Source organism: Bradyrhizobium sp. AC87j1, assembly GCF_002936975.1.
Taxonomy (GTDB): domain Bacteria; phylum Pseudomonadota; class Alphaproteobacteria; order Rhizobiales; family Xanthobacteraceae; genus Bradyrhizobium; species Bradyrhizobium shewense.
Genome location: NZ_PTFE01000041.1, coordinates 1 through 57671, shown reverse-complemented (window position 1 = coordinate 57671; position 57671 = coordinate 1). Strand labels below are relative to the sequence as shown.

The following is a 57671-nucleotide window of genomic DNA, read 5'->3' as shown; positions in this document are numbered from 1 at the left end:
AGCGACAGCGACTTCACTTTGCCCGCCTTGCCGGCGACCTCGACATCGTTACCGATATGAAAGGGCCGGAACAGCAGCAGCATCACGCCGGCGGCGAGATTGGAGAGCGTGCCCTGAAGTGCCAGGCCAATGGCGAGCGAGGTCGCGCCCAGCACGGCGACGAGGCTCGCGGTCTGAATGCCGAAGAGCTGAAGCACGGCGATGCCGACCACCGCCAGCACGCCGTAGCGTGCGAGGCTGCCCACGAACAATGTCACGAGCGGGTCGACGCGATGCGTGACACTCAACAGTCGCGTGACGAACCGCTGCATGGCGCCCGACAGGTACCAGCCGATCGCGAGCAGAAGGATCGCGTAAATCGCGTTCAAGCCATACAGGACGAGCGAGGCTTTCAACGTGTCGAAATTGATGGTCATGGCGGCTCCAACCCGGACAATCGGTTGCAAACTCACTGCGGCGCGAATTGATCCCGAAGGGAACACGGTCCCGCAGGGCGGATTAGCGAAGCGCAATCCGCCGCGTCTCTCTCCTCGGTGTCTGGCACGGCGGATTACCCCTTCGGCTAATCCGCCCTACGTCCACGATCCCTGGCGTTGCCGACGGGCAAAACACGCTAGCCGTAGGGCAAGGCGCGCAGGCGAAAATATTCGCCTTTACAGAATTTCGGCTTTGTCACATTGTCCCGCCACCTCACCCCGGTCAGAGGGGCGTATCGCGATCGTCACGAAACGTGGGGTGAGCTGCGGTGGACGCTAGTCACATCGGCGCGAGAGGCATTGCAGGGCGGGCAACCGTGAGCGACGAGCCTTTTGCGCACACGACCGCTGTGATCTGCGTACGGCAAAACCGTGTCGTCCTGACGCCCGGGGTCTGCGCGTCAAGTCTTGCGGTGATGCGTGTTGCCCGACCGGGTGCGCGCGTCAGCCATCTGCAAGGCGACGGGGGCAATAGTGCATCGCTCCCCGGGGAGAGCTCGGCATAAGCCGTCAAACCACTGCGCAGGGAAGGCCGGGTTGTCCTGGCTACACCTGTATGCCGCTGTGCAGCTTCTTGTCACGCAGGATTCGCGCAGTGGACCGCGGGTGCCAGCCGGCACCCGGTCTTCCCTGCGCCCTCTGACATCTGAGGGCGACATGACCAATGCAGGACTCGGGCAGGAACTGCCGCGAGACCGCAGCGTTATGTTCAGTTTTCGAAAAAAACACGCAAGTCTGTCCAATTCGATCGGAATCGCGAATGCAGACGGCGCGACCAAACGTCATCACGCGTCTCCGATCTTGCGCGAGAAAATATTGGCGCAATAATGCCGCTCTACGTTGTGATCCGGAATCAACCGGACCAGCACACTGGAGGGCGACGAAATTGTTCGCTCGCGCCGCGGCATCAGTCGCCGTGACTATCACCTTGGCCACCATTGTCTTGGCCACCATCACCTTGGCCACCATTGATGGTGCGGCCGCACAAACGGCCAACCAGCCGCCGGATACGATGGCGGCGCGGGTCGAGGCTTGCACGCCCTGTCACGGCAACAAGGGCGAAGGCACCAGCGACGTCTATTTCCCGCGGCTTGCCGGCAAGCCCGCCGGCTATCTCTACAATCAGCTGCTCGCCTTCCGCAGCGGCCGCCGCAAATATCCGCCCATGAACTATCTGCTGGAGTTTCTGCCTGATCCGTATCTGGAGGCGATGGCGGAATATTTTGCCGGCGAACATCCGCCGCTGCCGCAGCCGGCGCCGAGCGAGGTCAGCAAGGACGTGCTGGCGCAGGGCGAGCTGCTCGCCACCAGCGGCGATGCCAGCCGCAATATTCCGGCCTGCGTGAGCTGCCATGGCCCGGGACTCGCCGGCATGCAACCCGGCATCCCCGGCCTGCTCGGCCTGCGCGCCAATTACATCAGCGCCCAGCTCGGCGCCTGGCGCTACGGCACCCGCACGGCGAAATCGCCAGACTGCATGCAGCAAGTCGCAGGCCATCTGACCGAGGCGGACGTCACCGCGGTCGCGGCCTGGCTCGCGACACGGCCGGCGCCCACGAACCCGGCCCCCGTGCCGAAAGGCACCTACGCGCTGCCTTTCGGCTGCGGCAGCCAGCCCAATTGACGAGGCGGATGATGGGCTCGAAACTGTCGACCGCACTCATATCGATCAAGCTCCTGGCCCTCGCGGCGCTCACCACGGCCGCGCAAGCGCAGGACAAGAGCAGCGACATCATCGCCCGCGGCGAATATCTCGCCCGTGCCGGCGATTGCACGGCCTGCCATACCGCGCCGGAGGGCCGCCTGTTCGCCGGCGGCCGCGCCATGCCGACGCCGTTCGGCACGCTCTACACCTCCAACATCACGCCGGACCCGGATACCGGAATCGGCAAATGGAGCGCCGACGACTTCTACAAGACCATGCACAGCGGCCGTTTCCCGGACGGCGGGTTGATCTATCCGGCGATGCCGTTCGCGTCCTACACCAAGGTGACGCGCGCCGACAGCGACGCGATCTTCGCCTATCTGCGCTCGATCGCGCCGGTGAGCCAGAAGAACAAGCCGCACGAGTTGCGCTTTCCCTACGACAACCGGCAGCTCATCCTGGGATGGCGCACGCTGTTCTTCAGCGAAGGCGAGTTCAAGCCCGATCCGAAGAAATCCGCGGAATGGAATCGCGGCGCATATCTGGTCGAGGGCCTCGGCCATTGCGGCATGTGCCATTCGCCGATCAACGCGCTCGGCGGCACCTCGCAATCGGACGCCTTCAAAGGCGGCCTGATCCCGATGCAGAACTGGTACGCGCCCTCGCTCACGTCAAACCGCGAGGCCGGGCTCGGCGACTGGAGCATCAAGGACATCACCGACCTGCTGCAGACCGGCGTCTCCATGCGCGGCGTGGTCTACGGCCCGATGGCCGAGGTCGTGCACAACAGCCTGCAATATCTCAACGACGAGGACACCAAGGCGATGGCGGTGTACCTCAAGGGCATTGCCGAGCCCTCGCCTCCGCCGCCGGCAAGCTCGACCCTGCCGACCACCGAGAGCAGCCTGCTGATCAGCCTCGGCAAGACTGTCTACGACAGGCATTGCGCGAGCTGTCACGGCACCCAGGGCGAAGGCAAGCCGCCGCACTGGCCGCCGCTCGCCAACAACCAGTCGATCGAGATGCAGTCGGCGGTCAATCCGATCCGCATGGTGCTCAATGGCGGCTATCCGCCGGGCACCAAGGGCAATCCGATGCCCTACGGCATGCCGCCGTTCGCCGGTCTGTTGTCCGACAACGAGATCGCCGCCGTCGTCTCCTACATCCGCACCGCCTGGGGCAATCGCGGCACGCCGGTCTCGGCGCGCGAGGCCAACGAGCTGCGCTCCGCACCGCTGAATTGAGAATCTCATGATCAACTCCGATCCGCCGACCAGCCCCGCTAGCGCCGACCAGGCCGTCGAGGAGGTCGTCGCGCAAAGTCCGTCCGGCGCGATCGTGCTCGCCGGCATCGCCACCGCCTGCGTGGTCGCGATGTGGCTCGCCTTCTATCTGTTTGTCTTCCTGCCCCGCGGATCGCTGCAATGAGCGCAGAGGAAACTCATCACGACAGCGCCGAGGTCGCGGCCCGCGTCGAGCGGCGCTGGGCGACCATCGCCGTGATCATCATCGTGATGATGGCGCTGCTGGCGGCTTTCGCCGGCATCCATCGCGCGACCATGCCGCAGCCGCGCGTCGAGATCACCGATCCCTCGCGCCTGCATCTGTCCGGCGAATTCGTCGAGAGCAATCTCGGCAGCGTGCTGGAGGCCAACGGCAACGTCACCGTGCGCGCAATCGGCCAGCAATATTCCTTCACGCCGGCCTGCATCGTGGTGCCCGCGGATACGCCGATCACGCTGCGGGCCACCAGCGCCGACGTCGTCCACGGCATCCTCATTCAGGGTACCAACGTCAACGCCATGCTGGTGCCAGGCTACATCTCCGAGCAGCTGATGCGCTTCGCGAAGACCGGCGATTATCTGATGCCCTGCCAGGAGTTTTGCAGCTTTGGCCACGAGGGCATGTGGGGCAAGGTCAAGGTGATCGACAAGACCGAATTCGCCGATCGCGCGAAGGGTGGCGGGAGGCTGAGCTGTGTTGGTCAATAGGAAGCTCATCCTCGCCCATTTCTGGCTGGCCTTCGCCGTGTTCGGCATCGCGCTCACGCTCGGCGCCTGGCAGATGTTCATCCGCAGCCCGATCGGCACCTGGCTCTCCAACCCGGAGCTCTATTACCGCTCGCTGACCGCCCACGGCACGGTGATGGGCTACGTCTTCCCGACCCTGGTGGCGATGGCATTCGGCTACGCCATCAGCGAGTCCGCGCTGCAGCAGCGCCTGGTTGGCGTGCGCTGGGCCTGGGCGGGATTCTGGTTGATCGTCGCCGGCAGCATCATGGCGGTGATCCCGATCGCGCTCGGCCGTGCCTCGGTGCTCTACACCTTCTATCCGCCGCTGATCGGCAACGTCTTCTATTACCTCGGCGTCGTCCTGGTCGTGGTCGGCTCGTGGATCTGGGTCGCGCTGATGTCGGTCAATCTGCGCGTCTGGCGCAAGGCCAATCCCGGCGCGCCGGTGCCGCTCGCCATGTTCGCCAACGTCGCGGGCTCGTATTTGTGGGCTTGGACCGCGGTCGGCGCCGCGCTCGAGCTGCTGCTCCAGATCATTCCGGTTGCGGCAGGCCTCAAGGCCACCATCGATGCCGGCCTGGCGCGCATCTTCTTCTCATGGACGCTGCACGCCATCGTCTATTTCTGGCTGATGCCGACCTACATCGCCTATTACACCATCGTGCCGCGCGCGATCGGCGGCCGCGTCTATTCCGACTCGATGGCGCGGATCGCCTTCATCCTGTTCCTGGTGGTGTCGATGCCGATCGGCATGCACCACACCTTTGCCGATCCGCAGGTAGGCGCCGGCTTCAAGTTCATCCATTCGGCCTTCACGGCTCTGGTCGCGCTGCCGACGCTGCTGACCGTGTTCACGATCTGCGCTTCAGTCGAGATCGCGGCGCGGCTGCGCGGCGGCCGCGGCATGTTCGGCTGGATCGGGGCCCTGCCCTGGGACAATCCGATGATGCTGGCGCTGGCGTTCTCCTTCGTCATGCTCGGCTTCGGCGGCGCCGGCGGCCTCATCAACATGAGCTATCAGCTCGATGCCTCGATCCACAACACGCAGTGGATCACCGGCCATTTCCACCTGATCTTCGGCGGCGCCATCGTCATCATGTATTTTGCGATCGCCTATGATCTCTGGCCGCATCTGACCGGGCGCGAGCTGATCGATATCCGCCTGATCCGCACCCAGCTCTGGCTGTGGTTCATCGGCATGATCGTGACGACCTTCCCGTGGCACTGGGTCGGCATTTTGGGCATGCCGCGCCGCATGGCCTATTTCGACTTCGGCGATCCCGCGATCGCGCCGCAGGCGCTCTCCGTCACGCTCTCGGCGATCGGCGGCTTCATCCTGCTGGCGTCGGGCATCATGTTCATCGTCATCCTGGCGCGTGGCATGCGCGCGCCTCAAATCGACGCTGGGCCCTATCGCTTCGCGCTGGCCGTGCATCAGCCGACAACCGTCCCGGTCGCGCTCAACACCCACGCGCTGTGGGTGGCACTGATGATCGGCCTCACGCTGACCAATTACGGCTATCCGATCCTGAATCTGGCGCTGAGTTCGGGCACCTCGGTGCCGGCCGTCTATGTGGGAGCGCAGTGATGAGCACGCGCGACCTCTTCACCCTCCGCAACCGCCATTTCAGGACCGGCGTCGGCATCACTGCCGCGATCTTCGTCGTCACCGCGATTGCCGGCTTCATCGTGCTGCCGTTCGCACAGCCTTGGGTTCAGTTCGCCGGCGTCTGGGATGCGATCTGCAGCGCCGCCGGCGTACCGCAGCGTGCGGCCAGCGTCACGGCGCCCGAACAGGCAAAACGCCTGTCCGAGGTCGTGCTGACCTCGAACACGTTGTCACGTCCGAGCCAGGAAGCGATCGGCCGCGGCGCGACGCTGGCGCAGCGCTGCGCGATCTGTCATGGCCCGACCGGCGTCAGCCGCGCGGACTCGCCCAATCTCGCCGGCCAGTACGCGGCCGTGATCTACAAGGAGCTGCACGATTTCCGCTCGGGTGCGCGCACCAATGCCGTGATGTCGCCGTTCGCGGTCAACCTGACCGACCAGGAGATCGCCGATCTCTCCAATTATTACGCCTATCTGCCGCGGCTTCCCGCCTATCATCCGACGCCGCAATTGCCGAAACCCAACATCGTCATCTACGGCGCGCCGATGCGCGGGATCGCGCCCTGCGGCGCCTGCCATGGCAGTCTCGACAACAAGACCGGCAGCCCGTGGCTGGAGGGGCAGTCCGAGGCCTACATGAAGGCGCAGCTGCACGCCTTCGCCTCCGGCGAACGGCGCAACGACATCAGCCAGCAGATGCGCAACATCGCCCGCGCAATGACGCCGCAGGAGATCGAGCAGGCCGCGGCGTATTACGCCTCGCAGCCGCCCGATGTGGTGAAGGCGGTGGATTGAAGTTGGAGGCTCGTGCCCCGGACGCGGCGCAGCGCCTCTTTCGGCGGTGCGCTGCAGAGCCGGGGCCCATCTCTCCGCATTTTGCCGTGTTGCCTTCTGGGTCCCGGCTCTGCGCAGCAGCGCCGTAAGCGCGTTTACGCGCGTCTTCGCGCGCTATGGCGTTGCAGCGCGTCCGGGACACGAGAGCCCATGGCAGCTACGACGACGCCAGCTTCCGCCCATAGATCGCGTCGGCCCGTTTCTCGAACGCAGTGGAAAAGCGCGCGAAGGCGGCGTCGAACATCGAGCCCATCAGCAGCGCCAGCATGCGGCTCTTGAATTCGTAGGACAGGAAGAACCCGACGTCGCAGACGCCCTCACCTTTGGGCTCGAACGTCCAGCGATTTTCCAGGTTGCTGAAAGGACCTTGCAGATATTCGACCAGGATCTTCTGATTGGCGCGGTCGAGGCTCACGCGGCTGGTGAAGGATTCCTTGACCAGCTTGAACGACACCGTCATGTCGGCGACCAGCACCTCGGTGCCATCAGGCTTGGTCATGCGCTGGCGCACCTTCAGCGCGCTGCACAGCGGCACGAATTCCGGGTAGCGCTCGACGTCGGCGACCAGATCGAACATCTCGGAGGCGCTGTGATTGACACGGCGCTTGCTCGAAAATTTGGGCATGGCGGTTCAGCGGGCAGTCGCGGCCCGCGCGGCCTTCAGTCTCGCAAAATCCTCGCCGGCATGATGCGACGAGCGGGTGAGCGGGCTCGCCGACACCATCAGGAAGCCCTTGGTGTAGGCGACCTTCTCGTAAGAGGCGAACTCGTCCGGCGGCACGTAGCGCATCACGGCGTGGTGCTTGCGGGTCGGCTGCAGGTACTGCCCGATGGTCAGAAAATCGACGTCGGCGGAGCGCAGATCGTCCATCACCTGCTGCACCTCGTGGCGCTCCTCGCCGAGGCCGACCATGATGCCGGACTTGGTGAAGATGGTGGGATCGAGCTCCTTGACCCGCTGCAACAGCCGGATCGAATGGAAATAGCGCGCGCCCGGCCGCACCGTCAGATAGCGCGACGGCACGGTCTCGAGATTGTGGTTGAAGACGTCGGGCTTGGCGGCAACGACCACCTCGAGCGCCCCCTCCTTGCGAAGGAAGTCGGGCGTCAGGATCTCGATCGTGGTCGTAGGGCACGCGGCGCGGATGGCGCGGATGGTCTGGGCAAAGTGCTCGGCGCCGCCGTCAGTGAGGTCGTCGCGGTCCACGGAGGTGACGACGACGTGGGCGAGGCCGAGCTTGGCGGTCGCCTCGGCGACGTTCTCAGGCTCGGCTGCATCCAGCGCATTGGGTAGGCCGGTCTTGACGTTGCAGAACGCGCAGGCACGGGTGCAGGTGTCACCCATGATCATGAAAGTCGCGTGCTTTTTGTCCCAGCACTCGCCGATGTTCGGGCAGCCAGCTTCCTCGCACACCGTGTGCAGGCCGTTGGACCGCACGATGTTGCGGGTGTCGGCATAGCCGCGGGTGTTCGGCGCGCGCACGCGAATCCAGTCCGGCTTCGGCGGCGAAGCGGAGTCAGGGCGATTCACCTTTTCGGGGTGGCGCGGGCGCAGCGGGTTCGTGATGGTATCGACAATAACGACCATGGGGTGTCCGGTCTGTTCAGGTCCTACCTAGTCGGTCTCGCCACGCATCGCAACCCGGCTCGCGCCGCTTCAGGGAACATGGCAGATATGGGCAATATCTTGCTCTGTTCTCAGGCGATTCTCACCTCGAATGGCTCCAAGCTCGAAGTCCTCACCCCCGCGCCTCGGCAAGCTGCTCAAGCGCGGCTTTTTCGACCGCAACGTCCGCGACGTCGCCCGGGACCTGATTGGTGCGACCATGCTGGTCGACGGCGTCGGCGGCCTCATCGTCGAAGTCGAGGCCTATCATCATACCGAGCCCGCGGCGCACTCCTACAACGGTCCGACGCCGCGGAACCAGGTCATGTTCGGCCCGCCGGGCTATGCCTATGTCTATCGCTCCTACGGCATCCACTGGTGCGTGAACTTCGTCTGCGAGGAGGAAGGCTCGGCCAGCGCCGTGCTGATCCGCGCGCTGGAGCCGACGCACGGGATCGCCGCCATGCGGCGCCGCCGTCATCTCCAGGATGCGCACGCGCTGTGCTCGGGTCCGGGCAAGCTGACCGAGGCGCTCGGCATCACCATCGCGCACAACACGCTGCCGCTGGACCGGCCTCCGATCGCGCTGCATGCGCGGACCGAGGAGTTGGAGGTGGTCGCCGGCATCCGGATCGGCATCACCAAGGCTGTCGAGCTGCCCTGGCGCTATGGCGTCAGGGGCTCGAAGTTTTTGAGCAAGCCGTTTCCGAAGTAGGCCTAAGTGGCCTGCTTCAACCGCTCCATGGCTTCGAGCAGCTTGGCCTTGCGGGCTAGCGCCGCCTCGCGCTTTTCGCGCTCCTCCTCGACGACCTCCTCGGCCGCGTTGGCGACGAACTTTTCGTTCGCGAGCTTGGACTCGGCGCGCTTGATATCGGCGTCGGCCTTGCCGATCTCCTTGTCGAGACGCGTGCGCTCGGCAGCGACGTCGATCACGCCCTTCAGCGGCAGCGCGGCGACTTCGCCGCGCACGAGCAGCTGAACCGCACCGTCGGGCGCGCGGTCGGCGAAGGAGATGTCCGACAGCCGCGCCATGCGCTTGATGACGTCGGTCCAGCGCGGCACGCGGTCCCTGGTTTCGGCGGAGGCGCCGACGAGCACCAGCGCCGTCAGCGTTGCCGGCGGAATGTTCATCTCGGCACGCACCGAACGGATCTGTGTGATCAGGTCGATCACCCAGCCGATCTCGGCTTCCGCCTTGGGATCGGTGAAGTCGGCGTGGTCGAAGATCGGCATGACCAGCATCGGCGACATCAGGGGTTCGGTCGGCCCGGCCGCCGCAGCGAGGATTGCGAGCTGCTCCGGCGTCGGCTCGGCCGGCTTCAGCGGCCATTGCGCCAATGCGAGCAGACCGTCGCGCTTGGCCGTCACCTCCCACAGCTCCTCGGTGATGAAGGGCATGAAGGGATGCAGCAGCTTCAGGATCTCATCGCGGGCCCAGGCGACCATGGCACGGGTCTCGTCCTTGGCCGGGCTGTCCGGGCCGAGCAGCACGGGTTTTGCGAGCTCGACATACCAGTCGCAATAGACGTTCCAGACGAAGCGATAGATCGCACCGGCGGCATCGTTGAAGCGATAGGCCTCGATCGCCTCGGTCACCTCACGCGTGGTGTGCGCGCTTTCATGCGCGATCCAGCGGTTCAGCGTCTCCTTGGCCTTCGCCGGCTCGAAACCCTCGGGCACGGCGCAGTGGTTCATTTCGGCGAAGCGCGACGCATTCCAGAGCTTGGTCGCGAAATTGCGATAGCCCTCGACGCGGCTGGTGGCGAGCTTGATGTCGCGGCCCTGCGCCGCCATCGCGGCCAGCGTGAAGCGCAGCGCGTCCGCGCCGTATTCGTCGATCAGGTTGAGCGGATCGATGACGTTGCCCTTCGACTTCGACATCTTGGCGCCCTTCTCGTCGCGGACGAGGGCGTGGATGTAGATGGTCGAGAACGGCACCTCCTTCATGAAGTGCAGGCCCATCATCATCATGCGGGCGACCCAGAAGAAGATGATGTCGAAGCCGGTCACCAGCGCATTGGTCGGGTAATAGCGCTGCACCTCGGGCGCGTCCTCGGGCCAGCCGAGCGTCGAGAACGGCCACAGCGCCGAGGAGAACCAGGTGTCGAGCACGTCCTCGTCGCGCGTGATGAAGCCCTCGCGCTTGTTGCGGTCAAGCGCCATCTCGCGGCCCTGCTCGGCCGTGATGACTTCCTGCTCGACGTAGTAGCCGAGCGCGTGGCTGACGGCCTCCTCCTCGGTCTCGGCGACGAACACCTTGCCATCAGGTCCGTACCAGGCCGGGATCTGGTGACCCCACCAGAGCTGGCGCGAGATGCACCAGGGCTGGATGTTCTCCATCCATTCGAAATAGGTCTTTTCCCAGTTTTTCGGCACGAACGACGTCTCGCCCGACCGCACCGCCGCGATCGCGGGCTTTGCCAGCGTCTTGGCGTCGACATACCACTGGTCGGTCAGGTACGGCTCGATCACGCTGTTGGAGCGGTCGCCGTGCGGCACCATGTGGGTGTGCGGTTCGATCCGCTCGACGAAGCCGAACGATTCCAGCCGCTCGACGATGCGCTTGCGCGCGACGAAGCGGTCGACCTTGTGGAATTCCTCGGCGAATTGCGAGGCGCCTTCCGGCAGGTCGCGCAGATAGTCCTCGTTGTCGACGAGATCGAGACAGCCTTCCCTGTCCAGCACGCTGATGCGGCGCAGGCCGTGGCGATTGCCGACCTCGAAGTCGTTGAAGTCGTGCGCCGGCGTCACCTTGACTGCACCCGAGCCCTTCTCCGGATCGGAATACTCGTCGGCGACGATCTGGATCTTGCGGCCGACCAGCGGCAGAATCACGTTCTTGCCGACCAGCTTCAGGTAGCGCTCGTCCTCGGGATGCACGGCAACGCCGGTATCGCCCAGCATGGTCTCGGGGCGCGTGGTGGCGACGACGATGAAGCTCGAGGGATCCTCAGGATTGAACGTCTTGCCCTCGATCGGATAGCGCAGATACCAGAGGTGTCCCTTCACCTCGGTCTGCTGCACCTCGAGATCAGAGATCGCGGTGAGCAGCTTGGTGTCCCAGTTCACCAGCCGCTTGTCCTTGTAGATCAGGCCGTCGCGATGGAGCTCGACGAACACCTTGATGACGGCCTTCGACAGGCCCTCGTCCATGGTGAAGCGTTCGCGCGACCAGTCGCAGGAGGCGCCGAGCCGCTTGAGCTGGTTGATGATGGTGTCGCCGCTCTCGGCCTTCCACTGCCAGACCCGCTCCAGGAATTTCTCGCGGCCCATCTCGCGGCGGCCGGGCTGCTGGCGCTCCATCAGTTGCCGCTCGACCACCATCTGGGTGGCGATGCCGGCATGGTCGGTGCCGGGCTGCCACAGCACGTCGCGGCCGCGCATGCGCTCGAACCGGCACAGGATGTCCTGCAGCGTGTTGTTGAGGGCGTGGCCCATGTGCAGCGAGCCCGTCACGTTCGGCGGCGGGATCACGATGGTAAACGGCACGGCGTCGCGGCGGTCGGGGCGGCCGGCCTTGAAGGCAAGGCTGTCCTCCCACACCACGGACATGCGGGCTTCGATATCGGCGGGCTGGTAATTTTTCTCGATCATGGGGCTGTTAGAAAGCCGCGTGTGCGGGTCAAGTCAACGGGAAGCTCAGCGGCAAAGGCTTTCCAGCCCGGTCCGCAGACCGAATATGCTGCAGGAGCAGGGCTTTATCGGGGCCGCACGACCGTCTCAGCGGCCGCCGCGCGAGACCCGCTCGATTTCGGCCTTCACGATGCGTTCAACGAGGCCCGGCAAATTGTCGTCGAGCCAGGATTTCAGCATCGGACGCAGCATCTCCTTGACCAGATCCTCCAGCGTCCGTGCATTGCTGCTGAGCACCGTATGGGCCAGGGAGTTGAAGGCGGATTCGACCGCCGAGACGGTCGACTGCGCGAGCATCGGCTGCTGCGGCGGCAGCGGCGGAGCATCGAAATCCACCGGCGCGTAGGACGGCGGCGGCGTCGGACGCGGCGGCGGCGATTCGGCGAATTCGAGATCGTCGCGCGGCTCGACCTTGCGGAAGCTCGGCGGCGGCGGAGGCGGTGTCGGATCCATCGCCATCTCGTCGGTCAATTCGAGCACGTCGGGCTCAGGCTCGGGCTCCGGCTCAGGCTCGCGGACCTCCGGCGCGGTTGTGGCCGTATCGAGCCCTGCCAGGAGCGCGTCAATGTCGTCCTGGCTGTTCGGTGACGCCTCCGCCGCAGGCGGTGGGGCCGGTGCCGGCTTTGCGGCCGGAGGTGGCGCAGGTTTTTCAGCGGCAGGTTTGGCAGGGGCAACCTTGGAGGGCGGAATGTCGTTCATCGCCTGCGGCTTGGGTGCGGGCGCAGCAGGAGCTGGCGCGGGCTTTGCGGCCTCCGCCGGCGGCGGCTTGGCCTCATCGTCGGCAATGATGCGCCGGATCGAGGCCAGAATCTCCTCCATCGAGGGTTCTGTGACCTTTGCAGGCTGCGTCATCTCCGACTCCACATCATCAACGCCCTCGCATGCGTTGTTTTACACCAAGCACGACAGGATTGGCCGGTTCCGGATGGGTGGCCCGACATTTTCGTCGCGGCAGCCCGACTTGTCCCCAGATCACGGCTCAACGTGCAGCAGTGCGCCCCTGCCCCCGGCACTCAAGCTTTACGCACACGGCATCACTGCGAGGCGAATCGACCCGCATCGTCTTGGCAAGGCTATGTCAGGGATTTTGATGATTGCAAGCAAAGCGCCGGTCGGCCTCGGCATTCACGAGGCCGACCGGACGAGTACGGGAATCAGCGCCCGTCAGGCGTACGCACGCCGGCCCAGCTGTCGCGGACCTGATGGTAGTGAACGCTGGGATCGTAAACCGTGGTCGCAAGGCCGAGGACCTGCGGCGCGAGACGGCCGACGGCCGAGAGGACGTTATAGGATGCAACAACCCGGTCATGCTGCGCGGTCACCAGCGCGACGCGCGCATTGACCAGCGCCTGCTGCGCGTTGAGCACGTCGAGCGTGGTGCGCTGACCGGCCTTGGCCTCTTCACGCACGCCGTTCAGCGCGATCTCGGACGCCGTCACCTGCGCCTGCGCCGATTGCACCTGCGCCTTGCCGGCCTGCAGCGAACCCCACCACTGCACGACGGTCGCGCGGGTCTGATCCCGCGTGTTTTCGAGGTTGAGACGTTGCTGCGCCAGGTTTTCCTTGGACTGGCGGATCAGCGAATATTCGCTACCGCCCTGATAGATCGGCACCGAGATCTGCGCGAGCGCGGAAGCGCTGAGCGAGCGGTACTGAATCAAAGATTGTTCGTAGGCCTGGGTCACGCCCGCCTGCAGGGTGACCGTGGGCAGCAGAGCGCCCTCGGCAACCTTGACCTGCAAGAAATTGACGTCGATGCCGAACATCGCGGCCGTGACGTTGGGATGCTCGACGAGGCCGAGCTCGACCGCGGCAGCGAGCGTCGCGGGCAGGAAACGGTCCACCGGCGAGCCGGGTGCCAGATTCGTCGGCTCGTTGCCGATGATACGGCGGAAGTTCGCGCGCGTCGTGGTGAGATTTGCTTCCGCGGTCAGGGCCTGCGTCCTGCCTGCCGCCAGCTGTGCTTCCGACTGTGCAACGTCGGTGCGCGTCACTTCGCCGACGTTGAAGCGGTCACGAGTCTGCTTGAGCGTCTGCTCGAGCACCCGCACGTTGCTGCGCTGGACTTCGAGCGTCGCCGAGTCGCGCAGATAATCCATGTAGGTCGTGGCGGCCAGGAGCAATATGCTCTGATCGAGGCTGCGCAGCGCTTCGCGGGAGCCGGAAACCTGACTCTCCGCGGCGCGCGTTCTGTTGGCGGTCTGGTTGCCGTTGTAGAGCGTCTGGGTAGCAGTCAGTCCCACGCTTCGGGGATAGCCCTTACCGTTTATCGGATCGCTATTGGACGCACTTTTGAAGTCCGAGTACTGAATGCCCCCGCTCGCCGTCAGCGCGACCTTGGGGCGATATCCCGACAGCGCCTGCGGCACGTTTTCGTCAGTCGAGCGCACCTGGGCGCGCTGTGCGTTGAGCTGTGGATTGTTTTGATAGGCGCGCACCAGCGCGGACTCGATCGTGTCCGCCAAGGCAGGCGTCGGCCCGGCAAGCGCGAGCAGCAGGACCGAAACCGCAGCTCCGGTGAAGAGCTTCACCCCATGCATCCCAAAAATTCCGTTCATTCTAACGCCCGGCTCGTGCCCGCGAGCTGGGTTACCGTCTACGAGTGGAGTCGTTGCCCCGCCGCAACATAAGACGCGGTCAAGCGCGACGGAACTACCTGAAGGTAGTTCTTGGTGGAAACTCTTCACGTGCAGCATCCCGGCCACACTTCTGATTCAGAACGGGATTTTATCGCGTTTTGGGCCGTCAGAAGACGAAGGCGGCCGCCCGTTCCAGCCCGGGAAGGACCGGAGCGGCAGCGTCGAACAGGGCCCGATGGCCGAATTCACCATGGGTATGGGTCACGATTATGGCACGCGGCGGCCTGGATTCGGCGGACACCCCCACCAGACGCCCGCCCTCCTTCAGCTGCCCGAGCAGCGCTTCCGGCACGACCTCAGTCGCGCCATTGAGGATGATCACGTCATAGGGAGCGGCGGAAGGATCCCCTTCGGCGCAGGCCGCGGCCTTGCAGGTGACATTGGCAAGGTTCAGGGCAGCCAGGGCGGCCTTGGCGTTCGCGGCCAAAGCCGGATCGCACTCGGTGGCGGTAACCTGCTGCGCGAGCTTGGCGACCAGCGCCGCGAGGTAGCCCGTGGCGCAGCCGACCACCAGCACGTTGTCGCCCTCGCCGATTTCGGCGGCCTGGAGCAGCTTGCCGGTCAGCTGCGGCTTGATCAGGAACCGCTTGGCGGCGCCTTCGCTCACGTCGAGGTCGAGATCGAGGTAGGCCAACGCCTGCCGGTCGGCCGGCACGAAGGCCTCGCGCGGAACCGTGAGCATGGCATCGAGAACACGACGGTCGGTGACGTCACTGGTGCGCACCTGGCCATCGACCATTTTGAGGCGCGCGGTCGAGAAACCGGACATTTGCGGACCCTGCAAGGCGGACGATGCCGCGGACGAAATTCGCGGCATCTTTGGAGCATGCACGGCCAAAACGCAACACGGCCGTTAGCCTGCGGGGCTAGGGCTTCCGCATGTTACCGCATCAGGGTCGGGACGGATTATTCGATGGCCACCGCGAGGCGACCGATCAGAGCGGCGACCTCGTCCAGCCGTGCCGAATCGGGCGTCTCGACCGCACGCGCCAGACAGGCGAGGCATTCGTCGTCGCTGAGCTCGGGAATGTCGGCCGGCAGAATCGAGGGGGCCATATGGTCGACCTGGATGTCTGGCATGGGAATCAGCTCCGTTAAGATCCGGCTATCGCGAAGCTCGATTTCAATTGAGTCGATTTGGCGCCGTCCGCATGGCGCGACGGGGCCAACCCACAACACATCTGCTTGAATGCGATTCCCAGATGGAATCGCGACAGCGCGGTTCAGAGGGCACGGCAACGAAATCGCGCATCGCGCGAGAATGCGCCCGTAATCCGTTGAATTTGCGGAAGGATTTGGCTCCCCGGGCTGGATTCGAACCAGCGACCATCCGATTAACAGTCGGATGCTCTACCGCTGAGCTACCGAGGAAAAGGCGAACCAGTCGTTCGCGCGCGGCTGCGTATAACAAAGCCGCTTGCGCTTGCAAAGGACGAATTCGTCATCATGCGCAATGCGCCGGAGGAAGGCTGGGATGCCCCCTCCTCCGGGCCGTGTCGGCCAAAGGCTACTCGGCAAGGAACGAAGTGGTCTTGGTGCCGGGATCGTAGCGCAGCCGAAGCGCGGTCATCTTGCAGAGGTTGACGTTCTTCCAGAGCACGGCCTCGTCGTAGCTCTGCCAGTCGACGCGGATGTTCCAGACGCAGCCGTCGTCGTCCTCGTCGAACTCGACATAAGTGCTGGCCTGGTTCTGCAAGACCTTGTCGAGTTCGTTGTCCCATTCGTCCAGGCCATCATCCGGCGCGTTGAAGCCCAGGAATTTGATGGCATAGCCGGTCTCGTTGACGACGGTGACGTTGCGGGCATCGGCCGCGAACGACGGCATGGCGGCGATCGAAAGGCCGATCGCGATCAGTCCAGACAGAAAATATTTCATATGAAATTCCCCGATCGAAACAGGCTTCAGCGCCTGGCGTCGATCGGCGCAGGCGCCGCGGCAACCAATGGTGTTGCCTTGGAAGATTCGTCCGAAGTGCGATCGAAAGGTTCAAGACGATCGATCGCACTCCGGGACGTAGCGCGACGCGAGACGCGCTCAGCCTGTTTATCGATTCGAATTCTCCGCAGCAATGAACGGGCATTCATAGATCGGCGTTGTTGGTCTTCTCCGGCGCCGGCGCCAGCACGGCGGCCCCGTTGCTCTTCCCCGTCACGGCGCCGACCAGCGCCGTCACCGGATCGTCGCCGGGCGCAAAGCCGCTCTGGCGCAGGATCTCGTCGATCATCGGACGCAGCGCATGCACCTTGAGGAGCTCGCCGGCGAGTCCCTCGCCGAAGCCGACATTGCCTCCGCCGGCGCCGCTGCCGCCAAACGCGCCGCCGGTGTGCAGGATACGGACGTCCTTGAGGTTGGCGATCGGCTTGACCATCTCGGCCAGCGCCGCCGGCATCGTCTCGATCCGCTTCTTGGCGATCTCGAAGTCGATGACGTTGCTGCCGAGCTTGTTCTGCGCCTCGTTCTTCATGGTGATGACGGCAGCTTCCGCCTCACCGATGTTGCGCACGCCCACGGCCTTGATCTTGTTGGACTCGGCTTCGGCCGTGGCCAGCGTCTTGACGGCCTCGGCGCGATCGAGCGAGGCCTTCTTCTCGGCTTCGGCTGCGACGATCAGCTCGGTTGATTTGCGCTCGGCCTCGGTCCGCGCGGCCAGCACCTGGGTGAGACGGGCACGATCGGCGACCTCGACCGCGCGTGCGGTCACGACCTTTTCCTCCGCGGAGACCGCGATCGCTTCGGCGGTCTTGGCCTCGGCAACGGCCTCTGAGGTCTGCTTGCTCTTGGAGGCGATCTGGATCTCGTTCTCTTGGGTCGCGATCTGGATCTCGCGCTGGGCGTCGGTCTTGCGCTTGTTGATCGCCAGATCGGACTCGATCACCGCGGTTTCCTTGACCTGCTTGGCGCCCGCCTCCTTCTCGGCGACCGCCCTGTCGGTGTCGATGCGGGCATTCTCCTCGGTGAGGCGCGCGGTCTGCGTCGCGGTTGCGACCTCGGCGCGGGTGCTCGCGGTCTTGTTGGCGATGTCGCGCTCCTGCGACAGCTCGGCCTCCTTCTTGGTCCGCTCGATGCCGAGGGTCTGCTGCCGCGCCTCGAGGTCCTTCTGGGCGATCGCCACCTCGTTGTCGCGCACGATGGCGTTACGGTCACGCCGGCGCGTCTCGGTGACGGTCTTGAGCTGGGTGAGACCTTCGGCGTCGAAGAAGTTTTCCGGGTTGAAGAACTTGACGTCGGTCTGGTCGAGCTTCGTGAGCGACACGGATTCAAGCTCGAGGCCGTTGGATTTGACGTCGGACTCGACTGTCGCCTGCACATGCTTGACGAAGTCCGAGCGCTTCTCCTGGAGCTCGAGGATGCTCATGGTCGCCGCCACCGAGCGCAGGCCGTCGACGAATTTCGCCTCGACCTGGTTGCGCAGGGCTTCGGCGTCATTGGTCAGTGCCCCCAGCGTCTGGCTCGCAAGCGCGATACTCTCGTCGTCGGGGCGAACGCGCACGTAGAATTCGGCGACGATGTCGACGCGCAGCCGGTCCCTGGTGATGAGGGATTCCCGCTCCTTGCGTTCCACCGTGAGCCGCAGCGTCTTCAGATTGACGCTGGCATAGGAGTGGAAGATCGGCAGGATCATGGCGCCGCCGTCGAGCACGACCTTCTTGCCGCCGAGGCCGGTGCGCACGAAGGCCTCGTCGCGGGTGGCGCGCTTGTAGAGGATGGTGAAGACGATCCCCAGGACGACGATCAGCGCGACGCCGATCATGGCCGGGACTGCAATGTCGAACATGATGTTCTCCGATAATGACTTGCTAGCTGTTTAGAGTGGGCTTGGAAGGTTTGAGTTCATCGTCGGCCTTGACCGCCACGAAGCGGGTGCCGTCGCGGTCGACCAGCAGGACCATGGTTCCCTGTGGCAGGGGCGATGACGCCGGCGCCGCAACCGCCCAGACGAAATGGCGGTTGCCGTGGACGTCGGCGACGCTGACGCGGCCGGGCGGCCCCTGGTCGAGCGGACCGATGACGACCTCACCGATGCGACCGACGAGATCCCCTAAGCCGACGGCATAGCTTTCATCCTTGGGAATGACCCGCGCGATCGCCCTGCTGGCGGTGCGGACCACCGGAACCGAGACCACGACGGCCCCGACCGAGGCGACTGTTGCCGGCAAGGGCCCCGCAACCATTCGCGCGATGTCCTGGATCAGGAAGCCGGTGATGGAGAAGGCGCCGAGCAGCAGCAGCAGGAAGATCAGAAGCGGCACGCCGCCGACATTGATCCAGGAAATGGCGTTGATCACGCCATTGTCGCTGGGGTGACCGAAATCGATGTTGGTGCCGAGCATTTCGCTCAAGGAAGCCCCGACCAGCATCGAGACCACTTCGATCGAGCCGACGATGAGGATCATGGCCGCCGCGATCGCGAACGGCCTGACCTCCGGCGACATGACGTGTTCGAGCAGAGCGCTCATGACACGGCACTCAGGAGCGCGACTTCAACCGCGCGAGCCTCGCCGCAATTTCCTTGTCGCGATGCAGCGCGCTGAGCTCGTCGATGTCGCTCGAATAGGGAATGCCCGGCGGCACGCCGGTGGCGCGTGCCACCGCCCTGCCCGCCCGCAGCGCCTTCGCCGCAGCAGAGCCACCGCCCTGTTTTCGGGATGACGTCGAGGCCTGATGGCTTGCCGCCGCCTCGCTCCTTTCGAGATCGGCGCGGCGCTGCTCGGCATCCTGAAGCGCGGAAAGCACCGCGCGCAGCGAGGTGATGCATTGCTCGATCTTCTCGTTGTTCTCGTCGATGGCGCGGGAGAGCACATCGAACTGCGCCTCCAGATCCATCTGCCGCGCGATGCCGGCGCGGGCGAGATCGTCGCGGCTGTCAGCGATCGCGCCCTCGATCTTGGGGGCGAGATCGGCCATCTCGCGTTCGATCTCGGTGCGGCGCGCATTGAGGCGATATTCCTCGGCACGCGCAGCGGCGAGCGCGTCGCGCGCTTCGCTCTCGGCGCGCTCGATCTCGCGGATGGCCTGGCCGACCACTTTCAGCTTGTTCTTGCCTTCCGCCTGCTCGATCGCGTCATAGGCGATCCCGGCGATCAAGCGCCCGACCCGGGACAGGAAGTTTTCGGGAGCGGCAGCGATGGTATCCATGGCGTTCTCCTCCTCTGGCAGATTGTTCGGCGTGACGCCGTAGTGAACTTCAAAGCCGTCGTCGGTGCGGATGAGGCGCGCGGGCGCACTCTGCCCCCAGCCCTCGGCATAGCCGGCATAGTCGAAGGGCACGCTGAAGCGTCCCTCGACGGTCGCGATCGAAATGGTGGCCGGGCCCTTGATCTTGGCGAGCTTGTCGTCGAGCGGCAGACGGCGGCCCTGTGCCGCGCGATACTCGGCGCGGTCACGCAGGCCCAGCGTCACCAGGCGCGAAGGCAGCGCGGTCTGTTTGCGGATCGGGTCATAGGCGTGGGCATGCAGCAGGACGACATTGGAGCCCACATTGTGGCTCCGCGCGACCTCATCGAGGATCTCCATCATACGGTCATAAGCCCTAAACGTCGCCTCCAGCGCGGCCTTGGCGGCCGGATCAGGGGCAAGCCTGTAACGCAGCGCTGACGGCGCGTTTCGGGGCGACTGGCTCATGGAAAGCACTAAAGCACCATTTTGGTACTTTAGGAAGAGGAGACGTAATCACGTTTCCCTGACCCCTCATGCATTAGTCGTTGTGCCCGGCACGCGCGTTCAAGCCGGGCGTTCACCCCTAGATCACACCCGATCAAGACTTCTTGCACGCGCGGGTTGCAATTTGAGACGAAATGCTGGGAGCGTTCGGCAAGCCCAGTCACCCACTTGCTCAGCCTTGGTGTCCCGGACGCGCAGCAGCGTTCGCACGCTGCTGCGCAGAGCCCGGGAGTCGCTGCGCTCACCCGGGCTACAGGAGCACCCGTCGATCCACAGCCTGTCCGCAGCATATCCACAGGACGGGTATCGCGAATTCGTCAGCCGACGCGAGCCACTTGCTGCGCACAAATCCACAGGTCCTCAGCCGCCGGCCTGATCGAACACGCTGCGGCAAGCTTCGCTCAGGCTCGACCGGTTGCGCCGCAGGCACGCCGTGATGGCGCGGACGTTGGGGATTTCGCCGGCGCAGAGCCGATAGACATCGGGCGTGCAGGCCCGGCGCTGTTCGGCCGTCCCCTGTGCGTGGGCGGCGGAAGCAAACAGCGTCAGGAACAGCCCGACCGTGGAGGCGCGGCGCGCCCGGCTCTTCACACCCGCAAACCGCAAGAACCTCGCCTTCATGACCAGTCTCCCGTTCGCCCTGCCCGCTCCGGCCTGCATTGAGCCCGGATGCGAAGGCGTAGGAGAAATAAACCGCCGAGGATGTGATCTCTTTCACATTGCCGGCGCAGCCGAGGAACCTAGAGTTTCCGAGGGGATTTTTTACAAACCGCTAACCAATCGGGACCCCATCGCCGGATCGTTAAAATGCGAACGATCCGCTCAACCGGGTAACAAACCGGCTTTGCGACATTGCGCCGTCCGCGTTCTGCGAGGGTGCGATGAGAAGCGAAGCCGAATTCAACTTGTTGCTGGATGCCGTCCGGGACGCCATGGTCATTGAAGACTTTGCTCCCGCGCCGGAGGAGGAATTCGTGCCCCGCTCGTGGAGTTTTCACGCGACGCCCAAAGCCGCCAATGACAATGAGGGCGCCTGGCCCCTGCTGCCGTTCCCCGACGGCTGGTACGCGGCCTGCTGAAGCTGCTTTCATCGTGAGCCGTAGCGCCCGCCTCGCGGGCGCTTCGCCGTACGAGAAGCCCTGCTGCGCCGATCAGGTCTTGATGCGATCCTCGCCATCCTGCGGCACCCGGTCGGGTGCGGCCGATGGAAAGATGCTGTCATAGATCGCGCGAGCCTCGCGAATGAGGCGGGCCCGCTCCAGCTCGGATTTCGGGACAAATCGGACGATGTCGCCCACGGGTGCTCCAGCGCTCGTTGATGTCGGTCGCATCACTTCGCCGATGCGAAGTCTATGCCAACGGGCGTGAATCGGGGGTTCCAGCGAGCTCCGGACAAACCCGGTGATCGATCCGCCTCTCACGTCGGCAGAACGTTGCGCGCAGCATCAGCGGAGCCGGCGGCGAAATCGAATTATGCTGGGAGATCAGAGGGATATGATGGAGGCCACGACCAGAATTGAACTGGTGTACACGGTTTTGCAGACCGTTGCGTAACCACTCCGCCACGTGGCCCCGTAAGGCCGGAGCAATATAGGGGATGAAGGGTTTAGGCAACCGCCTTCGTCCGATTTTGGCTGGAGGCCGCCCCGTCAGGGGGACCTTCGAACCGCTACGCCTTCTTCCCGCCGGACCCCGCCAGATATTGCGCGAGAATCGTATCGGTTGCGCCGGCCGCGATGATCTTCCCCTGCTCCAGCAGGATCGCCCGGTTGCAGGTGCTCTGGATCAGCTCGATGTCATGCGAGGCGAGCACCAGGATGCCGGCGCGGGCGACGATCTCATCCAATCGCTGCCGCGCCTTCTTGCGGAATTGCTGGTCGCCAACGCCGATCCATTCGTCGAGCAGCACGATCTCGCCCTCGACCGCGGTTGCGACCGCAAAGATCAGGCGCAGCATCATGCCGCTGGAATAGGTGCGCAGCGGCAGGTCGAGCCGGTCTCCGAGCTCGGTGAACTCTGCAATCTCCGCCCGCCGCGCGTCGATCTCGGCCCGCCGCGCGCCGATCACGAGCCCGCGCCGCATGATGTTCTCGTAACCGGTCGCTTCCTCGTCGAAGCCGGCCTGCAAATCGAACAGCGACAGGCAGCGTCCGCGTACGTCGATGCTGCCCGCCGTCGGATGATAGATGCCGGCGAGAACCCGCAGCAGCGTGGTCTTGCCGGCACCATTGGCGCCGATGATGGCGAGGCGGTCGCCGGCGCGGATATCGAGGCTGACCTCGTTCAACGCCGTGATGAGGTGCGAGACCGCCGCCTTCCGGCGCAGCGTCACGGCGCCGACGAACCGGCTGCGCAGCGAGCGGTCGCGAAACGACAGCACCGGAAATGTGACCGAGACGTCGCGTAGCACGATGTGGGCCGTCCTGGTCATGCGCGCATCACAGCCAATACGCCACGCGATGGCGGTATTTTGCGTAGCAGCCGAGGCCGATGACGGCCACGATGATCGCATAGAGGGCCCCTAGCAGCCATTGCTTCGCATCGGTCGGCTGCGACAAGAGCGGCCGGCGCACCAGATCGAGCAGCGTGGCGAACGGATTGACCAGCGTCAGCCAGTGAAACGCGGTGCCGCGCGCGCTGTCCTCGGTCCAGATGATCGGCGTGAGAAAGAAGACGAATTGCAGGCCGCTGACGATCGCCGAACCAATGTCGCGAAAACGCGCGCAGAGCATGCCGAGTGCGACCGAGCCGCCGAGCAGCGCGAGGAACAGGATCGCAAAGCCGGGCAGCGCGAGCAGCATGCTCCAGTGCAGCGGCCAGGGCATCACGACGTAGAGCAGCACGACGATCACCAAATGATGCGCGAAGATGAGGACGTTGCGCGCGATCATCTGGAGGACGTGAACGATCAGCGGGGCCGGCACGGCCTTGATAAGATGGCCGGACGCCACGAAGATGTTGGAGCCCTCCTGGAGCGTCGTTGCGATCAGGGTCCAGACGATCAGGCCGACCGCGAAGGACGGCAGGAAGGTGGCGATGTCCTGCTTGAACAGGGCCGCATAGACCGTGCCGACGCTTGCGATCGTCGCGGCCAGCGTCAGCGTGATCCAGAGCGGGCCGATCACGGTCCTGCGGTAGCGCAGCGAAATGTCCATCAGCGCGAGCGTGCCCCAACGATCGGGCCGCGCCGCCTGTGCCAGAATTTCCTTCGCTGCGAGCTGAATTCGACTGCCCCTCAGGTTCTCGCTCTCCGATGCCGCAACAGGGGAGCAGATCGCGACCGGTTTCGGCCGATCGTCTCTAGACGCCCGGCCCACGCGGTGCAATCGACCGTACAGATGATGTGGGCCGAAGTCAGGCTCGTTTGCGCCGCCGAAAGTCGCGCCGGCCCTTCGGGGCAGGTTTGGGCGCCAGTTCCGGCATCTCGGCCTGGACCTCGCGGTAGCGTATTAACAGGCGTTCAAAGCTCGCATTCAGCGTCTCGGCGATGTCAGGACGCCGCTCGAGCCCGGCGAGAATCGTCGCCGCGGCCTCGATGGTGGAGAGCCCGTCCTTGCGCGGCTCCTTGCGCAGACGGCCATAGCGCGAGGGGTGCGCCGGGTTGAGGATGACGCGCTGGCATTTCAGCATCCAGGGATTGCGCCACCACAGCGCCTTGGCCTGGCTCCAGGTGCCGTCAAGCAGCACGACGCCTTCGAGCTTGCCGAGGATCCCGCGCTGGTTCTCCGCGACCTCGCCCTTGCGGTTGAGCGCGACGATCTCGCCTTCCGCTTCGAGATCGGCGGCGCGGGCCGAGCCGAGATAGAGCACGGCCCAACGCGCGGCATTCTCCACCGGCTGTCCCAGCGCCTTGGACAGGCTCGGCCAGGACAGGCCGACCCGCACCGTGGCATCGGCAAAATGCCCGGCAAGCAGGCGCGCGGTGCCGAGCGCCCTGTCCTGCTCCTGCGGATGCTGCAGGATCAGGAGGGACAGTCGATTTTCAATCGGCGTGACGCTGTCGCAGATGCACAGCGGCATCGGCTTCTGGCAATGCGGGCACTCGGGGATCGGATCGGCCGGCGCGGCGGCCGTATCTGGCGGGTTCGACATGGGCGCCGCTATACGCTTGATGCGGCGCTTCAACAACCTATTCCGCCGGAGCAGGCACCGGACGCGGCTCCGACCGCCGCCGCAGGCGGTCGATCAAGAGGTAGATCACGGGCGTGGTGTAGAGCGTCAGGATCTGCGAGACGAACAGGCCGCCGATGATGGTGATGCCGAGCGGACGGCGCAGCTCCGTGCCGGGGCCGGTCGCCACCACGAGCGGAATGCCGGCGAACAGTGCCGCCATGGTCGTCATCAGGATCGGGCGGAAGCGCGCCTGGCAGGCCTCAAAGATCGCCTCCGCCGAGGACAGGCCGCGCTGGCGTTCGGCGTCGAGCGCGAAATCCACCATCATGATGCCGTTCTTCTTGACGATGCCGATCAAGAGGATGATGCCGACGAAGGCGATCACCGTCAGCGGCGTGTTGGTGAGCTGCAGGGCGAGCAGCGCGCCTAACCCCGCCGAGGGCAGCGTCGAGATGATAGTGAGCGGATGGGCGAGGCTCTCATAGAGCACCCCGAGCACGATATACATCGCCACCAGCGCGCCGAGGATCAGGAGCGGCTGGCGGCTGCTGGTCTTGGCGAAGTCGCCGGCATTGCCGTCGAAGCTGCCGCGGATGCCTTCGGGCATGTGCAGTTCCTCCACCGCCCGCTGGATGTTCTGGGTCGCTGCCTGAAGCTGCACGTCCGGCAGCAGGTTGAACGACACCGTCGTCGAGGGAAACGACTGCGAGTGATAAACCGCGAGCGCGGCCAACCCACGCGTCGCATGCACCACGGCCGACAGCGGCACCTGCGCGTCGCCGGCGCCGGCAACGTAGATGCGCTCGAGGTTGGAGGGATCGACCTGGAACTTCGGATCGATCTCCAGCACGGTCATGTACTGGTTGCGCTGGGTGTAGATGATCGAGATCTGCCGCTGCGAGAAGGCGTTGTTCAGGGCATTGTCGATGTCCTGAACCCTGACGCCGAGTGCCGAGGCCTTCTGACGATCGATGTTCAGGGTCAGCTGAAGCCCGCCGGGATCGCGGTCGCTGGAGATGTCGGTGATGCCCTCGACGCTCTCCATGCGCTTGGCCACGATCGGCGCCCATTTCTGCAGCAGACCGAGGTCGGTGCTGGTCAGCGTGTACTGGAAGTCGGAATCACTCTGCCGCCCGCCGGCACGGACGTCCTGGGCGGCGAACATGAAGAGGCGGATGCCGGGCACGGGGTACAGCGCGCGCCGGAGACGGTCGATCACGACCTGCGTCGAGACGTGGTCGCGCTCCTCCGGCGGCTTCAGGCTGATGTACATGATGCCGCGGTTCGAGGTCGCTCCCCCCGGCCCGCCTCCGGCGCCGACGGTCGAGCCGATGCCGGCCACGGCCGGATCCTGCATCACGATGTCGGCGAGCCGCTGCTGGAGGCCGAGCATCGATTGGAACGAGATGTCGGCCGAGGCGCGCGTCGCTCCGATCACGAAGCCGGAATCGTCGGTCGGGAAATAGCCCTTGGGGACCTTGATGTAGAGCGTCACGGTGAGGCCGATGGTGGCGAAGAACACCAGCAGCGTCGCCAGCGGATAGTCCAGTACGGTGCGCAAGGTCCGGGCGTAGAAGGCGACGATGCGCGACAGTGAGCCCTCGATCACCCGATCGAACAGCGTCGCCGTGCCGGACGTGGCCTGCCGGATGTAATGGGCGCAGATCATCGGCGTGACCGTGAGCGACACCAGCGTCGAGACCAGGATGGCGAAGGTCAGCGTCAACGAGAATTCGCGCAGCAGGCGGCCGACGATGCCGTCCATGAAGATCAGCGGCGTGAACGCCGCGATCAGCGACAGGCTGATCGAGACCACGGTGAAGCCGATCTGCTTCGCGCCCTCCTGCGCCGCCCGGAACGGCCGCATGCCGTGCTCGAGATTGCGGTACATGTTCTCGATCATGACGATGGCGTCGTCGACCACGAAGCCGACGGAGATCGCGAGCGCCATCAGCGACAGATTGTCGATCGAGAAGCCCGCGACCCACATGCCGGCGCAGGTGCCGGCCAGCGCCAGCGGCACCGAGATGCCGGCCGCGATGGTCGGCGTCAGCCTGCGCAGGAACACGAACACCACGACCATCACCAGGACCGCGGTGGCCAGCAACGTCCATTGCATGTCGAGCACGCTGGCGCGGATCGTGCCGGTGCGGTCGACCAGAGTCGAAATCTCCACACCGGCCGGAATCCACTGCTTCAGCTGGGGGACCAGCGCCTTCACCCTGTCGACGGTATCGATGACGTTGGCATCGCCCTGCTTGGTGATCTGGATCAGCACCGCCGGCTGCTTGTTGAACCAGGCGATCGAGCGGGCGTTGCGGACGGAATCCTCGATATCGGCGACGTCGGACAGCCGCACGAAATTGCCGTTGGCGCTCTTGATGACGATGTCGCGGAACTCTTTCGCCGTGCGCATCTGCTTGTTGAGCGCCAGCGTCTCGCTCTGGCGCTCGCCGTTGAAGATTCCGACGGGGCCGAGCGGGTTGGCGTTGACGATCGCGGTCCTGACGTCGTCGGTGGCGATGCCGGCGTTCGACAGCGCGACGGGGTTGAGCTGGACCCGCACGGCCGGCTGGTCGGCGCCTGACACCGTGACGTCGCCGACTCCCGGCACCTGCGAGATGCGCTGCGCCAGCACCGTGTCGGCGACGTCGTAAATCGCGCTGGCCGACAGCGTCTTCGAGGTCAGCGCCAGCACGAAGACGGGCGCGCCGGCGGTGTTAGCCTTGCGGAAGCGCGGCAGTGTCGGCAGGTCGCTCGGCAAGTCGACCATCGCGGCGTTGATCGCCGCCTGCACGTCGCGCGCGGCCTTGTCGATGTTGCGGCCGATGTCGAACTGGAGCTGGATGCTGGTGTTGCCGAGCGTCGAGGTCGAGGTGATCTGGTTGATTCCGGATATCTCGCCGAGCCGCCGCTCCAACGGCGAGGCCACGGTTGCCGCCATCACCGACGGGTCGGCGCCGGGCCGGCTGGCCGAGACGAAGATGGCGGGGAAGTCGACGTTCGGGACCGAGGCGACGGGAAGGAAATCGTAGGCGACCACACCCAGCAGGAACAACCCGATCGACAGCAGCGTGGTGGCAACCGGGCGGCGGATGAAGGGCTCCGAGATCGATGCCATCACTGCATCCCCTCGGTTGCGCCGGCGACCGGCGGGCCGCCTGATTCAGCCGGCGGCAGCGCCTGCTCGAGGCGGCGGTTGATGCGGTCGAGCGCGAGGTAGATCACGGGCGTGGTGTAGAGCGTCAGCAGCTGGCTGAGCAGCAGGCCGCCGATGATGGAGATGCCGAGCGGAAAGCGCAGCTCGGCGCCGGTCCCGCTCTCGATCGCCAGTGGCAAGGCGCCGAACAGCGCCGCCAGCGTCGTCATCATGATGGGACGGAAGCGCAAGAGACACGCCTGCACGATCGCCTCGTTGGGCGACATGCCCTGCCCGCGCTCGGCCTCGAGCGCGAAGTCGATCATCATGATCGCATTCTTCTTGACGATGCCCATCAACAGGATGATGCCGATCAGACCGATCACCGAGAGGTCCTGCCCGCACAACACCAGCGCCAGGATCGCGCCGACGCCGGCCGAAGGCAGCGTCGACAGGATCGTGATCGGGTGGATGTAGCTCTCATAGAGCACGCCGAGCACGATGTAGATCGTGATCACGGCCGCGAGCAGCAGCCAGGGTTGTCCCGCCAGCGCCTTGGCGAACTCGGCGGCATCGCCGGCATAGACGCCGACGATGCTGTTGGGCATTTCGATCCGGGTCTCGATCGCCTTTACGGCGTCGACGGCATCGCCGAGCGCAGCACCCGGCGCGAGATTGAAGCTGAGCGACACGGACGGGAATTGCGCTTGGTGCGAGATCGCGAGCGGCGCCGTGGTGCGCTTCAGCGTCGCCACGGCCGACAGCGGCACCTGGGCGTTGGGCGCGCCGACGGTGGAACTCGCAGCGCCCGGCAGATAGAGTTTTGAAAGGATCGAGGGATCGCGCTGGTACATCGGCAGCGCCTCCAGCACCACGCGGTACTGGTTGGCCTGGCCGTAGATGGTCGAGATCTGGCGCTGCGCGAAGGCGTCGTTGAGCGTATCGGTGATGCCTTGCAGGCTGACGCCGAGCTGGCCCGCGCGGGTGCGATCGACGTCGAGTTGCGCCCGCAGGCCGCCTTCCTGCGCCTCCGAGGAGACGTCGCGGAACAGGGGATCGCGCCGCATCTCCGTAACCAGCTTGCGCGCCCATTCCGACACCAGCGCCGCATCGGTGCCGGTCAGCGTGTATTGATATTGCGAGCGGCTCGACTGGGTCGAGATCTGCACGTCCTGCACCGGCTGGAAATAGACGGTCATGCCGGGAATGCCCGCCACCCGCTCCTTCAGCCGGGTCACGACCACGCTAACATCGTCGCGCCGCTCGCCGCGCGGCTTCAAGGTCATGACGAGCCGGCCGACATTGGTGGTCGGGTTGACCGAGCCGGCGCCGATCACCGAGACCACGCCGACCACGTCAGGGTCCGCCTTGATGGCGTCGGCGACCTCGCCCTGCCGCTTCTGCATCTCCGCGAACGACACGTCCGGCCCGGCCTCCGTCACCGCCGTGATCGAGGCGGTGTCCTGCAGCGGCAGGAAGCCTTTCGGCGCAACGACGTAGAGGACGAGGGTCGCAATTAGCGTGGCGAAGGTCACGACCAGCGTGGCGCGCTGGCGCTCCAGCACCCACAACAGCGTCCGATGATAGGCCTCGACAGTGCGGTCGATGAAGCGGCTGATGGCGGCCAGCCCCGGCACGGCCAGCTCTTCATGGGCGTGCTTGAGCAGGCGTGAGCACATCATCGGCGTCAGCGTCAGCGAGACCACGGCCGAGGTCACCACCGCGATCGTCAAGGTCAGCGCGAACTCGCGGAACATGCGCCCGACGAGGCCGGACATGAACAGCAGCGGGATGAACACCGCGATCAGCGACACCGTCAGCGAGATCACGGTGAAGCCGATCTCGCTGGCGCCCTTCAGCGAGGCCTCCATCGGCCCGTCGCCGTTCTCCATGTGGCGCACGATATTCTCGATCATGACGATGGCGTCGTCGACGACGAAGCCGGTGCCGATCGTCAGTGCCATCAGCGACAGATTGTCGAGGCTGAAGCCGGCGAAATACATGATGCCGAAGCTGGTGATCAGCGACAGCGGCAGCGCCACGCCGGCGATCAGGGTTGCCCGCAGCGAGCGCAGGAACAGCAGCACCACCAGCGTTACCAGCACGACGCTGAGGACCAGCGTGAACTGTACGTCGTGGACCGAGGCGCGGATGGTCACGGTGCGGTCGGAGACGATGGTGAGGTTCACGCCGGCCGGGATCGCGCGCTGCACTTTGGGGATTTCGGCGCGGATCTGGCTGACGACGTCGATGACGTTGGCACCGGGCTGGCGCTGGATATCGATGATGACGGCGGGCGTGCCCTGGTACCAGCCGCCGGTGCGGTCGTTCTCCAGGCCATCGACGATCTGCGCGACGTCGGCGATGGTGACCGGCGAGCCGTTGCGGTAGGCGATGATGACGGGCTTGTAGGCGTCGGCGGCGGCGATCTGGTCGTTGGCCGCGATGATGTAGGATTGCTGCGCGCCATCGAGCGAGCCTTTCGGCCCGGAGACGTTGGCATTGGCGATTGCGGTGCGCAGATCTTCCATGGCGATGCCGTAGGCGGCAAGCCGCGCCAGATCGGCCTGGATGCGCACGGCCGGTTTCAGCCCGCCGAGCACCGAAACGCGCCCGACGCCGGAAATCTGGCTCAGCCGCTGCGCCAGAAGCGTGTCGGCAATGTCGCTCATCGCCCGCAGCGAGATGGTGTCGGAGCGCAGCGCCAGCGTCATCACCGGCGCGTCCGCCGGGTTCACCTTGGCGTAGGTCGGCGGATACGGCAGCGTCTTGGGGAGCACGCCCGCCGCTGCGTTGATCGCGGCCTGCACGTCCTGGGTCGCCCCGTCGATGTCGCGGTTGAGATCGAACTGCAGCGAGATCTGGCTGACGCCGAACGAACTCGTCGAGTTCATCGCCGACAGCGACGGGATCTGGCCGAGCTGCCGCTCCAAGGGTGCCGTGATCAGCGAGGCGATCACGTCGGGGCTCGCGCCTGGAAGCTGCGTCGTCACCTGCACGGTCGGGAAATCGACCTGCGGCAGCGCCGAGACCGGCAGTGCGAAATAGCCCAGCAGCCCGCCGATCAGCAGCGCGATGCCGAGCAGCGAGGTCGCGATGGGACGGCGGATGAAGGGTTCGGAGACACCCATGGGATCTGCCTGCCGCTTCAAGCGGCTGTTGTCGGGATCATGGCTGCTTGGCTCCACTTCCCGATGCGCCCGGCCCCGGTGCCGGCCCGGTCTGTCCCTTCTGGTCGCCCTCGCTGCTGCTCCGCTTGGCGCGGAACTCACCGCCCTTACCCTGTCCGTCCTTCTGGTGCTCCTTCTGCCCTTCCTTGGCACCATCCTTCTTCTGGGCGTCAGGCCCCCGCGAGCGCTTGCGCGGGGCGAGATCGGCCGACGGCGTCTGGTCGTCGCGGCCGATGGTCACCTTGGAGCCGTCAGACAGATTGGCAAAGCCCGTAGTGACGACCCTGTCGGTCGCCGACAGGCCGCTGGCGATCACGGCGTCATGCTCGTTCTGCTGGGTCACCGTCACGGGCTTGGCCGAGACCACGTTGTCCTCGCCGATGACATAGCTGAATGTCCCGATCGGGCCGCGTTGCACGGCCGAGGTCGGCACCACCAGCGCCTGCGTCAGCGTCTCGACCTTGAGACGGACATTGACGAACTGACCCGGCCAGAGCTGGTAATTGGCGTTGGGAAACTCCGCCTTGAGCTTGAGCGTGCCGGTGGTCTGGTCGACCTGGTTGTCGATGCCAGTGAGTTTGCCGGTATCGATCACGGTGACGCCGTCATTGCCGAACACGTCCACCGCGAGCGTGCCCTTGGTGGCCGCGGCGTTGACGCGCATGATCTGTTGCTGCGGCAGGCTGAACCACACCGCAATCGGCTGCAATTGCGTGATCACCACGAGGCCCGTGGTATCGGCGGCGTGGATGATGTTGCCCTGATCGACCTGGCGCAGGCCGGCTCGCCCCGAGAGCGGCGCCACGATCTTGGTGTAGCTCAGCGTCGCCGCCGCGTTATCGATCGCGGCCTGGTCGGCCTTGACCAGCGCCTCGGTCTGCGCGACCAGCGCGCGCTGGGTGTCGGCCTGCTGCTTGGAGCCGGCGTTGGAAGCAGCGAGCTGCTCGTACCGTGTCAGGTCGATGCGCTGGTTGGCGAGCTGGGCCTGATCCTGCGCCTTCTTGGCGACCGCCTGGTCGTAGGTGGCCTGGTAGAGCGCGGGATCGATCTCGCCGAGCACGTCGCCCTTCTTGACGTCCTGCCCTTCGGTGAAGTTCACGGCGATCAGCTTGCCATCGACCTGCGAGCGCACGGTCACGGTGTTGAGCGCGCGGATCGCACCGACGCCGTCGAGATAGACCGGAACGTCCTGAACGCGGGGCGTCGCCGCCAGCACCGGCACCGGCAGGTCCGGCCGCGCGTTGCGGTCGGCAGCCGGCTTCTGGTGCATCGCGTTCCAGCCGAGATAGCCGAGGCCACCAAGGATCGCGAGCGTGATCAGGGTCATGACGAAGCCGCGGCCGCGCGACTTCTTCGCCGTCCCCTCCTTCGCGTCCTGCTTGATATCCGGCTTAAAGAGCATTGACCGGTTTCTCCATTCGCGGCTCCCAGCCGCCGCCGAGCGCCTGATACAGGCTGACGATGGCGAGCAAGCGGGCCAGTTGCGCCTGTGACAGCGCGTCTTCCGCCTGGAACAGGGTCAATTGAGTGTTGAGCACGGTCACGATGTCGGCGGTGCCGGCGCGCAATTGCTGCTCGGAGAGATCGAAGGCGCGGCGTGAGGCGACGACGACGTCGCGCTGCAATTGCAGCTTGATCGTGGTCTGCTTGATCGAGAACAGCGCATTGTCGACGTCGGCAAACGACTGGATGATGGTCTTGCGGTAGGTCTGGAGCAATTCGTCCTGCCGCGCCTTGGCGAACTCGAAATTGCCGAGGATCTTGCCGCCGTCGAAGATCGGCTGCGTGGCGCTGCCGACGAGCTGGAAGAAGGCCGCATGGGGCTGGAACAGCGAGACCAAAGCCGAGCTCTGATAGCCGCCATTGCCGGTGAGCTGAATGGTCGGAAAGAACTGAGCACGGGCGTTGCCGATATTCGCCGTCGCCGAGGCGAGTTGCGCCTCCTGCCGGCGGATGTCGGGCCGCTGCGTCAGCAGCTCCGAAGGCAGGCCGGGCGTGACGCGCGGGATCGCGATCCGGTCCAGGGAGCCGCCGAGCACGCGCACGCTTTCCGGCGGGCGCGAGACCAGCACGGCGAGCGCGTTGACGTTCTGGTCGAGCGTCTGGCGCAGCGGCGGCACCAGGGCCTTCTGGTTGGCAAGCACGCTCTCCTGCTGGGCGACGTCGAGATCGGTGCCGGTACCGGCCTTGCGCCGCTCCCTGACCGCATCGAGGATGCGCTGCGCGCTCGCAATGTTGCGCTGTGAGGTCCTGATGCGATCCTGCGAGGCCAGCACCTGGAAATAGGCGTTGGCGACGGCCGCCAGCGTCGTCAGTGCGACGGTGTCGCGATCGAAACGGTTGGCGTTCGCGGTCTCTTCCGCTGTCTGCAGTGCGTCGCGGTTCTGGCCCCAGAAGTCGAGCTGGTAGCTCGCGCTCAGCGAAGCCGAATAATTGACGACTTCCCGGCCGCCGATGGAGAGGCCGGACGCGCTCGAGCCCGAGGTGCGCGAATAGGTTTCCGATCCGCCGGTCGAGACGCTCGGCAGCAGCGCCGCACCCGCCTGTCGCGCCTGGGCGTCGGCCTGGACGATGCGCGCAACGGCGGCGGCGATGTCGAGGTTGACGGTCTGCGCCTCTTCCATCAGCTGCGTCAGCTCCGCGGAGCGGAAGCCGCGCCACCAATCCAGTGACGGCGGCGCATCGCCCTTGCCCGCGTATTTGTACTGCGTGGGAACGTCGAGGGCGGGATCGGGAAGGTCCTGGGTCAGCACGCAAGCACCCGAACCGGCGGCGAGGCACAACACCGCAACCCAGCGCGCCGCGCGCAGCGTCCGGGATGCAGAACCTTCAGACCGCCGCACGGCGATCGCAGGAACATCCTGTGTCACATCCATCCCCCGCCGGGCAGATCGAACCGCCGCGCAGCCGGATTAACCGATTCGCGGCGGGACAGTCGGGGGGCTTTGGACAACTCGTTCACAGCGGCGATGCTTTCTGCGGAACCTCGAAAACCATACTAGCCGGGCGCCGAACTGCGGGACAGTCCCGCAGTTGCGAGATGGCCACGCCAACGGAGTGGAAGCGAACCGCTCGAAATTCAAAAAGTGGCTGTCTCGCAGGGATTTTTCTCATTCTGAAACATTGGGATACACGATCAAGCTTACCAAGATTTCATGTGATATTGCTGCCACAGCGGCACTTGGGCCTTTCCATCCGACCGCACCACGCCCCGCCTCAGTCGCGCCCTGGCTGAGTAATCTCACAAGCCCGTCAATCGCTGAAGAGAAAGCCGTTCCGCGGGCCGATATGATTCGGCCATCCGGGCGTCATCCACGGCCCTCGATGGCGAGAAGCCTCGGCCTTGGAAAAAGTTTGTCGCGAGTTGGCGGGCGACGACTGTCATCTTCCCTGGCGGGACGGAGCGCGGGGATTTCCTCCTACCGATATCCCGGCTTATGGCCGAGCGCATCGTCGCCGGGCGCGCCTCTTGGGAATATCGCTGTTTGAGCAGAGGTTTCGCTCGGTTTCGCCGCAGCGCAAAAGCCTTCCCCTTTGGCCTCCCAAGCACTACGTTCTCGCCAACCAGATCAACCCCCTTGGTAGCGATTTCCCCGACATGACCATTCGAAATGACGTTGTCGAAGCCATCGGCAACACCCCGCTGATCAAGCTGAAGCGCGCCTCGGACCTGACCGGCTGCACCATTCTCGGCAAGGCCGAGTTCATGAATCCCGGCCAGTCGGTCAAGGATCGCGCCGGCAAATGGATGATCCTGGAGGCCGAGAAGCGCGGCGAGCTCAAGCCGGGCGGTCTCGTGGTGGAATCGACCGCCGGCAATACCGGCATCGGGCTTGCGGTCGTCGCGAGCGCGCGCGGCTACCGCACCCTGATCGTGATCCCGGAGACGCAGAGCCAGGAGAAGAAGGATTTCCTGAAGCTGTGCGGCGCCGAGCTGATCGAGGTGCCGGCCCTGCCCTACGCCAACCCCAACAGCTACCAGCATGTCGGCCGGCGCCTCGCCGACGAGCTGCGCAAAACCGAGCCCAATGGCGTGCTGTTCGCCGATCAGTGGAACAACCTCGACAATGCCAAGGCGCATTACGAGTCCACGGGCCCCGAAATCTGGGAGCAGACCGGCGGTAAGGTCGACGGCTTCGTCTGCTCGGTCGGCAGCGGGGGCACGCTGGCTGGTGTCAGCCGTTACTTGAAAGAGCAGAACAAGAACGTGCGGATCGCATGCGCCGATCCGCACGGCGCGGGCATGTATGAATACTTCAGGACCGGCGATCCCAAGGTGACGCCGGGTGGCTCGATCACCGAGGGCATCGGCCTCAACCGGGCGACCGCCATCGTGGAGACCGCGAAGGTCGATGATGCCTATCTCATTCCCGATGCCGAAGCCGTCGGCGTGATCTACGAGCTGCTGCAGCACGAGGGCCTGTGCCTCGGCGGCTCGACCGGTGTCAACATCGTGGGCGCAATGCGCCTCGCCAAACAGCTCGGGCCCGGCAAGACGATCGTCACCGTGCTGTGCGATTCCGGCAGCCGCTATCAGTCGAAGCTGTTCAACGCGGATTTCATGCGGGCCAAGAACCTGCCGGTGCCGGAATGGCTTGAGAAGCGCAGCAACATCAAGCCGCCCTTCGTGTGATCGTCACGCGCCCCTCGGGTCGGGGACGCGGGTCCACAACGTCAGCGCCGTTCGGCCGGTTTACGCGACCTCGCCGCCTTGCGAGGCCGCGGCACAATAGTCGCGCCAGAACTGGCGGTAGCCCTCCTCGACCCTGCGCGTGTAGATCTCGACATTGCCGGCCGCCGAGGCTGCGATCTGAGCCGGCAGGCCCGCGCGCAATTTCGCCAGATGCTCGGGCTGCGAGGCAAATTTGCGGGCGATCTCGACATAGCCGTCGTCATCCTCGGCGACCCAGTCGTTAAGCCCGACCGCCGCCACGATAGCGCCGCCGGCGCGCGACGAGGCGCCGTGACCGAGCTTGGCCACGACAGGAACGCCCGCATAGAGGGATTCCCAGGTGCTGACGCCGCCATTCTGCGGGAATGGATCGAGCGAAATATCAACTTGCGCGAAGGCCCGCAGATGTTCCGCGCGCGCTGACGAGCCCAGGCAGGTGATGTTCTCTTCGGGGACGCCTTGGTTCACGAGTCGCGCAAGAAGGCCGTCGCGCACCATGGGATCGTCAAGCAGCGTATGCTTGATGATGATCTTCGATCCGGGCACCTCCCGCATCACCCTCGACCACACGCGGATGGCCTCATCCGAGATCTTGGAGATGCGATTGAAAACGCCAAAGGTCACATGGCCGTTGCGGAGCATGGGAAGCTCAGAAGCAGGCACATCCAGGATGGGATCGATCGTGATCAGGCAAGGTAGATCGCAGACCTTTTCAGCCAGTAGACCACGGACCGATTCCGGAATGAAGATCGGATCGGCGAGCACGTAGTCCATGGTCTGAAGGCCGGTGCCCGTGGCATGTCCGAAGCCCGTGACCTGGATCGGGGCCGGCTTGCGGGCGAATACCGGGAGCCTGTTGCCGGTCGTATGCCCTGACACGTCGATCAAGATATCGATCTTGTCAGCCTCGATACGATCGGCCAGTTCGCCGTCCGAAAGCTGCCAGGCGTCGACCCAGATGTCCGCCAGCGACTTGAACTTGGCGGTCATCTCATCTCGTACCGGCGAGCTCGAATAGCAGACGATCTCGAACTTGGCGTGATCATGGTGGCGCAGCACCGGTAACAGGCCGAACGCCGCCGAGTGGTACCAGAACTCGGCCGCGACATACCCGACCACGATCCGCCTGCCGGGATCGAGCTGCCGGGGCGCAAGCTTCCTCCGTGGCAATCTGGCGCCGATCGCATTCCACCAGGACTTGCGTGCCGCCTGCTGGACCTCGAAATCGGCCTCCGAGAGAAAGTCCAGAAAGTAGATCTTCCGCGCGATCAGCTCCGGCTGGTCCGGCGCGATGGCGAGGGCGGCGTCGAGATGATCGATCGCGGCCGCGATCTCGCCCTGGTTGGCAAGACAGGAACTCAGCAGCGCCAACGCGGTTGCCGAGCGCGGATTTTCCTCGAGCAACGCCGTGCAAGCCAGTATCGCCTGCGCCGTATTTCCCATGCTCAGCGCGACTTCTGCCTTTCCCCGCAAGGCCACTTCGAGCTTCGGTGACAGCGCAAGTGCCGCATCAAAATCCGCCGCCGCCCGTTCCGGCCGCGACAGCACAAAATTGAGCCGTCCGCGGTGCGCGAGGAGCTTCGCCGAACCTGGCCTGATCGCGAACGCCGCTGCGAGCGCGGCTTCCGCCTCGTCGTAATGCTTGAGCTCGATCCCGACCACGCCCTTGCCGACAAGGGCTTCTGCGTGACGCGGCTGAAACAACAGAGCGCGCTCGAAACTCTGCTTGGCGCGGTCAAATCGGCCCAGCGCCAGCTCGGCCAAACCACGATTGCAGAGCGCATCGGCGTTGTCGGGCTTCAGTCCGATGGCGCGGTCATACAATTCGATGGCTTGTTCCGGCAGGTTCATCTGGAGCAAGGCGTTGCCGAGGCCGGCCAGGGCAGGCGGAAAATTCGGCTTCAGCGCGATCGCCTTCTCCTGACATGCACGGGCGGCCTCAAATTTCTGAAGGGACAGGTGGACAGCAGCGAGATTGTGGTGCGCCTCGTGCGAACGCGGATCGATTGCGATCGCGCGCTCGAGCAGTTGTTGCGCCTCCTCCAGGCGCCCGCCCTGTTGCACGCTCAGGCCGAGCAAATGCGTGGCGTCAAAATGATCCGGAACGGCCTGTACAATCTGGCGGCAGAGCGCTTCGCTCTCCGCATATCTGCCCTGGCCATAAGCGCTCGCCGCGGCGGAGATGATGGCGTCGGCCTGCTTCTTCAATTTCTTCTGCAATCGCGCATTCTGGAATGCGCGCGCGCCGGCGCTGCTTTGCAAGATGTCTCTCCGGGAGATGGCCCATTGGCGAGTCTAGCTGATTCGCGCGGCAAGCCGGCCGAACCCCTCCGGGATATCCCGGCCCCGCCCAGGACTTGCCTGGCTCAGGAACCGCTGGGGGCGTCTGCCTCGCCTGCTACAGCGTCGTCGCTCTCCGCGGGGGCGGCACAATAGTCGCGCCAGAACTGACGATAACCCGCTTCGAGCTCGCGCGTGTAGATCTCGACATTACCGGCGGGCGAGGCTGCGATCTGAGCCGGCAATCCCGCGCGCAACTTCGCCAGATGCTCGGGCTGCGAGGCAAATTTGCGGGCGATCTCGACATAGCCGTCGTCATCCTCGGCGACCCAGTCACCGAGACCGACGGCGGCCACGATGGAGGCGCCGGCACGCGAAGAAGCCCCAATGCCAAGCTTGGCGACGACGGGAACGCCCTTGTAGAGGGATTCCCAGGTGCTGATGCCGCCATTCTGCGGGAACGTGTCGAGCGAAATATCGATCCTGTCAAAGGCCATCAGGTGATCGTCGCGCGAGGTGGTGCCGAGGCACGTGATGTCCTCCTCGGCAATGCCCTGCGCGATGAAGCGTGCGATCAGGCTATCGCGCAGCAAGGCATCGTCGAGCAAACCATGCTTGAGGATGATCTTCGATCCCGGCACCTCCCGCATGATGCGCGACCACACACGGATCGCATCATCCGATATCTTGTAGATGCGGTTGAACACGCCGAAAGTGACGTAGCCGTTGCGGAGCATCGGCAGCTCGGAGGGCTGCAGATTGGTGACGGGCTCCATCGTGATCAGGCACGGCAGATCGTGGATCTTCTCGGGAAACAAGTGCCGGGCCGATGGCGGAATGAAGATGGGATCCGCGAGCACATAGTCCATGGTCGGCATGCCGGTGCCCGTAGCGTGACCGAAGCCCGTGGCCTGGATCGGCGCCGGCTTCCGCGCGAAGCATTGCAACCTGTTGCCTGTGGTATGGCCCGACACGTCGATCAGGATGTCGACACTGTCGGCCTGAATACGATCGGCGAGTTCGTCGTCCGAAAGCCCCCAGGCATCAACCCAGACGTCAGCCAATGATTTGAACTTGGCGGTGTACTCGTCCGCGCCCGGCCAGCAGTAGTAGCAGATGATCTCAAACTTGGTGTGATCATGATTGCGCAGCACCGGCAGCAGGGTGAGTCCCGCCGAGTGCTGCCGGAATTCGGCGGCGACATAGCCGACCACGATCCGCTTTTCCGGATCGAGCGGCCGCTTCGGCAGTGTCCTTTGCGGTATCTTCGAGCCGATCGCATCCCACCAGGACTTTCGCACGGCCTGCTGGACCGCGAAATCGGCATCCGCGAGGTAGTCCAGCAAGAAGATCTTGCCTCTGATCGCGTCTCCATAATTCGGTCGGAGCACAAGCGCGCGATCGAGATATTGGATCGCAGCTTCCATGTCTCCCTGGTTCGAATAAGCGAAGCCCATCAGCGCCAACCCCATCTCGGAGCGCGGATTTCGCTCGATCAAGGTCGTCGCCGCCGCCATCGCCTGTGCGGTCCTTCCCATCACGAGGCAGACCTGCGCCTTGCCCCGAAGGGCCAGTTCGAGCTTGGGCGAAATCGCAAGAGCCGCATCGAAATCCGCAAGCGCGGGCTCGAGGCGCTGCAGCTCGTAACTGAGCCGCCCGCGCTGGGCCAGGATCCTCGGCGCGCCGGGCTTGATCGCGAGCGCCATGGCGAACTTGGCTGCCGCCTCCTCGTGGTGCCGCAGTTCCATGCTGACCATGCCGCTGCCGACGATGGCCTCTGCGTGACGCGGCTGAAACAGCAGGGCCCGATCAAAGCTCTCCTTGGCGCGCATGATCTGCCCAAGCACGATCTCGACCATGCCGCGATTGCAGAGCGCGTCGGCATAATCCGGTTTGATCTTGATGGCGCGCTCGTGCATTTCGAGCGCCTGCTCGTAGAGTCCCATATGCATCAGCGTGTTGCCGAGATTGGTCAGCGCCACCGCGAAATTCGGCTTCAGCGCGATCGCCCTCTCCTGGCACCGCCGCGCCTCCTCGTAATTGCCGAGGTCGAAATGCACGGTTGCGAGGTTGTTATGGGCATCGTGCAGGCGCGGATCGAGCGCAATCACGCGCTCCAGCAGCTGCTGTGCCTCCTCGAGGCGCCGGCCGTCATGGGCGCACATGCCGAGCAGGTGCATGGCGTCGACATGATCCGGAAGGGCCTTCAGGATCTCACGGCACAGCGCCTCGGTCTCGGCATAGCGGCCCTGGCCATAGGCGTTTGCCGCAGCGGCGATGACGGCGTCGGCCTGCTTCGTCAACTTCTTCTGCAATCGCGCATTCTGGAATGCGCGCGCGCCGCCGCCGCCGCTGTTCTGCAAGGTGTCTCTCCGGAGGATGCCCTCTGGGGAGTCTAACTGATTCGCAGCCCTGGCCCGCCGGTCACCAGACCAGCATCGCCTCCGGGATTTCCCGGGGCTCAGCTCTGGCTCGCCACCTCGCCGCGTTCCGAGGCGCCGGCACAATGATCGTGCCAGAAACGGCGATAGGCCGCTTCGACCTCATGCGCGTAGACTTCGACGTTGCCGGCAGGCGAGGCTGCGATCCGAGCCGGCAGTTCCGCCCGCAACGTCGCCAGATGAGCGGGCTGCGCCGCATATTTGCACGCGATCGCAGCGTAGCCGTCGTCATCCTCGGCGACCCAGTCGTCGAGGCCGATGGCCGCCACGATGGAGCCGCCGGCGCGCGACGAAGAGCCGTTGCCGAGCTTGGCGACGACCGGAACGCCCGCATAGAGCGATTCCCAGGTGCTGATGCCGCCATTTTGCGGGAAGGTGTCGAGGGAGATGTCGACTTGCGCAAAGGCCAGCAGATGCTCGTGGCGCGGGGTCGAGCCCAGGCAGGTGATGTTCTCTTCGGCAATGCCCTGGGCCACGAACCGCGCGATCAGGCCGTCGCGCAGCAAGGGATCATCGAGCAGCCCGTGCTTGACGATGATCTTCGACCCCCTCACCTCACGCATCACTTTCGACCACACCCGGATCGCCTCATCCGAGATCTTGTAGATGCGGTTGAACACACCGAAGGTCACATGGCCGTTCCGGAGCATGGGAAGCTCCGAGGGCGGCACGTCCAGGATGGGATCGATCGTGATCAGGCAGGGCAGATCATGGACCTTCTCAGTCAGCAAATGGCGCGCCGATTGCGGAATGAAGATTGGATCGGCGAGCACGTAATCCATGGTCTGAAGGCCCGTGCCAGTGGCGTGCCCGAAGCCCGTGACCTGGATCGGGGCCGGCTTGCGGGCAAATACAGGCAGCCTGTTGCCGGCCGTATGCCCGGATACGTCGATCAGGATGTCGATCTTGTCCGACTGGATGCGATCGACGAGCTCGTCGTCCGAAAGCTGCGCGGCATCGACCCAGACGTCCGCGAGGGGCTTGAACCTCTCGGTGATCTCATCCTGCAGCGGCCAGCAGGAATAGCAGACGATCTCGAACCTCGTGTGATCATGATGGCGCAGCACTGGCAACAGCGCGAACGCGGCCGAGTGGTTTCTGAATTCCGAGGCGACATATCCGACGACGATCCGCCTGCCCGGATCGAGCTCCCGGGGCGGCAGTGTCCGTTGCGGCAGTCTGGAGCCGATCGCATCCCACCAGGATTTTCGCGCCGCCTGCTGGATCGCGAAATCGGCCTCCGGCAGATAATCCAGGATGAATATCTTGCGTGCGATGGCATCCGCATAATCCGGCGTGATCTCGAGCGCCGCGTCGAGATGCTCGAGCGCCGTCGCGACGTCTCCCTGGTTCGCGTAGCAGGCACCGAGAAGCACAATCGCGTAATCCGATCGCGGATTGTCCTCGAGCAGGGTCTTGACGGCCGCAATCGCCTGCGTCGTGTTTCCCAAGAGAAGGTTGACCTGCGCCTTGCCACGCAGCGCGAGCTCGAGCCGCGGCGATTGCGCCAGCGCCGCATCGAAGTCCGCCGCCGCCTGCTCCAGCCGGTGCAGGTCGAAGTTGAGCCGTCCGCGCTGCGCCAGAATCCGCGGTGAACCCGGCTTGATCGCTAGCCCTGCCGCGAGGGCGGCTTCCGCCTCCTCGTAATGCCGGAGCTCGATGCACACCATGCCCTTGCCGGCGATCGCTTCCGCATGACGCGGCTGAAACGACAGGGCGCGATCGAAACTCTCCTTGGCGCGCTCGGACCGGCCGATCATCAGCTCCGCCATACCGCGGTTGCAAAATGCATCGGCATAGTCGGGCCGGAGCCCGATAGCGCGTTCATGCAGCCCGATCGCCTGTTCGCCGAGGCCGACGTTCAGGAGGGTATTGCCGAGATTGGTCAGGGTGATCGGACAATTCGGCTTCAGCGCAATGGCCTTCTCCTGGCATGCGCGCGCATCCTGGAATTTCTGGAGGTCGAAATACACGGCGCCGAGATTGCCATGGGCATCGGGCGAGCGCGGATCGAGCGCAATCGCGCGTTCGAACAGCTGTTGCGCCTCCTCCAGCCGCCCGCCCTCATACGCGCGCAGGCCGAGCAGGTGCGTGGCGTGGAAATGATCCGGAATCTCCTCCACAATGCCGCGGCAGAGCGTCTCGGTCTCCGCAAATCTGCCCTGCCGGAGAGCCTCGACCGCGAGCGACATGACGGCGTCCGCCTGCTTCCTCAACTTCTTGTGCAATCGCGCATTCTGGAATGCGCGCGCGCCGACACTGCTCTGCAAGGTCTCTCTCCGGAAGATGGCCCGGAAAGAGGCACAGCTGATTCGGATGGTGCCAGGCTGGCGGCCCGGTCAGACCGCCGAGGTCTCCCGATGGCTGAGTGCTCAGCGCAGGATCTGGCTCAGGAACAGTTTTGTGCGGGCGTGCTGGGGCGCCGCAAAGAACTCGTTCGGCGTGTTAGCCTCGATGATCTGGCCGGCGTCCATGAACACCACGCGGTTGGCGACCTCGCGGGCAAAGCCCATTTCGTGGGTGACGACCAGCATGGTCATGCCTTCCTCGGCGAGGTCCACCATGGTGTCCAGCACCTCCTTGACCATCTCGGGATCGAGCGCCGAGGTCGGCTCGTCGAACAGCATGACCTTCGGGTTCATCGTCAGGGCCCGCGCGATCGCGACGCGCTGCTGCTGGCCGCCGGACATCTGCCCCGGAAACTTGTTGGCCTGATGCGGGATCTTGACCCGCTCCAGGAACTTCATCGCGTTGATCTCGGCGTCCTTCTTCGGTATGTTGCGCACCCAGATCGGCGCCAGCGTGCAATTCTCCAGCACGGTCAGATGCGGAAACAGGTTGAAGCTCTGGAACACCATGCCGACCTCGCGGCGCACCGCGTCGATGTGCTTGAGGTTGGGCCCGAGCGCGATGCCGTCGACGACGATCTCGCCCTCCTGGAATTCCTCCAGCGCGTTGATGCAGCGGATCAGGGTCGACTTGCCGGAGCCCGAGGGTCCGCAGATCACGATGCGCTCGCCCTTCTCGACCGCGAGGTCGATGTCGCGCAGCACGTGAAAGTCGCCGTACCATTTGTTGAGGCCGGAAATCTTGACGATGGGGTCGGACATGGTGACCTCGATCAGTTGCGACGGTGGGCGTTGAGGCGGTGCTCGACGAACAGCGAGTAGCGCGACATTCCAAAGCAGAAGATGAAGTAGATGATCCCGGCGAAGGCGAAGCCGGTGAACGCGGTCGAAGGCGTCGACCATTTCGGGTCCGAGAACGAGGCCCTGAGCGAGCCCAACAGGTCGAACAGCGCCACGATCGAGACCAGCGAGGTGTCCTTGAACAGCGAGATGAAGCTGTTGACGAGGTTCGGAATGACGTGACGCAGCCCCTGCGGCAGCACGATCAGCGAGGTCGTCTTCCACCAGGACAGCCCCAGGGCCGCGGCGGCCTCGCCTTGCCCGCGCGGGATCGCTGCGAGCCCGCCGCGGACGTTCTCGGCCTGATAGGCGCCCGTGAACAGCGCGATGCCGATCAGCGCGCGGACGAGACCGTCGACGGTGAAATTGCCGGGCAGGAACAGCGGCAGCATGTAGGTGGCGAAGAACAGCACGGTGATCAGCGGCACGCCGCGCCAGAACTCGATGAAGGCGATCGAGAAGATCCGGATCAGCGGAATGGAGGAGCGGCGGCCGAGCGCCAGCGCGATGCCGATCGGCAGCGAGGTGACGATGCCGGTGACGGAGACCACCAGCGTCACCAGGAGGCCGCCCCACAAATTCGTCGTCACGACCGGCAGTCCACCGCGATCGAGCCCCATCAGCTTGATCACGACAGCGATGGCGGCGAAGGCCGCGATGCTCGAGGCCAGAGCGCGCCAACCCGTGCGCAAGCCGCCGCCGAGGCCGAAGGCGATCAACGACACGACTGCGGTCGTCATGGCAAAATCGGCCCAGACCGACTGGCCCGCCCCCTGGATCTGATCGCGCAGCCAGGTCAGCGGAAGGATGAGCCAGGAGATCGCCGTGCCGACCAGCACGATGAAATTCCCGACCACCCACAACAGCGGCGCAACGGCGGACGTCTTGCTGAGTCCGAGCACGGCCTGCCCGGCGCCGATGATGCTGTCGTCGAACAATTCCAGCAGGCCGGCGGTCCAGCTGAGGCCGAAGCCCTTGATGCCGCCACCGTGCAGCAGGAAGAACGCGACCACCGGAAATGCGAAGAAGAACAGACTGGCGTTGAGCCCCTTCGCCGGCAGACGCGGCACGAGCAGCGGCACCAGCAGGGCCACCGCAAGGATGAAGGTGAGGTTGACCCGCCAGCGCTCGGCCTCGGGATAAAAGCCGTAGATCAATTGCGGCAGCTTGGCCTGGATGTAAGGCCAGCAGGCGCCGACCGCAAAGCCGGCGTTCTCCGCGAGGCATGCCGTGCGGTCCTTGCCGCTCCAGACCGCATCGACCATCAGGAACCTGACCGAGGGAACGATGGTGAACCACAACAGCAAGGCGCCCACGATCGTGAGCAGGATGTTGGTCGGCGAGTTGAACAGGCGCGTGCGCATCAGCCCGACAAAGCCCGTGGTCTTCACAGGCGCGGGACGTTCGGTGAGCAGGTCCCGGCGGACGAAGCTGCTCGAGGCGATATCGCTCATGCGCCCAGACTCCGGCTGACGCGCCACCCGTAGACGCTCATGACCGCGCTGGTGAGCAGCGAGATCAGGAGATAGATGCCCATGGTCATCGCGATGATCTCGATCGCCTGCCCGGTCTGGCTCAGCGACGTGCCGGCGAACACCGAGACGAGGTCGGGGTAGCCGATCGCGACCGCCAGCGACGAGTTCTTGGTGAGATTGAGGTACTGGTTTGTCAGCGGCGGCACGATGACGCGCATGGCCTGCGGCACGACGATCAGCCGGAGCGTGGTGCCGCGGCTGAGGCCGAGCGAGGCCCCCGCCTCCATCTGCCCCTTGTGGACGGACAGGATTCCGGCGCGCACGATCTCGGCGATGAAGGCAGCTGTATAGGTCGACAGCGCCAGCGTCAGCGCCACGAACTCCGGAATGATCCGCGAGCCGCCGGCAAAATTGAAGCCCTTCAGCTGCGGCAGCTCGAAGGTGAAGGGCAAACCTGATACCAGCATCGTGGCGAGCGGCAGCCCAAACAGCAGGCCCAGCACAGCGGGCCAGATCCGGATCATCCGCCCTTCCTGAAACAGCGCGCGCCGCGCATAGAAGCGCAAGGCCAGTGACGCGACGATACCGAGCGCCAGCATCGCCAGAAATGGCTCCAGGCCGCTCCCGCCGACCGGGCTTGGAATGACGAGGCCGCGATTGCTGATGAAGGCAACGCCGAGCAGCGAGATGCTCTGCCGCGGATTGGGCAAGGCAGCGAGCACCGCGAGGTACCAGAACAGGATCTGGAACAGCAGCGGCAGGTTGCGGATGAGCTCGACATAGATCTCGCCGACGCGGGACAACAGCCAATTGGGCGACAGCCGGCACAGCGCGACGATGAAGCCGATCACAGTGGCGAAGACGATGCCCACCACCGAGACCACGAGCGTGTTGAGGAGCCCGACCACGAACACGCGCAGGAACGTGTCCGAGCCGGTATAGGAGATCAGGGTCTGGTTGACGTCGAAGCCGGCATTATTCCTGAGGAAGCCGAAGCCGGCGGCAATGTGCTGGTTTTCGAGGTTGGCGCGGGCATTGGAGACGATCTCATAGCCGATCCAGCCCAGGATCGCCGCGAAGGCAACCTGGACGGCAACGCCGTTCCAGCCTGCCTTGCCACCCAGAACGCGCCTGATCTTCAGCGCGATCTGGGGTGGCGGTTTTCGGGCCTCGGTGCTCATGCCGCTGCCAGCGGATCAGATGATCAGCGGATCGGCGGCGCGTACTGAAGACCGCCCTTGTTCCAGAGGTTGTTGAGACCGCGATTGATGGCGAGCGGCGAGCCGGCGCCGACATTGCGATCAAACACTTCGCCGTAATTGCCGACCGCCTTCACGATCCGCACCACCCAGTCCTTGGTCAGGCCGAGCTGTTCGCCGAAATTGCCGTCGGTGCCGAGGACGCGCTTCAACTCGGGATTTTCCAGCTTCGCTTTCTCGTCGACGTTCTTCGAGCTCACGCCAAGCTCTTCGGCGGTGACCATCGCGAACAGCGTCCACTTCACGATGTCGAACCACTGGTCGTCGCCGTGGCGCACCATGGGGCCGAGCGGCTCCTTCGAGATGATCTCGGGAAGCACCATGTGGTCGTTGGGATTGGCAAGCTTGAGACGGTTGGCGTACAGGCCCGACTGGTCGGTGGTGAAGACGTCGCAGCGTCCGGCCTCATAGGCCTTGACCGTTTCGTCGTTGGTGCCGAACGCGATCACCTCATATTTCATGTTGTTGGCCTTGAAGTAGTCGGCCAGATTCTGCTCGGTGGTGGTGCCGGTCTGCACGCAGACCGAGGCACTGTTGAGCTCGAGCGCCGAATTCACCTTGAGCGACTTCTTCACCATGAAGCCCTGCCCGTCATAATAGGTCACGCCGGTAAAATTGGCGCCGAGCGAGGTATCACGCGAGATGGTCCAGGTGGTGTTGCGCGAGAGCACGTCGATTTCGCCGGATTGCAGCGCGGTGAAGCGGTCCTTGGCGGACAGCGGCACGTACTTGACCTTGGTCGCATCGTTGAAGATCGCCCCGGCGATCGCCTTGCAGACGTCGACGTCGAGGCCGGTCCAGTTGCCCTTGTCGTCGGGCGAGGAGAATCCCGGCAGGCCCTGGCTGACGCCGCAGGACAGCATGCCCCGGTCCTTGACCGTCTTGAGCGTTTGCGCATCGGCGGCTTGGGCGGAGAGGCCGGTGGCGAGAGCAAGGGTGAGAGCCAGGGTTACGCGTTTCATGGGCTTTGGGCCTTTCAAAGTCGTCTCAAGGAACGTTATCTCAGGATCATCGCTGCCAGGGCCAGGCGTATCAAGGCCAGCCCTGCAAGAGTCATGCTGGAAAACCTTGCCGAACACCCGCCGATCCCGGGAGGCCATACCTTAATCCCCGCCGCAGGCGCCCGCCGATATGGCTGTGGCGCAAGGTCCGGTCAGACGATGGATCGAAGGTCGCGGCAGGCCCCTCAACATGCGGCGACTGAATAGCACCTGCGCATCACAGAACGACTGGCGTGCCGGGTCAAGGGGTTGACGGGACTCTTCTGTGTTCTGTTATTAACGACAGCGGCCTTTCGGCCAGCCCGTCAGGCGCCAAGCCCCAGCGGAAACGCGGTTTTGAAAGCAGACGCATGGATTCCTCGCACCCTCAAGAGCAGCAGGCCGAGACCCGGCTGGTCACCTCCGGCCGCGACACCAAGGCGCAGAAGGGGTTCGTCAATCCGCCGGTCTTTCACGGCTCGACCGTGCTCTACCCGACCGCCGAGGACCTGCACGCCCATCGCGGCGAATTCACGTATGGCCGCCACGGTTCCCCTACCACCAAGGCGTTTCAAGAGACGCTGATGGCGCTGGAGGGACCGCAATGCGCCGGCGTCGGCATCGTCCCGTCGGGGCTGTCGGCGATCTCGACCACCCTGCTCTCGGTGCTCAAGGCCGGCGACAATCTCCTGGTCTGCGACAACGTTTATCGGCCCTCGCGCAATTTCTCCAACGGCCTGCTCACCCGCTTTGGCGTCGAGACCACCTATTTCGATCCGATGATCGGCGCCGGCATCGACAAGCTGTTCAAGCCGAACACCCGGGCGGTGCTGGTGGAGGCGCCAGGCTCGCAGTCGTTCGAGATGCCGGACATTCGCGCCATCGCCGAAGTCGCGCATGGGCGCGGCGCGCTCGTCATCGACGACAACACCTGGGCGACGCCACTCTATCACCGCTCGCTCGAACAGGGCGTCGACATCAGCATGCAGGCCGCCACCAAATATATCGGCGGCCATTCCGACATCATGTTCGGCACCATCTCGGCCAATGCCAAGGCCTGGCCGCAGATTGCGGAAGGCATCCGCCTGCTCGGCGTCTGCGCCGGACCCGACGACGTCTTCCTGGCGCTGCGCGGCCTGCGCACGCTGTCGGTGCGACTGGCGCAGCATCATCGCTCCGGGCTCGACATGGCGCGCTGGCTGGCTGGCCGACCCGAGGTCGCGCGCGTGCTGCATCCGGGTCTCGAGACCGATCCCGGTCACGCGATCTGGAAGCGTGACTTCACGGGCGCCTCGGGCCTGTTCAGCATCGTGCTGAAGCCGGCCCCGCAGAAGGCCGTCGACACCATGCTGAACACGCTCAAACTGTTTGGCATGGGTTTTTCCTGGGGCGGCTTCGAGAGCCTTGCGATTCCCTTCGATTGCGATGCCTATCGCACCGCGACCAAGTGGTCGCCGGGCGGCCCGACGCTGCGCCTGCATATCGGACTGGAGAGTGTCGACGACCTCAAGGCCGATCTCGACCGCGGCTTCGCTGCCCTCAAAGCGGCAATGTGAGCCTGCTCACAAGGCATCTCGACTGCGGACGCGCCAACGCGCGCCGCGGCGGACGCGCAACGCGCCGCGGGAACGTGCAGCTGGCGTAAACGTTAACGCCAACGCGCCAACAAAAGGTTTGAACCTCAAGCATTTGGCGCTAGCCTCACCAATCGACTCCAATCCGGACACGGAGCATGGGAACGTTGGTTCTGCTCGATCTGATGGGCGGCGTTGCGCTGTTGCTGTGGGGCCTGCATATGGTCCACAGCGGGATCTTGCGCGCCTTCGGTCCCGACCTCAGGCGCCTGCTCGGCAAGGCGCTGAGCAACCGCGCCAGCGCTTTCACCGCCGGCCTCGGCCTCACCGCGCTGCTCCAGAGCAGCACCGCGACCGCCCTGATCACGAGCTCGTTCGCAGCCGAGGGGCTCGTCAGCCTCGCCGCTGCGCTCGCCATCATGCTCGGGGCCAATGTCGGCACGACGCTGATCGTGCAGGTGCTGTCGTTCAACATCGCAGCCGTCGCGCCGGTCCTGTTCGTGCTCGGCCTCGTCGCCTTCCGCTCCGGCCCGCGCTCGCGGATCAAGGACATCGGCCGCGTCTGCATCGGCCTCGGCCTGATGCTGCTCTCGCTGCACATCCTGCTCGACACGCTGGCGCCGGCGGAGAACGCACCGGGCGTCCGCATCGTGATGTCGGCCATCACGGGCGATCCCATATTGTGCATCGTCATCGCTGCCCTCGTCACCTGGGCCGTGCATTCGAGCGTCGCCAGTGTCCTCCTGATCATGTCGCTGGCCTATTCGCAGTTCATCACGCCGTACGCGGCGCTAGCGCTGGTGCTCGGAGCCAATCTCGGCAGTGCCATCAATCCCGTGTTCGAGGGCGCCAGGCGTGACGATCCCGCGAGCTATCGCCTGCCGGTCGGCAATCTCGTCAACCGCGTCGTCGGGATTGCCCTCGTCCTGCCCTTCCTGGGCACGATCGCCGAGCACATGCACGCCTGGCAGCCCGATCTGGCCAAGATGACGGCGGCTTTCCACATCGCCTTCAATGTCGGCACCGCCGTCGTCTTCATCGGCCTGCTCGACACCATGTCGCGCCTGCTCACCCGCCTCCTGCCGGATCGCGTGCAGGAGGCCGACCCAGCCCGGCCGCGCTATCTCGACGAGACCGCGCTGGAGACGCCGTCATTGGCGCTCGCCGACGCCGCCCGCGAGACGCTGCGGATGGGCGATCTCGTCGAGGTCATGCTGCGCAAGGTGATGGCGGCGATGATGACCGGCGACCGTGCCTTGGTCGACCAGGTCTCCAAGATGGACAATTTCGTCGACGGTCTCGACGAGGCCATCAAGCTCTACGTGACCAAGCTGATGCGGGGCAGCCTCGACGAGAGCGAAGGGCGGCGCGCGATGGAGATCATCTCCTTCGCCATCAACCTCGAACATATCGGCGACATCATCGACAAGAGCCTGAGCGAACTCGCCACCAAGAAGATCAAGCGACGCTTCCAGTTCTCGGCGGAAGGGGCCGACGAGCTCGCCGCCTTCCACAAGCGCACCATGGACTCGCTGCGGATCGCCTTCGGCGTCTTCATGTCGGGCGACGCCAACGAGGCGCGCAAGCTGCTGGTGGAGAAAACTGCACTGCGCAACACCGAGCTTGCCGCAGTCGAGCGCCACCTCGACCGCCTGCGCGAGGGTCGCCCCGAAACCATCGAAACGACCTCGCTGCATCTCGACGTGCTGCGCGACCTCAGGCGCATCCACTCGCACATCTGCTCGGTCGCCTACCCAGTGCTCGACGCGGCCGGCGTGCCCTATCGCAGGACCGAGGCGGAGACAGCGGCCCTGCCAGCCTCAGGCGCGGCCTCGGCGTTGCCGCGCTAAAACCTGGGCTCAGCGATCGAGCGTCTTCGAGGCGCGGCCGCGGTTCTTGATGATCAGCATGATGTTGCGGATATAGATGATGGTCGCGAGCGATTGTCCGAGGATGATGACCGGCTCGCGCTTCACGACGCCGTAGACCAGCGTCATCAGCCCGCCGCCCATCGAGCAGAACCAGAACGCCATCGGCACCACGCTGTTGCCGGCGCGCTCGCTCGCGATCCACTGCACCAGGAAGCGCGCGGTGAAGAACAGCTGCGCGACGAGGCCGAACGCCAGCCAGAAATCGAACTTGGCGACGAAGACGTCGTAGAGATAGTTGCTCAGCGCCTGACCGTATTGAATGATCATGCGTTCACCTCAGTCACATCGGGTGTCGGCTTCTTGCGGCGGATCAGCCACCACACGCCGGCGAGATCCATGATGCCGATCCACAGCCGGTCGAAGAAGCCGTAGTTGGACACGCCGGAATGGCGCGGCCGGTCGATCACGTCGACATAGGCGATGTCGTAGCCTTCACGCCGGACCAGCGCCGGCAGGAAGCGATGCAGCCCGTCGAAATAGGGCATCATCAGGAAGACCTCGCGCCGGAATGCCTTCAGCCCGCAGCCGGTATCCCGCGTGCCGTCCTTCAGGATGGAGTTGCGGACGCCGTTGGCCACGCGCGACTGGAATTTCTTGAAGCCGGTATCCTTGCGTCCGACGCGCTGCCCCGCGGCGAGGCCGACGCGCCCTGCTCCCTTCTCGACCGCCGCGATCAGGTCGGGGAGGAAGGCCGGATTGTTCTGGCCGTCGCCATCGAGCGTCGCCACGATCGCGCCGCGCGCCGCGCGCACGCCGCTGCGCACGGCCGCGGACTGGCCGCCTGATCTGGCATGGCGGAGTTGGCGCAGATTGTCCCGCTGCGCCATGATCGCCGCGAGCCGTTCGCCGGTCGCATCGGTCGAGCCGTCGTTGACGTAGATGATCTCGTAGGCCCAGCGGCCATCGAGCGCGGCGCCGATCTCCGCGATCAGCGGCGCGATGTTGTCGGCTTCGTTGCGCACGGGAACGACGATGGAAACCGAGGGCTGGGAAACCGAAGGCTGGGACGACGACAAATCGAGGCTCGTGGTTGGAATGGGCCTTCCCGGGGAACCGGCGGCCCCCGACAAGCAGCCGCTTTTATGGGGCGGATGCCCCGCGGGCAACCCTTTTGAGATGGCCCGAAACCGCCCCGGCAAGGGGCACAATGGTGCCATCGGCGCAGATGGCGAAGCCCAGCCGCCTGGCCGCGAACCAATAGCGGACCGCCATGGCGCCGACCGTGCCGACCAGGGCGCCGGCCACGACGTCGCTCGGGTGATGCGCGACCAGCACCAGACGCGTCAGCAGGATCACGATTGCGTAAGTGAACATGAACACGCGCAGGCGCGGCCACAATGCCGATACTGCAAATGCCAGAGCGAACGCTGCCACGGCATGGCCCGACGGCAGACTTGCATAGGCCCCCGTCCCCTCGAACGGCACGAAGTTGAACGGATTGGCCTTGCCGCCGACAAACGGACGTCCGCGGCCGATGATATATTTCAGGACCTCGGCAACGAATGCCGACACGGCAATCGACAGAAACACAAACTGCAGCCGTGTGCCGAGACCGAGGAGCAGCGCGCGGCTTGTGCCGTGAAGCCCGGCCGCAACGAGCGCCAACACCACCAGCAAGCCCCCGAGCACCGAGAGCAGATACTCGTCCTTGCCGAAATCGGTGAGGATGCGGATCGGCCACAGGCTTGGCGTGCCGCGCGCCGGCATCAGCTGGATCTCGGTCTGGTCGAACGCGAGCATCAGCGCAATGATCAGGGCCGCGCCCGCCGCGCTGAGCCACAGCGAATGTCGCGCCAGTTTTCGCGCGGCCTCTGCGCGGCGCGAATGCGAGGGCGTGCGGACGAGCTGCGCCAGCGCGCGCCGGGACACGGCGAGCAATTGCGCGGGATAGCCCGGACGGGGCGCGGGGCTGGTCGTAACAGGCATCCTATTCGGTGCCTTCCGAGCGGAAGATCGAGATCGAAATCGCGCGCCCTTGCGAGAAATTATAGCCGTCGATGCGGGTACCGACCTTGTAGCGCAGCCCGATCGCCTCAGCGCGCTGCACGAAGCTCCGCTCCGAACGCTGCTCGATCAGCGCAAAGCGGCAGCTGCCCTGCCTCAGGAAGTCGGCCGCACCCGACCCGTCCGTGAGCAGGGTCTGGGTGCCCGTCAGGAACACGAGACTCGGCTCGTGATAGCCGGCAGCCGCCGCCTTCGGCCCGACGCAAGTGACGTTGCGCAAGGCGCGCGCGATCTCGATGCTCGGAAACAGCGGCGTCAGCGACGGCAGCACGATGCCATACACCACCACCGCCAGCATCAAGGCCGCGACCAGCGCGTTGAGCAGCGAGCGCTCGGCGCGATTGTTGTCGTAGAGCCACCAGGCGAACAGGCCGAAGATCAGCGATGCCGCGATGAACGGCCAGGCCACAAAAGCCGGCTGCCGCGTCAGCATCACCGCGCCGACCACCGCGATGATGGAGGTGGCCGCGGGGATCGCGAACCACCAGGCCGAACCGCGCATCAGCCAGGAGCGCGACAGCACGCGCCGTTCCACCGCGCCGGCGGTGAGGATGGCGATCGCCGGATACAGCGGCAGCACGTAATGCGGCAGCTTGGTCAGCACCGCCTCGAACACGATCCAGGACGGGATCAGCCAGGCCAGCAGAAACTGCGCGCCGGGCTCGCGCCTAGCCCGCCACACCGCAGGTGCCGCCATCGCCGCGAGCGGCGCGCCCGGCCAGAACGTGATCCAGAACAGCGCGAGGTATAGTCCGGGCGGCGCACCATGGGATTCCTGGGCGCCGATCTTGCTCAGCATGTCGCCGCCGACGGAATCGGCAAAGAAGGCATCACCCGCGCGCCAGAAGATCGCGACGAACCAGGGCAGCACCAGCACCAGCATCCACATCAGGCCCCAGACCGGGCGCAGCTTCCACAGCCAGGAGGCATCGCGGTCCTGGATCGCGAGCGCGACGATGGTCAGCGCCGCGAACATCAGGATCAGCGGACCCTTGATCAGGATGCCCACCGCAAGCGCGGTCCAGAAGATCGCGGGCCAGCTCCAGGGCGGATGCGTCTCGTCCTCGGCGCGCTGCCAGGACAGATAGGCGCGCGCCATCGCACCCATCGCGGCGGTCACGCAAAACAGCAGCATCGCGTCGGTCTTGGCCAGCCGCGCCTCGACGCCGAGCAGCACCGAAGCGCACATCATCAACGCCGCCAGCACCGCGGCGCGCCGCGTGACGAAGCCGAGCGCCGCCCAATAGGTCATGAGCACGGCACCGATCGCCCCGAACAGCGACGGCAGCCGGTAGACCCAGATTCGCAATTCGGCCTTCGGCAGCTTGAGCATCGAGGCGGCTTCGACCGTCGCCGATTGCAACCAGTAGATGCCGACCGGCTTCTTGTAGCGGACGTCCTCCTGAAAGCGGATATCGACATAGTCGCCGCTCTCGACCATTTGCTTGGTGGCCTGGGCGAACCGCGCCTCGTCGCGATCGATCGGCGGGATCGTGAAGAAGCCCGGCAGGAACAACAGCAGCGCGCACACGAGCAGGAAGGCGACGGCGCGGGCATGGCTGGCCGTGACGACATCGAGCATGCGCACGAGCCCGCTGCCCGGATTCGCGGGCGATTTCGGCTCGCGGGGAGCTCCAAAACGGGGTGTAGGATAGGTCTCGGCCATTGGTTCCGCTTACGCTGAAACCGCCATCGCCACAACCGCTTGAGGCAGGGTCATTGAATTCGAATGACAACTGTGTCCGCGGCGCCCGTGGCGTCGATCACGGTGAGCCGCGCAAAGCCCGGACCGGGCGGATCGATCAGGCGCTGGCGGCGGCCATCGATCTCGCCGAGCGCCGTGCCGTTAACCATGACGGTCATGGGCAGCACGCCGCCAGCGACCTTGACCGGCATCGCGGCGCTCTCCTGCCCCCCGGAGCGATCGACGTCGATCCGCGAGGCGTTCAGCGGGAACTGGATGTGCAGCGCCTGCTCGCGGCCGGTCCGCACCAGTTCTCCCACCGGACGGAACCGCTTCAGCGGCAACGGCAGCTTGGCGTTGCTGGCAACCAGGGTTCCCCTTGGCGGCTTCGGCAACGCGGCCAGAGTCTTGCCGGTGCGAGCGAAGGCATCGAACAGGATCGGTGCGGCGGCGACGCGCCCGATCAGGCCTGGAACCGGCGCGCCATCGGGTCGGCCGACCCAGACGCCGATGGTCATCCGGCCGTCGAACCCGACCGACCAGGCGTCGCGATAGCCGTAGGAGGTCCCGGTCTTGAAAGCGATGCGGTTGTGAGCGGCGTTCTCTGGCGGCGGCGTTCCCAGCAGCACGTTGCCGACCTGCCAGGCCGCGACCTGATCCAGCAGCCGGAGTGGCTCGCGGTCGTCCTTGTCAGCCATCACCTCGCGCAGCGGCTTGGTGGTGCCGAGGCGGGCAAAGCCCGTATAGAGCTGGGCGAGATCCTGCAGCGTCACGCCGACGCCGCCGAGCCCCATGGCGAGCCCCGGCGCTTCGTCCTTGGGCAGAACCAGATTGCCGCCGGCCTGCCGGAGCCGCGAGGCCAGTCGGCTGGAGCCCACGCGGTCGAGCAGCACGATCGCGGGCACGTTCAGCGAGAGTTGCAGCGCCTTCCTCACGGGCACCGTGCCCTGGAAGGTCATGTCGAAATTTTCCGGCGCGTAGGAGCCGAAGCGGACCGGCCGGTCGTCGATCAGGCTCTCCGGATGGACGAAACCGTCCTCGAAGGCGAGCCCGTAGATGAAGGGTTTTAGCGTCGATCCCGGCGAGCGGATCGCGCGGGTCATGTCGACCTGCCCTGCCCGGCTCTCGTCGAAGTAATCGGCCGAACCGACGCGGGCGAGCACGTCGCCGCTCTCGTTGTCGACCACGATGATGCCGACCGAGATGTTCGGCCCGAGCGCAATGGCACGGTCGCGGGCCAGCGGCTCCAGCACCTTCTGCAAATTCGCATCCAGCGTCAGCTTGATGACCGGCGTATCCTTGACCGTCGACAGCGCGGTATCGGAGGCATGCGGCGCCAGGATCGGCATCGGCTTACGGAGCTTCGGCACGGGCACGGCCTTGGCCTGCCTTGCGTCGTCTGCGCTGACCACATGCTCCTCGACCATACGGTCGAGCACGCGATCGCGCGCCTTGCGCGCGGCCTCCGGATGGCGGTCGAGGCGGCGCGTCTCCGGCGACTGCGGCAGCGCGACCAGCAGCGCGGCTTCGGCCAGCGACAGGCGCTTCGGCTCCTTGCCGAGATAGCCGATCGAGGCGGCGCGGATGCCCTCGAGATTGCCGCCATAAGGCGCCAGCGCGAGATAGAGGTCGAGGATCTGCTCCTTGCTCATGCTGCGCTCGATCTCGATCGCGCGCACCATCTGCCGCAGCTTGGCGTAGAGCGAACGCTGTCGCCGCGGCTCCATCAGCCGCGCCAGCTGCATGCTGATGGTCGAGCCGCCCGAGACGATGTGGCCGCGCGTCGCCAGCTGCAACGCGGCGCGCCCGAGTGCGAGCGGGTCGAGACCGTTGTGCCTGTAGAAGCGCTGGTCCTCATAGGCGAACAGCAGCTTCAGATAGGTCGGGTCGACGCTGGATTTGGCATCGACCGGCAACCGCCAGCGGCCGTCCGCCATGGCGTAGGCCCGCAGCAGCTTGCCGTTGCGGTCGACGATGGTGGTGGAGACGTGCCGGGCTTCGTCGAGCGGGAGAGGTCCGAGGGAGTAGACCCAGCCGACGAAGCCGGTGATGGCGAGGATGAAAGAGAGTGCGAGGGCGGAGAGGATACGAAGGCCGCGGCCCCTTGCTGCATCATGGCCGGGCTTGTCCAGGCCATCCATGTTCTTGCCCGCTGCGCCACAGTTCGTGGATGCCCGGGACATTTGCGCGAAGACGCGCTTCGCGCTTTTGCCCGGGCATGACGACTGAGTATGTGGCTCCGCTGCGCTCATTCAATCAGCACTCACTTCGCCGCCCGCACCTCGACGGTGCCCGTGCCCGTCCGGCCGTAGCGCGAGGGATTGTACATGTCCTCGACATAGGCTTGCGGCAGCACGTACTTGCCGGGCGAGACCACGCGCACGATATAGGCGACGGTGAAGACCGACTTCGAATCCGAGGCGCGATCGACCGCCGCAGTGAACCGGTCGTCGCGGAACTCGGTATCCTCAGGCTCCTCGCCGTCTTCGATCCAGTCCAGCGTGCCGCTGTCGCCCGACGAGACCAGCTTCGGGTTGTCGATCTCGAGGCCGGCCGGCAGATAGTCGGACACCATGATGTGGCCGTACTCAGGCTTGGCCTCGGTGATCTTCAGCACCACAGCGAAGCGCTGGTTCTGCTTGACCTTGCTGATGTCGGCCGGCTTGCCGTCGAGCGTGAAGTAATTGCGCTCGATCTTGAAGCCGTTCGATGCTGCCGGCTCCGGCGTCACCGGCGAGCCAGACACCGAGACCACCGCCTGCACCGGCGCATCGCCGGTGTTGGTGATCTTCAGCGGCTTGCCCTCCAGCGTCGCGGCCTTATAGCTGCGGTACAGCGCGGTCTTGATCGGCTGACCGTCCACTTCCATGGACAGGTTCTCCTTGGCCAGCGCCCGCGCCGCCAGCACCAGCCACGCATTCTCCTGCGTGGAGGTGTAGGGCGTCAGCCCGCGCGCGGTCTCGACCCGCGACACCGCCTGCGTCAGCGTCGCCTTCGGTGCGTTGCCTTCGCTGGCAAGCGACACCAAAGCTGCGGCATCGCGAAGCTGCGAGCCGTAGTCCGTGCGGCCGAACTCCAGGACGGGCTTTGGCGCGAGGCTGTCGAGCGCGGCGCCGTACACGCGTTCGGCGCGGTTGCGGTCGCCGACGAGAGCGAGCGCCGCCGCGAGCTGCGACTTCGCGATCGGGGTTGCGAGGTTGCTGAGCTTGGTGTCGGCAAGATAGCGGAGATCGCCGATCGGCGCCGCGCCGTTGCGGGCGAGCACATAGAGGCCATAGGCGAGATCGCGCCCGCCGTCCTTCTCCGGCTCGTTGCCGTTGACGACGGAGTTGCGGATGCGGTCGAGCGCGTTCTTGAACAGCACGTCCGGCACCGCAAAACCCTTCTCACGGGCGCGGGTGAGGAAGTCCGTCACATAGGCGTCGAGCCAGGCATCGTCGCCGCCGGCCGACCACAGGCCGAACGAGCCGTTCGAGCCCTGACGCGCCAAGAGCCGCTCGATCGCGTCGCGGATGCGCTGGTCGACCTCGGTATCCATGGCGAGGTGCGCGCCGGCCGCGAGGTCGTTGACATAGAGCAGCGGCATCGCGCGGCTCGTGATCTGCTCCGAGCAGCCATAGGGATAGCGGTCGAGCGCTTTCAGGAT

General features: G+C 65.2%; 44 protein-coding genes, 2 tRNA genes and 1 pseudogene (1 of these 47 running past the window's edge). 11 read left to right on the top strand and 36 right to left on the bottom strand.

Annotation, left to right across the window (positions count from 1 at the left end):
* Positions 1–416, bottom strand: partial view of a mechanosensitive ion channel family protein gene (locus tag CV770_RS21450; RefSeq protein ID WP_104463736.1) — the 5' portion only. The gene continues 361 nt to the left of window position 1, outside the view; the window shows 416 of its 777 coding nt (coding positions 1–416); it begins with the start codon at positions 414–416; its stop codon lies beyond the left edge, outside the window.
* A 946-nt stretch (positions 417–1362) separates the two neighbouring features.
* Between CV770_RS21450 and CV770_RS21440 the strand changes: the two genes are divergently transcribed.
* Genes CV770_RS21440 through CV770_RS21420 form a run of 6 tightly spaced genes read left to right on the top strand, consistent with a single transcriptional unit; the run spans position 1363 to position 6536 of the window.
* Positions 1363–2100, top strand: coding sequence for a c-type cytochrome (locus CV770_RS21440; RefSeq protein WP_104463734.1), 738 nt, complete (start codon positions 1363–1365; stop codon positions 2098–2100).
* Positions 2101–2108: 8 nt separating this feature from the next.
* Positions 2109–3365 (top strand): cytochrome c, encoded by a 1257-nt coding sequence (locus CV770_RS21435; protein WP_104463733.1) that lies wholly within the window; start codon positions 2109–2111, stop codon positions 3363–3365.
* Positions 3366–3372: 7 nt separating this feature from the next.
* On the top strand, positions 3373–3549 hold the full coding sequence (locus CV770_RS42695; protein WP_201759964.1) for a hypothetical protein: 177 nt from the start codon (positions 3373–3375) through the stop codon (positions 3547–3549).
* The gene (locus tag CV770_RS21430; RefSeq protein WP_104463732.1) at positions 3546–4112 is read left to right on the top strand and encodes a cupredoxin domain-containing protein; all 567 of its coding nucleotides are present in this window, start codon (positions 3546–3548) and stop codon (positions 4110–4112) included. Before CV770_RS42695 ends, CV770_RS21430 begins: the two co-directional genes overlap by 4 nt.
* Positions 4099–5721, top strand: coding sequence for a b(o/a)3-type cytochrome-c oxidase subunit 1 (locus tag CV770_RS21425; RefSeq protein WP_104463731.1), 1623 nt, complete (start codon positions 4099–4101; stop codon positions 5719–5721). The genes CV770_RS21430 and CV770_RS21425 overlap by 14 nt, the downstream gene beginning before the upstream one ends.
* A complete protein-coding gene (locus CV770_RS21420; protein ID WP_201759963.1) occupies positions 5721–6536 on the top strand; it encodes a c-type cytochrome in 816 nt (271 codons plus the stop codon). The genes CV770_RS21425 and CV770_RS21420 overlap by 1 nt, the downstream gene beginning before the upstream one ends.
* Before the next feature lie 196 nt (positions 6537–6732).
* Here the strand turns inward: CV770_RS21420 and CV770_RS21415 are convergent, their stop codons facing one another.
* Positions 6733–7200, bottom strand: a complete 468-nt coding sequence (locus CV770_RS21415) for a type II toxin-antitoxin system RatA family toxin (RefSeq protein WP_104463729.1) — start codon at positions 7198–7200, stop codon at positions 6733–6735.
* Between the two features lie 6 nt (positions 7201–7206).
* Positions 7207–8163: a lipoyl synthase gene (lipA, locus tag CV770_RS21410; RefSeq protein ID WP_104463728.1), complete on the bottom strand. Its 957-nt coding sequence runs from the start codon at positions 8161–8163 to the stop codon at positions 7207–7209.
* A gap of 130 nt (positions 8164–8293) precedes the next feature.
* On the opposite strand from lipA, the gene CV770_RS21405 reads away from it, so the two are divergent.
* Positions 8294–8896, top strand: a complete 603-nt coding sequence (locus CV770_RS21405; RefSeq protein WP_104463727.1) for a DNA-3-methyladenine glycosylase — start codon at positions 8294–8296, stop codon at positions 8894–8896.
* A gap of 2 nt (positions 8897–8898) precedes the next feature.
* Here CV770_RS21405 and CV770_RS21400 read toward each other — a convergent pair whose 3' ends face one another.
* The 11 genes from CV770_RS21400 to CV770_RS21350 all read right to left on the bottom strand — a co-directional run bounded on the left by CV770_RS21400 (position 8899) and on the right by CV770_RS21350 (position 20736).
* Entirely contained in the window at positions 8899–11775 is a 2877-nt protein-coding gene (locus CV770_RS21400) for a valine--tRNA ligase (protein WP_104463726.1), read from the bottom strand.
* A gap of 126 nt (positions 11776–11901) precedes the next feature.
* On the bottom strand, positions 11902–12666 hold the full coding sequence (locus tag CV770_RS21395) for a PopZ family protein (RefSeq protein WP_165637336.1): 765 nt from the start codon (positions 12664–12666) through the stop codon (positions 11902–11904).
* Between the two features lie 302 nt (positions 12667–12968).
* Entirely contained in the window at positions 12969–14354 is a 1386-nt protein-coding gene (locus CV770_RS21390; RefSeq protein ID WP_104463725.1) for a TolC family outer membrane protein, read from the bottom strand.
* A gap of 205 nt (positions 14355–14559) precedes the next feature.
* Positions 14560–15222 carry a protein-L-isoaspartate O-methyltransferase family protein gene (locus tag CV770_RS21385; protein WP_104463724.1) on the bottom strand — a complete coding sequence of 221 codons (663 nt, stop codon included), beginning with the start codon at positions 15220–15222 and terminating at the stop codon, positions 14560–14562.
* Between the two features lie 137 nt (positions 15223–15359).
* Positions 15360–15533 (bottom strand): hypothetical protein, encoded by a 174-nt coding sequence (locus tag CV770_RS21380; protein ID WP_018320416.1) that lies wholly within the window; start codon positions 15531–15533, stop codon positions 15360–15362.
* Between the two features lie 216 nt (positions 15534–15749).
* Positions 15750–15824: transfer RNA gene (locus tag CV770_RS21375), tRNA-Asn, on the bottom strand.
* Positions 15825–15960: 136 nt separating this feature from the next.
* The gene (locus CV770_RS21370; RefSeq protein ID WP_091956732.1) at positions 15961–16329 is read right to left on the bottom strand and encodes a hypothetical protein; all 369 of its coding nucleotides are present in this window, start codon (positions 16327–16329) and stop codon (positions 15961–15963) included.
* Between the two features lie 205 nt (positions 16330–16534).
* Positions 16535–18229: a flotillin family protein gene (locus tag CV770_RS21365; RefSeq protein WP_104463723.1), complete on the bottom strand. Its 1695-nt coding sequence runs from the start codon at positions 18227–18229 to the stop codon at positions 16535–16537.
* Positions 18230–18251: 22 nt separating this feature from the next.
* The gene (locus tag CV770_RS21360; protein WP_104463722.1) at positions 18252–18911 is read right to left on the bottom strand and encodes an OB-fold-containig protein; all 660 of its coding nucleotides are present in this window, start codon (positions 18909–18911) and stop codon (positions 18252–18254) included.
* 10 nt (positions 18912–18921) lie between these two features.
* Positions 18922–20085: a PspA/IM30 family protein gene (locus CV770_RS21355; RefSeq protein ID WP_104463721.1), complete on the bottom strand. Its 1164-nt coding sequence runs from the start codon at positions 20083–20085 to the stop codon at positions 18922–18924.
* Positions 20086–20475: 390 nt separating this feature from the next.
* Positions 20476–20736, bottom strand: a complete 261-nt coding sequence (locus CV770_RS21350) for a hypothetical protein (RefSeq protein WP_015686208.1) — start codon at positions 20734–20736, stop codon at positions 20476–20478.
* A gap of 260 nt (positions 20737–20996) precedes the next feature.
* On the opposite strand from CV770_RS21350, the gene CV770_RS21345 reads away from it, so the two are divergent.
* Positions 20997–21194 (top strand): hypothetical protein, encoded by a 198-nt coding sequence (locus CV770_RS21345; protein WP_018320410.1) that lies wholly within the window; start codon positions 20997–20999, stop codon positions 21192–21194.
* Between the two features lie 72 nt (positions 21195–21266).
* On the opposite strand, the gene CV770_RS42690 is transcribed toward CV770_RS21345, so the two are convergent.
* The 9 genes and pseudogenes from CV770_RS42690 to CV770_RS21300 all read right to left on the bottom strand — a co-directional run bounded on the left by CV770_RS42690 (position 21267) and on the right by CV770_RS21300 (position 33413).
* Entirely contained in the window at positions 21267–21413 is a 147-nt protein-coding gene (locus tag CV770_RS42690) for a hypothetical protein (RefSeq protein ID WP_018320409.1), read from the bottom strand.
* Positions 21414–21613: 200 nt separating this feature from the next.
* Positions 21614–21687 (bottom strand) — tRNA-Cys (locus CV770_RS21335).
* Between the two features lie 97 nt (positions 21688–21784).
* Positions 21785–22390: pseudogene (locus CV770_RS21330) on the bottom strand (ABC transporter ATP-binding protein); the annotation flags it as partial.
* A 163-nt stretch (positions 22391–22553) separates the two neighbouring features.
* Positions 22554–23432, bottom strand: a complete 879-nt coding sequence (locus CV770_RS21325) for an ABC transporter permease (protein ID WP_245323289.1) — start codon at positions 23430–23432, stop codon at positions 22554–22556.
* Positions 23433–23469: 37 nt separating this feature from the next.
* Entirely contained in the window at positions 23470–24207 is a 738-nt protein-coding gene (locus tag CV770_RS21320; RefSeq protein ID WP_091956967.1) for a tRNA-uridine aminocarboxypropyltransferase, read from the bottom strand.
* Positions 24208–24244: 37 nt separating this feature from the next.
* A complete protein-coding gene (locus CV770_RS21315) occupies positions 24245–27349 on the bottom strand; it encodes an efflux RND transporter permease subunit (protein ID WP_104463719.1) in 3105 nt (1034 codons plus the stop codon).
* Positions 27349–30498: an efflux RND transporter permease subunit gene (locus tag CV770_RS21310; protein ID WP_091956738.1), complete on the bottom strand. Its 3150-nt coding sequence runs from the start codon at positions 30496–30498 to the stop codon at positions 27349–27351. Before CV770_RS21310 ends, CV770_RS21315 begins: the two co-directional genes overlap by 1 nt.
* A 37-nt stretch (positions 30499–30535) precedes the next feature.
* Positions 30536–31939 carry an efflux RND transporter periplasmic adaptor subunit gene (locus CV770_RS21305; RefSeq protein ID WP_104463718.1) on the bottom strand — a complete coding sequence of 468 codons (1404 nt, stop codon included), beginning with the start codon at positions 31937–31939 and terminating at the stop codon, positions 30536–30538.
* Positions 31929–33413 (bottom strand): efflux transporter outer membrane subunit, encoded by a 1485-nt coding sequence (locus CV770_RS21300; protein WP_104463717.1) that lies wholly within the window; start codon positions 33411–33413, stop codon positions 31929–31931. The genes CV770_RS21305 and CV770_RS21300 overlap by 11 nt, the downstream gene beginning before the upstream one ends.
* Before the next feature lie 722 nt (positions 33414–34135).
* Here CV770_RS21300 and CV770_RS21295 point away from each other — a divergent pair.
* Positions 34136–35170, top strand: a complete 1035-nt coding sequence (locus tag CV770_RS21295) for a cysteine synthase A (RefSeq protein WP_104463716.1) — start codon at positions 34136–34138, stop codon at positions 35168–35170.
* A gap of 60 nt (positions 35171–35230) precedes the next feature.
* Here CV770_RS21295 and CV770_RS21290 read toward each other — a convergent pair whose 3' ends face one another.
* The 7 genes from CV770_RS21290 to CV770_RS21260 all read right to left on the bottom strand — a co-directional run bounded on the left by CV770_RS21290 (position 35231) and on the right by CV770_RS21260 (position 46814).
* Positions 35231–37471: an O-linked N-acetylglucosamine transferase, SPINDLY family protein gene (locus CV770_RS21290; protein WP_201759962.1), complete on the bottom strand. Its 2241-nt coding sequence runs from the start codon at positions 37469–37471 to the stop codon at positions 35231–35233.
* Between the two features lie 104 nt (positions 37472–37575).
* A complete protein-coding gene (locus CV770_RS21285; RefSeq protein ID WP_201759961.1) occupies positions 37576–39852 on the bottom strand; it encodes an O-linked N-acetylglucosamine transferase, SPINDLY family protein in 2277 nt (758 codons plus the stop codon).
* 98 nt (positions 39853–39950) lie between these two features.
* Positions 39951–42200, bottom strand: a complete 2250-nt coding sequence (locus tag CV770_RS21280) for an O-linked N-acetylglucosamine transferase, SPINDLY family protein (protein ID WP_201759960.1) — start codon at positions 42198–42200, stop codon at positions 39951–39953.
* Between the two features lie 102 nt (positions 42201–42302).
* Complete coding sequence (locus CV770_RS21275) at positions 42303–43040, bottom strand: amino acid ABC transporter ATP-binding protein (RefSeq protein WP_018323160.1); 738 nt, start codon at positions 43038–43040, stop codon at positions 42303–42305.
* Between the two features lie 11 nt (positions 43041–43051).
* Positions 43052–44572 carry an amino acid ABC transporter permease gene (locus tag CV770_RS21270; RefSeq protein WP_104463741.1) on the bottom strand — a complete coding sequence of 507 codons (1521 nt, stop codon included), beginning with the start codon at positions 44570–44572 and terminating at the stop codon, positions 43052–43054.
* A complete protein-coding gene (locus tag CV770_RS21265) occupies positions 44569–45774 on the bottom strand; it encodes an amino acid ABC transporter permease (protein ID WP_104463715.1) in 1206 nt (401 codons plus the stop codon). Before CV770_RS21265 ends, CV770_RS21270 begins: the two co-directional genes overlap by 4 nt.
* A 23-nt stretch (positions 45775–45797) precedes the next feature.
* The gene (locus CV770_RS21260) at positions 45798–46814 is read right to left on the bottom strand and encodes an amino acid ABC transporter substrate-binding protein (RefSeq protein ID WP_104463714.1); all 1017 of its coding nucleotides are present in this window, start codon (positions 46812–46814) and stop codon (positions 45798–45800) included.
* 389 nt (positions 46815–47203) lie between these two features.
* Here CV770_RS21260 and metC point away from each other — a divergent pair, with 389 nt between their 5' ends.
* Positions 47204–48388 carry a cystathionine beta-lyase gene (metC, locus tag CV770_RS21255; RefSeq protein ID WP_104463713.1) on the top strand — a complete coding sequence of 395 codons (1185 nt, stop codon included), beginning with the start codon at positions 47204–47206 and terminating at the stop codon, positions 48386–48388.
* A gap of 176 nt (positions 48389–48564) precedes the next feature.
* Entirely contained in the window at positions 48565–50256 is a 1692-nt protein-coding gene (locus CV770_RS21250; RefSeq protein ID WP_104463712.1) for a Na/Pi cotransporter family protein, read from the top strand.
* A 9-nt stretch (positions 50257–50265) separates the two neighbouring features.
* Here CV770_RS21250 and CV770_RS21245 read toward each other — a convergent pair whose 3' ends face one another.
* The 6 genes from CV770_RS21245 to CV770_RS21220 form a co-directional block, all read right to left on the bottom strand.
* Entirely contained in the window at positions 50266–50604 is a 339-nt protein-coding gene (locus CV770_RS21245; protein ID WP_018323154.1) for a lipid-A-disaccharide synthase N-terminal domain-containing protein, read from the bottom strand.
* A complete protein-coding gene (locus CV770_RS21240; RefSeq protein WP_165637340.1) occupies positions 50601–51353 on the bottom strand; it encodes a glycosyltransferase family 2 protein in 753 nt (250 codons plus the stop codon). Before CV770_RS21240 ends, CV770_RS21245 begins: the two co-directional genes overlap by 4 nt.
* 64 nt (positions 51354–51417) lie before the next feature.
* On the bottom strand, positions 51418–52263 hold the full coding sequence (locus CV770_RS21235; RefSeq protein ID WP_104463711.1) for a phosphatase PAP2 family protein: 846 nt from the start codon (positions 52261–52263) through the stop codon (positions 51418–51420).
* A 1-nt stretch (position 52264) separates the two neighbouring features.
* The gene (locus CV770_RS21230; protein ID WP_104463710.1) at positions 52265–54007 is read right to left on the bottom strand and encodes an ArnT family glycosyltransferase; all 1743 of its coding nucleotides are present in this window, start codon (positions 54005–54007) and stop codon (positions 52265–52267) included.
* A 50-nt stretch (positions 54008–54057) separates the two neighbouring features.
* Entirely contained in the window at positions 54058–56166 is a 2109-nt protein-coding gene (pbpC, locus tag CV770_RS21225; RefSeq protein ID WP_104463709.1) for a penicillin-binding protein 1C, read from the bottom strand.
* Positions 56167–56288: 122 nt separating this feature from the next.
* On the bottom strand, positions 56289–57671 hold a 1383-nt coding region (locus CV770_RS21220; RefSeq protein WP_502693607.1), incomplete at its 5' end, for an alpha-2-macroglobulin family protein.

Bases quoted from the DNA above. Each gene is read 5' to 3' on its own strand.
- CV770_RS21435 (WP_104463733.1), top strand. From the start codon at position 2,109: ATGATGGGCTCGAAACTGTCGACCGCACTCATATCGATCAAGCTCCTG.
- CV770_RS42695 (WP_201759964.1), top strand. From the start codon at position 3,373: ATGATCAACTCCGATCCGCCGACCAGCCCCGCTAGCGCCGACCAGGCC.
- CV770_RS21430 (WP_104463732.1), top strand. From the start codon at position 3,546: ATGAGCGCAGAGGAAACTCATCACGACAGCGCCGAGGTCGCGGCCCGC.
- CV770_RS21420 (WP_201759963.1), top strand. From the start codon at position 5,721: ATGAGCACGCGCGACCTCTTCACCCTCCGCAACCGCCATTTCAGGACC.
- CV770_RS21415 (WP_104463729.1), bottom strand. From the start codon at position 7,200: ATGCCCAAATTTTCGAGCAAGCGCCGTGTCAATCACAGCGCCTCCGAG.
- lipA (WP_104463728.1), bottom strand. From the start codon at position 8,163: ATGGTCGTTATTGTCGATACCATCACGAACCCGCTGCGCCCGCGCCAC.
- CV770_RS21405 (WP_104463727.1), top strand. From the start codon at position 8,294: ATGGCTCCAAGCTCGAAGTCCTCACCCCCGCGCCTCGGCAAGCTGCTC.
- CV770_RS21400 (WP_104463726.1), bottom strand. From the start codon at position 11,775: ATGATCGAGAAAAATTACCAGCCCGCCGATATCGAAGCCCGCATGTCC.
- CV770_RS21395 (WP_165637336.1), bottom strand. From the start codon at position 12,666: ATGACGCAGCCTGCAAAGGTCACAGAACCCTCGATGGAGGAGATTCTG.
- CV770_RS21390 (WP_104463725.1), bottom strand. From the start codon at position 14,354: ATGCATGGGGTGAAGCTCTTCACCGGAGCTGCGGTTTCGGTCCTGCTG.
- CV770_RS21385 (WP_104463724.1), bottom strand. From the start codon at position 15,222: ATGTCCGGTTTCTCGACCGCGCGCCTCAAAATGGTCGATGGCCAGGTG.
- CV770_RS21380 (WP_018320416.1), bottom strand. From the start codon at position 15,533: ATGCCAGACATCCAGGTCGACCATATGGCCCCCTCGATTCTGCCGGCC.
- CV770_RS21370 (WP_091956732.1), bottom strand. From the start codon at position 16,329: ATGAAATATTTTCTGTCTGGACTGATCGCGATCGGCCTTTCGATCGCC.
- CV770_RS21365 (WP_104463723.1), bottom strand. From the start codon at position 18,229: ATGTTCGACATTGCAGTCCCGGCCATGATCGGCGTCGCGCTGATCGTC.
- CV770_RS21360 (WP_104463722.1), bottom strand. From the start codon at position 18,911: ATGAGCGCTCTGCTCGAACACGTCATGTCGCCGGAGGTCAGGCCGTTC.
- CV770_RS21350 (WP_015686208.1), bottom strand. From the start codon at position 20,736: ATGAAGGCGAGGTTCTTGCGGTTTGCGGGTGTGAAGAGCCGGGCGCGC.
- CV770_RS21345 (WP_018320410.1), top strand. From the start codon at position 20,997: ATGAGAAGCGAAGCCGAATTCAACTTGTTGCTGGATGCCGTCCGGGAC.
- CV770_RS21320 (WP_091956967.1), bottom strand. From the start codon at position 24,207: ATGTCGAACCCGCCAGATACGGCCGCCGCGCCGGCCGATCCGATCCCC.
- CV770_RS21315 (WP_104463719.1), bottom strand. From the start codon at position 27,349: ATGGCATCGATCTCGGAGCCCTTCATCCGCCGCCCGGTTGCCACCACG.
- CV770_RS21310 (WP_091956738.1), bottom strand. From the start codon at position 30,498: ATGGGTGTCTCCGAACCCTTCATCCGCCGTCCCATCGCGACCTCGCTG.
- CV770_RS21305 (WP_104463718.1), bottom strand. From the start codon at position 31,939: ATGCTCTTTAAGCCGGATATCAAGCAGGACGCGAAGGAGGGGACGGCG.
- CV770_RS21300 (WP_104463717.1), bottom strand. From the start codon at position 33,413: ATGGATGTGACACAGGATGTTCCTGCGATCGCCGTGCGGCGGTCTGAA.
- CV770_RS21295 (WP_104463716.1), top strand. From the start codon at position 34,136: ATGACCATTCGAAATGACGTTGTCGAAGCCATCGGCAACACCCCGCTG.
- CV770_RS21275 (WP_018323160.1), bottom strand. From the start codon at position 43,040: ATGTCCGACCCCATCGTCAAGATTTCCGGCCTCAACAAATGGTACGGC.
- CV770_RS21270 (WP_104463741.1), bottom strand. From the start codon at position 44,572: ATGAGCGATATCGCCTCGAGCAGCTTCGTCCGCCGGGACCTGCTCACC.
- CV770_RS21265 (WP_104463715.1), bottom strand. From the start codon at position 45,774: ATGAGCACCGAGGCCCGAAAACCGCCACCCCAGATCGCGCTGAAGATC.
- CV770_RS21260 (WP_104463714.1), bottom strand. From the start codon at position 46,814: ATGAAACGCGTAACCCTGGCTCTCACCCTTGCTCTCGCCACCGGCCTC.
- metC (WP_104463713.1), top strand. From the start codon at position 47,204: ATGGATTCCTCGCACCCTCAAGAGCAGCAGGCCGAGACCCGGCTGGTC.
- CV770_RS21250 (WP_104463712.1), top strand. From the start codon at position 48,565: ATGGGAACGTTGGTTCTGCTCGATCTGATGGGCGGCGTTGCGCTGTTG.
- CV770_RS21245 (WP_018323154.1), bottom strand. From the start codon at position 50,604: ATGATCATTCAATACGGTCAGGCGCTGAGCAACTATCTCTACGACGTC.
- CV770_RS21235 (WP_104463711.1), bottom strand. From the start codon at position 52,263: ATGCCTGTTACGACCAGCCCCGCGCCCCGTCCGGGCTATCCCGCGCAA.
- CV770_RS21230 (WP_104463710.1), bottom strand. From the start codon at position 54,007: ATGGCCGAGACCTATCCTACACCCCGTTTTGGAGCTCCCCGCGAGCCG.
- pbpC (WP_104463709.1), bottom strand. From the start codon at position 56,166: ATGGATGGCCTGGACAAGCCCGGCCATGATGCAGCAAGGGGCCGCGGC.